Here is a 57,453-nt window from a genome sequence, read left to right on the forward strand (position 1 = left end):
TTTTTCGGTCAGCTTTAGATCGTCGCGTTCACCATAAATACGCGAACACTCTTCAATCGCTTCCGGATCGAAGGCTTGAACCTTGGCACCTACCTTCCATAGCGCTTCCATCAGTTCACGGCTAGGGGCTTCTCGCATGTCATCGGTATTGGGTTTGAACGCCAACCCCCATACCGCGATCGTCTTGCCTTCGAGATCTCCGTCGAATGCCTGCATGAGCTTTTCGAAAAGCTTGCTCTTCTGGCGCTTGTTGACCGACTCCACCGCATTGAGCAGTTCGGCGTTGTAACCGACATCGCTTGCGGTACGAGCAAGCGCCTGAACGTCTTTGGGAAAACAAGAGCCGCCGTAGCCGCAGCCGGGATAGATGAAGTGATAGCCGATGCGCGGATCGCTGCCCATGCCATGGCGTACCTGTTCGATATCGGCACCCAGATTCTCGGCCAGGTTGGCCACTTCATTCATGAACTGATCTTGGTCGCAAGCATGGCGTTAGCGGCATATTTGGTCAGCTCGGCGCAACGTACATCCATGAACATCAGTTTTTCATGGTTACGATTATAGGGCGCGTAGCACTCGCGCATGGCTTTCTTTACTTTTTCGGAGTCCGTGCCGACGATGAAGCGGGCGCCCTTGGAAAAGTCTTCGACTGCCGCGCCTTCTTTTAGAAACTCCGGATTAGAGCAGACGTCATACTCGAGGTTGACGCCGCGTTTTTCGAGCACTTTACTGATTGCAGCATCTACCTTGTCTGCGGTACCCACTGGAACAGTGGATTTGTCCACGACAATCTTGTAGTCCTGCATATGCTCGGCAATGGTCTCGGCAACCTTGAGCACATATTTTAGATCCGCACTTCCATCCTCGTCTGGCGGCGTGCCAACGGCAATGAACTGAAGACGGCCAAACTGCACGGCCATCTTGGCGTCTGTGGTGAAACTCAGACGACCAGCTTCCATGTTGGCCCGAATCATGGGTTCCAGACCGGGCTCATAAATGGGGACTTCGCCATTGTTGAGTCTGTCGATTTTAGCTTCATCAACATCGATGCATACAATTTCATGGCCTGCATCTGCCAGGCAAGCACCCGTTACTAGTCCGACGTATCCAGAACCGAAGATGGTAATTTTCATAATCTTTCCAAGATTTATTAAGTGATTTTATATAAGTAACTAGTTCTCTAACACTGTTCGATATCTATCTAGAACAAGTTGCAACATTAATATGTAGTTACTAATACGCAACATCAAATGCTGATAGATAGGCTTTTCTGGTAATAAGAACTCGATGAATAACGCTGTTGATGAGCGTATGTGGTCAATGTGGTGCGCTAGCGTAGAGATATCCTGTCAATACGTCAAATGTGGCATGTCGTCGACAACTGGAGCGAAAAGCGTCGGAGATATGAGCCACTCGATCTAATAATGTATGCACATCATCAACTTGTACCCACTTTAATGATTTTTGCTATGGGGCTTCTTCCCAGTAGGCATCATGTCAAATTTACTAATTGCGGGCACACTTCCCTTCACTCTTGGCGCATATAGGACTAAAATGGTCCCATTATGTCGTTTGCCAGGATTCAAGCGTGCTGAAGCTATCCAAGTTAACCGATTACGCCGCTGTGGTGATGGCTCAAATTGCGCGTCATCCAGAGCAGTCTCATGCGGCTACCGAATTAGCTGAAAAGGTCAAGCTGCCACGACCAACGGTGAGCAAGACATTGAAGATGTTGGCTCGTGCAGGACTGCTGACGTCACAGCGTGGTGCCCAGGGAGGTTATCAGTTAGCGCGCTCTGCTTCTCGAATAAGTGCCAGCGATATTATCGCGGCAATCGAAGGGCCCATAGCGATGACCGAGTGCAGTCATGTGGATGGGGAATGCGATCTTTTCAACAGCTGCGGCGTAGCCAGCAACTGGCAGCGCGTGTCTTTGGCCGTAGGCGCACTGCTTGACAGCGTCACGCTTGCGCATCTATCGCAGTCGAACCCAATCAAGTTACCCGTGCAATTACCTATACAAAGTGTGACGTTAGCCGATGCGGGCGACGTCGAACACCATCCCGAAGTTGAAAAAGACTACTAGTACAACGCCCAAAGGGAGAAGACATGGCTACCGAGGAAATGGAACAGCTTGTTCGTCGCGAATACACCCAAGGGTTCGTGACGGATATTGAAAGCGATACCGTACCGCCAGGATTGGATGAAAGCGTCATCGCCTTTATTTCCAAGAAAAAGGAAGAACCGGAATGGATGTTGAAATGGCGGCTGGAGGCTTATCACCAGTGGCTGAAGATGAAAGAGCCGTCTTGGGCGCATTTGAACTATCCCCCCATCGACTACCAGGGGATTTCTTACTACAGCGCTCCTAAAAAGCCTGAAGATCGGCCCCAAAGTTTGGATGAAGTCGATCCCAAGCTACTTGAAACCTACGAAAAGCTGGGTATCCCGCTTCACGAACGCGCGGCATTGGCTGGCGTGGCCGTCGACGCGGTGTTCGATTCCGTGTCCGTGACCACCACCTTCAAGGAAAAGCTCGGCGAAGCAGGGGTGATTTTCTGTTCGATCTCCGAAGCGATTCGTGAATACCCGGAGCTGATCAAGAAGTACATGGGTACCGTGGTGCCCCAAGGCGATAATTTTTTCGCTGCGCTCAACTCTGCGGTCTTCACTGACGGCTCCTTCGTCTTTGTGCCGGAAGGCGTGACCTGTCCCATGGAACTGTCGACGTACTTTCGCATCAACGCCGCCAATACCGGACAGTTCGAGCGCACCCTGATCATATGTGAAAAGCAGGCTCAGGTTTCTTATCTCGAGGGTTGTACGGCGCCCCAAAGGGACGAAAATCAGCTCCATGCTGCCATCGTCGAGCTGGTGGCCCTGGAGGATGCCTATATCAAGTACTCCACGGTGCAGAACTGGTACCCCGGGGATGAGGATGGCAAGGGTGGTATCTATAACTTCGTGACCAAGCGCGCCGACTGTCGTGGCGATCGCTCAAAGGTCTCCTGGACCCAGGTCGAGACCGGCTCCGCCATTACCTGGAAATATCCGTCCTGCCTGCTTCGCGGTAAAGACAGCGTAGGAGAGTTTTATTCTGTCGCCGTGACCAATGGCCGTCAGCAGGCGGACACCGGTACCAAGATGATTCATATCGGTGAAGGCACCAAATCGACGATCGTCTCCAAGGGTATTTCTGCCGGCAACAGCGATCAATCCTACCGCGGTCTGGTCAAGATCGGCCCGAGGGCCAAGCGGGCGCGTAACTTTACCCAGTGTGATTCACTCCTGATCGGTGATCGCAGCGGCGCTCATACCTTCCCTTATCAGGAAATCGGTAACAGCAGCGCCACCGTCGAGCACGAGGCAACAACCTCGAAGATTGGCGAAGATCAACTGTTCTACTGCCGCCAGCGCGGTATCTCCGAGGAGGATGCGGTGAACATGATCGTCAACGGCTTCTGTAAGGACGTGTTCCAGGAGCTGCCGATGGAGTTTGCAGTAGAAGCAGAAGCGCTTCTGAACGTCACTCTTGAAGGCGCGGTGGGTTGAATAACTATCGTGGGAGCCCGGTTTAAAGCGATTGGCCCAGCTTTATCGCTAGCTGAAGCGAGCTCCTACAATAGCCGGCACCGCCAATCTTGGTAGGAGCTCGATTCATCGGGCGATAGCCAGTGTCATAAACGAATTTTCAAGCTGCTGAGGCGGCTCGACAGAAAACAGGTATCAACATGCTCGAAGTCAAGGATCTGCACGTCACGGTAGAAGGCAACGAAATTCTCAAGGGCTTGAGTCTGACGGTCAATGCCGGTGAGGTTCATGCCATCATGGGCCCCAATGGCTCCGGCAAGTCCACCCTGTCCGCGGTGATCGCCGGTAAGGAAGACTACGAGGTGACGTCTGGTTCGATCACTTTTGAGGGTCGTGACGTGCTGGAAATGGAGATCGAGGAGCGTGCCCAGGCGGGGCTGCTGTTGGCGTTTCAGTATCCGGTGGAAATTCCGGGCGTAAAGAACATCTATCTGCTCAAAGCAGCGCTCAACGCGCAGCGCAAGGCACGAGGTGAAAGCGAGATCCCGGCGCCGGAATTCATGAAGCTGGTCAAGGAAAAGCTGGCCTTCATGAAGATGAATGCAAGCTTCCTACAGCGTGCCGTCAATGAAGGTTTTTCCGGTGGCGAAAAGAAGCGCAACGAAATTCTGCAGATGCTGCTGCTCGAACCCAAGCTTGCCATGCTTGACGAAATCGACTCAGGCTCGACATCGATGCCATGAAGATTGTCGCCGAAGGCGTGAATTCACTGCGTAGTGAAGAACGCGCCGTGCTGATGGTCACCCACTATCAGCGTCTACTCGATTACATCACCCCGGATTATGTGCATGTATTGGTGGACGGGCGTATTGCCAAGTCCGGTGACAAATCGCTTGCACTGGAACTCGAATCCCGAGGCTATGAATGGGTGTTGGAGGAGTCCGCGGCATGAGTGCAACGCACACCTTTCTCAATCGTCTGGAAGAGCGCATCACGCATCTGCGCGAGTCTTCAACTGAGCCGGAGCCTAGCTGGATTGCGGCGCGGCGTCAGGCGGGGACCGCTCGTTTCGAGGCGCTGGGCTTTCCTACCAAGCGCGACGAAGCGTGGAAATACACCGACGTGCGTCGCATCAGCGAAGGCGACTTCGCGTTGGCGCAGAACGCCGACTTTTCGAAAACGACCGCTGCAACACTGGGGTTGCCGCTCGAGGCAATTCGCCTAAGCTTCGTCGATGGGGTTTTCTCCAGCGATCTCTCCGACATGACTGATTTACCCCAGGGGCTTGGCGTCGAGCCTCTTTCCCAGGCGTTGAAGACCAATCACGAATCCGTGGGCGGCAGCCTCGGGCGCTTGTCCGGCGTGGAGTTCTCGCCGTTTGCTGCACTGAATACCGCCTTTACCGACGAGGGGGCGGTGATTCGCATCGGTCCGGGGGTGGTGGTCGAAAAGCCCATCGTCATTCAGTTCTTTTCTCGTGCCAACGCCCAGCCGGTAATGAGCCATCCCCGGGTACTGATCGAAGCCGGCGCGCGCAGCCAGGCCACGGTAATCGAGCACTATGTGGGGGAAGAAGAGGCTGCTAATTTCACCAACGTGGCAGGGGAGGCGCTGCTGGAGCGTGGCGCCATCCTAGAGCACTATATCCTTCAAGAAGCGCCGCTGGGTGATCTGCACATTGGCAGCCTGCATATCGCGCAGGATCGGGACAGCCGTTTCACCTCCTTCAATATCAATCTGGGCGGCGCCTTGGTGCGTAACGATCTGGTGGCGGATCTCAACGGCGAAGGCGCCGAAGCCAACTATTACGGGTTGTTCTTTGCTCAGGATCGTCAGCACGTGGATAACCACACCCTGGTCAATCACAACGCGCCCCACACCTTCTCCAACGAGAACTACAAGGGTATTCTCGACGATCGAGCGCGAGGAGTGTTCAACGGCAAGGTCATCGTCAAGCGCGATAGCCAGAAGATCGAGGCGCATCAGAGCAATGCCAATCTGCTGCTGTCCGATCGCGCCGAAATCGACACCAAGCCAGAGCTCGAAATCTATGCGGACGACGTCAAGTGCTCTCACGGCGCCACCACGGGCCAGCTCGATGAAGAGGCGGTCTTTGCGCTGCGTACCCGGGGCATCGACGAGCAGACCGCTCGTGGCCTGTTGACCTTGGCCTTTGCCGGCGAAGTCATGGACAAGGTCACCCTGGAACCGGTCGCCGAGCGCGTCGAGCGGGCCGTGGCGGGCAAGCTGCCGGAGCGCTTCAACCTGAGTGATCTGGTCGACGTGGCCACAGCGGACCAAGCTTAAGCAAGGAGTTCATCATGACCGTAATGACCGATCTGTCCTTGGATGTCGCCCGGGTACGGCGGGACTTTCCCATTCTTGAGCGTAAGATACATGGTAAGCCGCTGATCTATCTGGACAATGCGGCCACCAGCCAGACCCCAAGCCAGGTCATCGAGACGCTGGATCACTACTATCGTCACTACAACGCCAATATTCATCGGGGTCTGCATACCCTGGCGGATGAGGCCACGGCGGTTTTCGAGCAGACCCGGGACAAGGCGCGAGACTTTATCAATGCCGCGGATCGGCGCGAGATCATCTTCACCAGCGGTACCACCGAAGCCATTAATCTGGTGGCCAACAGCTGGGGCCGGGCCAACCTGAAGCCTGGAGACGAGATCCTGATATCCCAGCTGGAGCATCACTCCAATATCGTTCCCTGGCAGCTGCTCGCGGGGCAGCTCGAACTCGTCATCCGGGTGATACCGGTAGACGAGCAGGGCGCTTTGGACATGGCTGCCTATCGGGAGTTGTTCAACGAGCGCACTCGTTTGGTGGCGGTCAATCATATTTCGAATGCCTTCGGCACCATCAACCCGGTACGCGAGATGGCAGCGATCGCCCATGAGCAAGGCGCTCTGATCCTGGTGGACGGCGCCCAGGCGGCCCCCCATGAGCCGGTGGACGTACAGCACATCGACGCGGACTTCTACGCCTTCTCTGGTCATAAGGTCTACGGACCGACGGGGGTTGGCGTTCTTTATGGCAAGGCAGAGCTGCTTGACGCCATGCCGCCCTGGCAAGGCGGCGGCGAGATGATCCGTACCGTCTCCTTCGATGCCGGTACCACCTACGCGGATATACCGCACAAGTTCGAAGCGGGTACGCCACCCATTGCCGAGGTCATTGCTCTGGGCCGCGCCCTCGATTGGGTCAACGATATCGGCATCGCCATGATCGGGTCTTGGGAGCAGCAACTGCTGACTCATGCCACCCAGAAGATGACTGCCATTGAGGGTATGCGTATTCTGGGCACCGCGCCCCGCAAGGCCGGCGTCATTTCCTTTGTTGTCGAGGGCGCCCACGCCCAGGACATCGGGCTTCTTATCGATCAGCTCGGGGTGGCGGTACGCACCGGCAATCACTGCGCTCAACCGTTATTGCAGCGGTTTGGTGTCGAAGCGACCTGTCGTGCCTCTTTTGCCGCTTACAATACCGTCGAGGAAATCGATCTCTTCGTTGAGGCGCTTGAGCGTGTCATCGGCATGGTGCGTTGAACGGAGCGGACATGGAAGAAGGACTTTACAAAGGACAGCAACTGCCTCTGCAGCGCGATGTCGAGGCGATTTCGATTCCGTTTGGCAAGAGTGTCACGATCGCCGAAGACAGCACCGTCTCCGTCATGCAGGCCAAGGGCAGTACCATCAGCGTCGCCTATGAAGGACGGCTTTTTCTGATCGAAGGCAGTGATTTCGATGCGCTGGGACTACCGGCCCTGCCGCGCCCCACCTTGTCTTCCGAGGCCAGCGAAGAGGAGATCGAGCAGTTCGTATGGGAGCAGCTACGTACCTGTTATGATCCTGAGATTCCGGTCAATATCGTCGAACTTGGGCTGGTCTATGGCTGTCGTATCGAGCATCTGCTGACTGGGGAGCGTATTGTGACCGTACGCATGACCCTTACTGCTCCGGGATGCGGTATGGGAGACGTCATCGCCGAAGACGCTCGGCGCAAGATTCTTGGCGCTCCTCAAATATCCCGGGTGCATATCGAGACGGTGTTTGATCCTCCTTGGAGTCGGGACATGATGAGCGAGGAGGCGCGTCTTGAACTAGGCATGTTCTAGAAAGTTGTAAGTTCCGCTTATTACTGTTATTCCAGCCGTTTGAGTAGACTTGGATGAGAAATACGATGCGGCTGGCAGCAGTATCGATATTAAAAAAATGCGCGCTAGGATTGACCGCCCTGGTTTTTCTGATTGGCGGCGCCATTCTTGCGGCCAATATTTGGATAGTGGCGCGTACCCAGGATCGCATCGAAAGCGATCTTCTTGTGTGCGCCGCCGAGCCGGTGGGCCTTGTCTTTGGCACGTCCTACTGGGCCCGGGGCGGTGGGCGCAACCCCTATTACACGGCGCGGCTTGACGCTGCCTCACGTTTACTGCGCTTGCGGCGGGTACAGCATCTACTGCTTTCCGGCGACAATCGTACGCGCTTCTATAACGAGCCGGTAACCATGTGGCGAGATTTACGCTCGGCGAATGTGCGGAACACGGATATGACACTGGACTATGCGGGTTTCAGCACCTTCGACAGCCTGATCAGGGCCAAAAAGATTTTTGACGTGGATCGAGTCTTGCTCATCACCCAGGATTGGCATTTACCGCGAGCTCTGTTCATCGCCGATGCCTTGGGAATGGAGGCGAAAGGCTGTGCAATTCCGACCTATCCTACCGCTGGCACTTGGCGCCTGAGAATCCGAGAATGGCTCGCTCGGGTGGGTACCCTGGGCGATCTTTACCTGTGGGATCGTCAACCTTATTTTCTGGGGCCACGAGAACCGCTGCAGATGACCCCCTTTTGATAGGTTTACCCATTCCTGGGTAAAACGCACTCCGATACTTTCGGCAGGGCATGAAAGGGGGAGTAGAGCAGTTGTTCCACCGCGCCTGGCTGTTGTTTCGCAAGCCGTGCCGCAGCCTGAGTGATCGCCGGATCGTCGAACAGCAGCGCGGCCGCCATCATGGCGCCGAGCGCCGTTCCGGGATCGAAGCCATTGAGTTCCTGATAAGGCCAGGATGCATCTTGTAGCGCGTGTTCGGCGACGAATTTGAATCCGCGTCGCAATTTGCGCTCGACATTGTCGTCCCGCCATTGTCCCAAGCCAAGCCTGTCCGCATAGTCGACCAGCCGGGCATAGGCTTCGAGATTGAAATTGCTGTAGTGCCAGGGACGGGTACGATCGAGTTCTTCGGGCTGGCGTCCTTTAGCATCGAACTGGTCGGCGATGCGCTGCCGAGTGATATCGAGCTGCGTTCGCGCCAGCTCGGGTTGATCGGTGAACAGTGCAAAGGCCACCACCTGGGCGTCGTACCAGGTGCCGTGGTTGTTATCCGCCTCTTCTTCCTCACGGCCGTTGCCGCTTTCGAGCAGCCAGTCGAGAAGATCAGCGTACCAGGCCTTGATCGACCTGTACTCTTCTTGACTCAGGGCGGGGGTGTCGCGCAGCAGTTCCACGCTGTTGGCAACATCGATGAGTATTCGACTGTCGATAATGCCGATGTCGCGACCATCGACACGCCCGGGAATGGCTTGCGCATAGGCCATGTTCGGCGCCATGCGGGTGGCGGGCGTGACGAACCAGTTGATCATCTGCCGGGCGGCTTTGTTGGCATAATCGATATTGTCGGAAAAATAGTAGGCGAGGGCCAGCTGGCGCACATCCTTGGCGAAGCTGATCATACGCTGCTTGTCCGTGGCGTTGGTCTTGGTCGCCATATTGTATTCGCCGTCCCGCTGGACGTAGGGCAGACCGTCATCAGTTTCCGAGTTGGGCCACCAATAAGGGGCAAAGCTGAAATAGTCGTGACGATTGCCGCTAGCAGGTAGCTGCGTCTTGTCCACGACAGAATAGAGCGGGTGATTCAGCGCTTCGTCAGCGTGTTCCAGAAGCGAGGCGTAGGCCTTGCCGGGTAGCGTATTTTCGCGTTGGCCAAGCAGACACTTGCTGTAGGAGAGAACGCCTTGACGATAGCCGAACCTGTCCTCTGCTTGACTCGCTCCCGTCAGCGTTGCGGTCAACAACGTCAGACACAGTAACGCTGTTTTTCGCATGGCGTTGTTCCTGAAAGAGAAAGTCGTCCTATGGGCGCTGAAAACCTGAAAGAGAGAGGTGGCTCAACGCCGTCGGCGAGGTTTGGGTTTGTCTTTTTGTAAACGGTAAAGTTCACGTATCAACGCACGGCAGCCTTTCCAGCACCGTTCGATGGCAGGCTCGATCGGATCCGGGAGAGGATGAGTGTGCAGCGTGGCCAGCGCCTGCATCAGCACGCGTTCCTGCTCCAGCAACTCGTTGACCAGTACCTGACTGTCGTCGCTGACGAAGCTCTTGAGACGACTCCATAGCCAAAGATAATCGTCGCGTTCGACATCCGCATCCCGAGGAAGCAGGTTGAGGTGCTTTTTGGCTAAGGCTTGCAGTTCGCGCATCGCTTTGCCACGTTCTTCGTAATGCGAATTCAACGCATCACGCAGCGACGGGCGCAGACGCTCGAGGTTGTCCTGAAAATAATCGAGACTATCTGCCAACGCTTCCAACACACTATCCATCGCTACTTGGCGATTATCGAGAAACATGAGCTATCACCTCCTGCGGTGACGCAGATTGTGCGATGGGAAACAGTGTTTTGCCAGTCCTCGAAGAAAGATTTTTTTGTTTGCACGTTCGTGTCTTGCAGTCCTCTTCAATTCTGTCAACGATTACCTATCCTTTGGGCTTTGAAGGCTTCTTGCGGGGTGTAGCGGCGTGTTTTTCCAGATGCTCGATGATCAATCCGGCAATGTCCTTGCCAGTGGAGGTTTCGATACCCTGGAGCCCCGGGGAAGAATTGACTTCCATGATCACTGGACCATGGTTCGAGCGCAGTAGATCGACACCGGCCACTTGCAGACCCATGGCCTTTGCAGCGCGAATCGCCGTCGAGCGTTCTTCCGGGGTAATGCGAATCACACTGGCACTGCCGCCGCGATGTAGATTGGAGCGAAATTCGCCTTCGGCTGCCTGGCGTTTCATCGCCGCCACTACCTTATCGCCAATGACTAGGCAGCGGATATCGGCACCCTTGGCCTCCTTGATGTACTCCTGAATCATGATATTGGCCTTCATACCCATGAAAGCTTGAACCACGGACTCAGCGGCCTGATTGGTTTCCGCCAGCACCACACCAATACCTTGGGTGCCTTCGAGCAGCTTGATGACCAGAGGGGCGCCCCGGACCATGGTAATCAGGTCGGGAATATCATCCGGTGAGTGGGCGAATCCGGTAATCGGCAACCCTAGCCCTTTGCGGGAGAGCAGCTGCAGGGAGCGCAACTTATCTCTGGAGCGGGTGATCGATACATTGTCGTTAAGCACATAGGTACCCATCATCTCGAACTGACGCAGTACCGCACAGCCATAAAAAGTGACCGAAGCACCGATACGCGGAATGACCGCATCAAAGGGTTCGAGTTGTGCCCCCTTATAATGAATCGAAGGGCGGTGGGAGGCGATGTTCATGTAGCAGCGCAAGGTATCCACCACTCGAGCGCTATGACCGCGGTTTTCCGCGGCTTCGATCAGGCGGCGCGTAGAGTACAGATTGCGATTACGCGATAGCAGGGCGATATGCATGTAATTCTCCAAGCCGACGACAAGTAAGGAGTGCTAGGGTTCACCGTGCAAGAATGCTGCCCCTGGGGCAACCAGAAGACGCCGCATTGCACGGCGTCCCAATAGCATGGGGTGACGCATCTCGCGGCGATCGACCAGGGTCAGCTCCACCGGGTAGTCCAATTCACCCAGCAGCATATGAGTTCTTACTACATAACGCCACTGAGAATGACCGTTGGAGCTGGTGATTCTTCGACGGTCATGCAGGTGCATCTTGACAGGATGTGCCGGACTGTCCGGTCCGCCGCCTCGCGTAACGAAACTGACCCAAATATGGCCGTTGTCTTCAAAACTGTCGATGTCTTCGGCATGCAGCGCTGACGTGCGGGCGCCGGTGTCGATCTTGCAGCACAAGGCCAGGCCTAGTTCGGGAAGTTCCACCATTTCCCGACGACCGACAACCGCCTTGGCTTGATAGGGCAATGCTTTCATGATCTAAATTCTTCCAAAACTAAGTTCGCTCAACCGCTGCCGAGTTCGCGTTTCCGGGGCGGCCTGGCGCAAGCTGATCAACAGGGGCAGGCGCAGGCGTGGAATCAAGGCTAGGCTGCGAATCAGCACGGCAAAGTCGGCATTTTCATTTTCAGCAAGTCGTTCGATGAAGTGCGGCAAGCGTTTCGCATCCTCGAGCTGTGGCCACCCCCGGGCGGCAATGGCGGCAAACAGGTCCGGACCACAAGCTGCCTGATCTTCGAGTAACTCATCGTACCAGACACCTACCGTGCTTTTATTGCCTTGACCAACGGCGCGGACGCAGTTGCAGAAGGTCTCGACATCACCTTCTTGAGCGGCCCGCTCGCCACGCGCGATCAATGCTTGCGTCAATGTCGTCGATAAAGGCTTATGCTCTAGACAGTGGCATAGCGGGCGTAACACTTCCAGTGGCAAGGCGTCGAGTCGGGCCGCTAACGCATTGCTTTGCTGAGCATCGTGACGCACGACGAAATCCGCAAGCCCCTGTAGCCCCAGCGCTTGCCATTGTCCATTGGCTAGCTGGCCGGTCAGATAGGCCTCGGCAAGCTCAAAATGTTCGCTTGCCTCTCGGGCCAGGTCGTCGCTTACATAGGCATGCAGCATCGCGCGCTGAGTCATGTGAGGGGTAAACGTCAAGGGGTTGTCTTGCATCAAATTGTTGACGCGTTCAGTGGAATCATCGACCTGCAGCGATGCGGTGCGCCCGATTGTTTCCAGCACGCGCTGAAGAAACGCATCCCGGGGCGCAGGGTCCAGTAGCCCCTGTTCATCCAGGGGTAAAGACAAGAACCAGATCAGTGGATCGTCGCCATTGCCAACTTGAAAGACACAGGCCAGCTGAGCGTGATCCAGCCAAGGCCAGGGCCAGGCAAGTTCACCCGCTTCAAAAGCCTTTAAGGTGGAGGCAGGGCAGGGCGTCACCTGTCGACCCAGGGTATAAAAGCGAGAAGGTGCTCCAATGCGTTCAAAGAATTCACCGAGAGCATGTATCGGTTGCATGGCATCCTCCATGGTCGGGGGCGCACTGTAGCGCGCCGATCATTCATTGACCAGATGCAGGCTGATCAAAAAATAAGCAATTTTTACAAGTTGTTATAAGCCGAGGGCAAACGAAAGTACTTCAGGGGTTATCCACAGGGTGATGCACGGTTTGTGTGAATGACTGAAGATAGTCAGACATGATCTGGAAAATGAAAAGACTCTATTGATCATCTGCAGTGATTTTCTTTAGGCTATGTAACCAAAAGGAATATATAGGCAATACTCTTATTCTATTTCAATCAGATGGAGATGTTCATGCGCTACATACTACGAACTGCATTGCTGTGCGCTTCTCTTGGAGTAATGGGGCAGGCCATAGCTCAAGATGAAGACGAGACGCTCAAAGTCGGCATGTCCGGTGGGTATTTTCCGTTCACTTTCGTTGAGCAGGACACGCTCAAAGGCTTTGAAGTGGATGTCATGGACGCAGTGGCAAAGCGTCTGGCAATCGACGTCGAGTACGTCACTGCCAACTTCTCGGGCCTGTTCGGCATGCTTGGTTCAGGGCGTATCGATACCATTGCCAATCAAATTACCATTACCGACGAGCGACAGCAGAAATACGTATTCACCCAGCCTTATGTCTATGATGGCGCGCAGGTCGTGGTGAAACGGGGTAACGATGAAATCGAGGGCGTCGAAGATCTGCGCAACAAGACCGTGGCAGTCAATCTGGGGTCAAACTACGAGCAGCTCTTGCGCGAGCTGCCTTATTCCGACGAGATCGACATCCGTACCTACGAAAGCAACATCGAGCAGGACACTGCTTTGGGCAGGGTGGATGCGTTCGTCATGGACCGAGTCAGCGCCAGTCAGATCATAAAGGAGAAGCCGCTACCTCTGGCCTTGGCAGGCAAGCCTTTTTCCGATATCCGCAACGCACTGCCGTTTCGAGATGACGAGCAAGGCCGCCAGATGCGAGACCGCGTCAATGGTGCGCTGAAGGAGCTTCAGGAAGACGGCACCCTCGGCAAGATATCCCAGAAGTGGTTCGGCAGCGATATCACCCAGCCATGAATTTCTTGCCAGTCTGCCATGCCGGTTAATCAGCCATGTCTCTTGCAAGATCAAGGATCGATAATTAGATGAACGCCCTGGATATCGACTACATGCTGGGCCTGATGCCGATCCTGCTCAGCTATCTTCCCTTGACCCTGGAGATGGCTGCCGCGGGCATGGTGTTAGCGCTGATTCTTGCGTGTTTGATGGCAGTGATAAGAGTGTTGAAGATCCCCGGTCTCAATGCGCTCACGCTGCTGTTTATTTCATTTTTTCGGGGCACGCCGCTACTGGTTCAGCTGTTTTTGTTCTACTACGGCCTGCCTCAGTTGATGAGCGCGCTGACTCAAATTAACGGCGTTACCGCCACCATCATGGGACTGACGCTGCACTTCTCTGCCTATATGGCGGAGTCGATTCGCGCGGCTATCGTCGGCATCGATCGCAGCCAGACCGATGCAGCCTTGTCCATCGGCATGACCCGCGGGCAAACGATGCGCCGTGTCGTGCTGCCCCAGGCGACGCGGGTGGCGGTGCCTACGCTGATGAACTACTTCATCGACATGATCAAGGCGACTTCTCTGGCCTTTACCCTAGGCGTAACAGAGTTGATGGGCGCCACACAAAAGGAGGCGGCGGGCAGCTTTCTCTATTTCGAGGCCTTCATCAGCGTGGCGCTGATCTACTGGGGTGTCGTCGAGCTATTGGCCTGGCTGCAACGCCGTCTCGAGACACGACTCAACAGGGCTTATCAACGATGATCGCGCTTCAAGGCCTCATCAAGCGTTTTGGCGATGAAACGATTCTCGACGGTATCGATCTGTCTATCGAGCAGGGCGAGATCATTGTCGTAATCGGGCCGTCTGGTACCGGCAAGTCGACCCTGCTGCGCTGCATGAACTTTCTGGAACAGCCCGACGGTGGACGAATTCAGATAGGCGATCTGAACGTCGATGTGACCCAGGCGAGCAGGAAGGAGATTCTCGCGCTGCGGCGGCGAACTGCTTTCGTGTTCCAGAACTACGCGCTATTTGCCAACAAGACGGCCCTCGACAACGTTGCCGAGGGGTTGATCGTCGTCAATGGCTGGAAAAAACCCCGGGCTCAGGAGCGCGCAAGAGAGCTTCTCGAACGGGTTGGGTTGTCCGACAAGGCAAACGCCTATCCCGCGTCGCTTTCCGGGGGGCAGCAGCAGCGAGTCGGCATCGCCCGAGCAATGGCGGCCCAGGCAGAGGTAATTCTGTTCGATGAGCCGACCTCATCCCTGGACCCGGAATGGGTCGAAGAGGTGCTTGGGGTGATGAAGCAGCTGGCCAAGGAGCGACAGACCATGCTGGTGGTCACGCATGAAATGAGCTTTGCACGGGACGTTGCCGATCGGGTCATCTTCATGAGCGATGGTCGCATCGTCGAGCAGGGGCCGCCATCACAGCTCTTTTCGACGCCTCGGGATGAGCGGACCAAGAGCTTTCTACGCAAGGTATTGGCAACCCAGACCCCTTGGTAAGAGTTCTGTGAGGTGCAAAAGGGCAGAGCGTCTGGCCAGTGGTATCTTGCCAAGGGATAATCACGGCACATTTTTGATCCGGAGTCGTCATGACGCCCCATGCCGAACTTAGTCAAGCCCTCGAGCGCCTTGAAGCGACGCTGAGCAGTGTCGATCTATGGAGAACGCCCCAGCCAGAGGCGGCAGCCTTCGAGAGCCAAGAACCTTTCTGCGTGGACACCATGGAGTTGTCACAGTGGCTGCGCTATGTCTTCATTCCCCGGCTGCAGGCGCTGGTGGATGCCAAGGCAGCTCTGCCCGCCAGTTGTCAGGTAGCGCCGGCCGTTGAAGTCTATCTGCAGCAATCCAAGCCCAGCACCCGGGCCCTGGTGGTCAAGGCGGTTGCGGATATTGACCGCATCGTGACCGAGGCCTGAATGCCTTATTACTTCGCCTATGGCAGCAATATGAACGTCGAGCGAGTGGCGGCGCGTATTGGTCAGACCCGACGCGTCCTGTCAGGCATCATGACGGGCTATGAGCTACGCTTTGACAAAGCCTCGCGTATTCCAGGAATCGCTCACGCCAATGTGGCGCCCAGTAGCGGTCGAGAGGTGGAGGGCGCCTTGTTCGAGCTGATGGAGCCGGAACAGATTGCGCTGATGGACCCTTTCGAAGGAGTGCCTCTGGATTATCGGCGGGAGCGTCATACGATCAAAACGACCCAGGGCGCCATCGATGCCTGGGTTTATCTTGCCCATCCGGAACGCATCCAGGCATCTCTCAAGCCCGCACGGGAGTATCTTGAGCACCTGCTGGCCGGGAAAGCATTTTTGTCACCGGGTTATTACGCATGGCTTCTGCAGGTCGAGGCAGTTGAAGGCTTGGATGATGCGACGCTGGCGATGCTGGGGCTTTCGTCTCATACTCCGCGCTGATTGCGCATATAAAAAAACGCCGGGCACGAGGCCCGACGCTCAAAAAACAACAGTGAAGCAGTGTTAGAAGCTAAAAGTTACACCAGCGCCCACCGCGATCGGATCGTAATCGAAATCGTCGCTCACACGCCCGGTCGCCGTGTTTTGCTTATAGTCGACGTTGATGTCGGTGTAGTTGACGAAACCGTTGACTGCCAGGAAGTCGGTGATCATCAGGTCTACACCCAGCTCCGCCTTGGGCGCCCAAGTATTATCAAGGCTGAGCCCATCGCTTTCGCCAGTAAAATGTGTCCAGTTGGCGCCGATACCTGCATAAGGCTGGATGCGAGCGTCATTACCGCCCAATGGGTAAAACTGGGCCATTAAATCAATAGGCTGGCTTTTGAAGCTGCCGCCATTGTCCAGATCGTGCTTGAAATTCCCAGTACTGCCGAGGGTCACGCCAAGCTTGTCCATGACCATGACACCCACGCTGCCACCCCAGTTCTTGTCGCTATCGATCTTACCGCTATCCGGGTCTTCTTTGATGACGTTGCCTCGGATCAGAATATCGCCAGCTTCATAAGCCATGGCCGCTTGAGAAGCCCCGAACAAGGCGCCAAGCAGAATTGCGCTAGAAACCAATTTGGTCTTGAACATGAAAATCTCCTTGAGCTGTTTCCGTTTGTCTAAACGGAGTGCGCTGATACACGTATGAATAGAAACGCTGTTTCCCTACTGACGACGAGTATAGGAAACACTGTTCGCTTTGTCATGTAGATTTTTGTTATCAAGCTATTAAAGACAATTAATTTGACTCATTAACACTTTTTCCTGATTGCCTGGCATGCAAGCTTTAACGTTCACTAGTACATAAATGGCTGAATATTGTAGCGAAAGGAGCCGCTTCAATGATTAGGGTAAAACAAAGGTCTCGGCATCAGAGCCGCCACGGTCGTCTGGGTAAGCTGCTATCGCTATTGGCTTCGTCTTTTATGGCGCTATGGCTATTGATCAATCCGGCGATCATCAGCGATTTACCTTTGAGCTGGCGACTTCCCGTATGGTTGCTGGGCGTCTGGGCGGTTGGTGCGGGCTTCTTTCATGGCATGGGGCTGATTCGAAAGGGCTTGATGCAGAAGCTGCTGGGTGCCCCTCAATGCTGGGTATTGCTGCTACTTTTTTATGTCGTGGTGTTGATCAGAAGTTGACGAGAAGCTGCTATAAAAAAGCGGGGCCATGATGGTGGCCCCGCTTTTGTTTGTTGCCGACGTCCGGAATCAGGTGGATCTGACGCTTTCGAACTCTGCGATGATCTCTTCGCTAGGGGCTTGCGTGACCATGCTGACTACATAGATAGCGATGTAGGCAAAGATCACCCCGGGTACGATTTCGTAGAGATCGAAGATGCCCCCGGAGATCATGCTCCATAGCACCACAGTCACGCCGCCAACGATGATGCCCGCCAGGGCGCCCCAGCGATTCATGCGACGCCAGAATAAGGCCATGATCAGTGCCGGGCCGAAGGCGGCGCCGAAACCGGCCCATGCGTAGGAGACGAGCCCCAGTACCGTGGAATCCGGGTTGAGCGCCAGGATATAGGCGATGATGGCAATGCCGATAACTGCAAAACGGCCCACCCAGACTAGCTCCTTGGAAGAGGCATTCTTGCGAAAGATAGCCTTGTAGAAATCGTCGGTCAGCGCAGAGGACGAGACCAGCAGCTGGGAATCCACGGTGGACATGACCGCCGCAAGAATGGCTGCCAGCAGTATCCCGGCGATGAGGGGATGAAAGATGACATTGACCATGACCATGAAGACGGTCTCACTGTCAGCCAGATCCCGAGGCACGTAGGCAAGTCCCAGCAGTCCGACCCCAACGGCACACACAAGGCCGATGGCAGACCAGATCACCGCGATACGACGCGAGGCGGGAACATCCTTGTCGCTGCGAATGGCGGCGAAACGCGCCAGGATATGTGGCTGACCGAAGTAACCAAGACCCCAGGCCAAGGAGCTTATGATGGCGACGAACGACAGCGTCTCCCCGGTGGAGGCGTCTTTGAACCAGGAAAGTAGCTGCGGACTATCGGCAGTAATACGGGTAGCTGCTTCTGAAAATCCACCCATATCCACCAGGGCGATTACCGGAACCACCACCAGCGCTGCCACCATCATCAAGCCTTGAATGAGGTCCGTCCAGGAAACCGCGAGGAACCCCCCGAAGAAGGTATAGGAAACGATGGCGATCGTGCCCACGGTGACGGCAATACGGTAATCGAGACTGAACACCGTCTCGAACAGCTTGCCGCCGGCCACCAGCCCGGAGCTTGTGTAGAACAGAAAAAACAAGAGTATGAAGACCGCGGAAATGACCCGCAGCAAATGCGAGTTATCGCGAAAACGCTGGGCAAAGAATTCCGGCAGTGTCAGCGAGTCGCTGGCCACGAAGCTGTAGATGCGCAGCCGCCTGGCCACGATCAGCCAGTTGAGCCAAGTACCCGCCAACAGGCCGATGGCAATCCAGCTTGCGGAAAGACCGCTGATATAGGCGGCACCGGGCAGACCCAGCAGCAGCCAGCCAGACATGTCCGAGGCGCCGGCGGAGATTGCCGTCGTCCAGGGGCCCAGCGAACGTCCACCCAGAATATAGTCCGAGAGGTCGTTAGTGCGCTTCCAAGCGATCAGCCCGATTGCCAGCATCAGCAGCAGATAAAGGGCAAAGGTGATGACGATGGACATACTGTTTTCGATCATGAGTTTTTCCTATCCGTTATTATTTATTCTCGATTTTGCATCAGGGCGTTCGTCGTCTCTACGCTTGGGCGTCACTCATCGCCCAAGGCAAGCAATGAGGCATTCCCTCCCAGCGCAGCGGTATTGTTGGTACGGGTCTTTTCCGTGGCAAAGCTCAACAGATAGTGTGGGCCACCGGCCTTGGGACCGGTACCGGAAAATCCTTGGCCACCGAAAGGCTGCACACCGACCACTGCACCAATGATGTTGCGATTGATGTACACATTGCCCGCACGCACCTTGTCCGCAACCGCCTTGGCAAAGGAGTCATTGCGGCTATGCACGCCGAAGGTAAGACCGTAGCCCTTGGCATTGATGGTCTCGATGACCTTGTCGATATCCGCAGACTTATAGCGGGCAATGTGCAGTATCGGCCCGAACTGCTCGCTATCCATCTCCTCGATACCGGATACCGCAAAGGCCGTCGGGGCGATGAACCTGCCTTGATCGATATGCTCACCGGTCAGCGGTGTCTCTGCCAGCAGGCGATTTTCGCCCTTGAGCTTGTCGATGTAGGCCTGCAGGTTTTCCCGCGCCTCCTCGTCGATCACCGGCCCTACATCGGTCCCCAGGTTGCGCGGATCACCAATACTGAGTTCTGCCATGGCGCCCTTCAGGATTTCAATGACCCGATCCGCTACGTCTTCCTGCAAGTAGAGAATGCGCAGCGCCGAGCAGCGCTGACCGGCACTCTGGAACGAGGAACGAATGACATCTACAACCACCTGCTCCGGCAGGGCGGTGGAGTCGACGATCATGGCGTTGAGTCCGCCGGTTTCGGCAATCAGCGCCGGCAAGGGGGCGTTTTCCCTTGCGGCCAGCGCACGATTGATGAGATTCGCGGTGGCGGTAGAGCCGGTAAAGGCGACACCGGTGATGCGCGGATCCGATGAGAGCACGCTACCCACCGTTGGACCATCGCCAGGCAGTAGCTGCACCACTTCACGGGGCATGCCGGCTTCGTGTAGCAATTTAACCACGCGATGGGCGATGAGAGAGGTCTGTTCCGCAGGCTTGGCCAGTACGCTGTTGCCCGAGACCGCCGCGGCCACCATCTGGCCGCAAAAGATCGCTACCGGGAAGTTCCAGGGGCTGATGCAGGCGAACACTCCTTTACCGCTCATGGAGAGTTCGTTGACTTCACCGGTAGGTCCGGGAAGCAGGGTGGTCTCGCCGAAAAGCTCGCGCGCGCGGGTGGCGTAGTAGCGGCAGAAATCCACCGCTTCGCGAATCTCATCGACCCCATCCGTCAACAGCTTGCCGCCTTCCCGGCAGCACAGGGTCATCAGTTCAGGAGTATGAGTCTCCAGGGAGTCGGCGAAGCGTTCGATGATCTGCGCCCGCTCCTGGACCGGCGTATCCCGCCAGCGTGGAAAAGCACTCCAGGCGACGTCCACGGCCTTTTGTGCCTGCTCCTCGCTGGTCCACTGTACGCTACCGACCCGCTGTGTCGTATCAAAGGGGCTCATGACTTCATGGCGTTGCGCCTTGTCGTCGGCAACGTCGATTCCCAGTAGCGGCTTGACGTCATAGGTCGTGTCCATGAACTCCGCCATGGCGTCCATCAAGGGCTGATACTGGCTCCTGATGTTCAGATTGATGCCTTTGGAGTTGCGCCGCTTGGTGCCGTAAAGATCCGGGGGCAGGGGGATCTTCGGGTTGTAGTAGCTGTCGTACTGCTTGAGGGTCTCGACAGGATGCACGCAGAGCGTCTCCACCGGCACCTTGGGATCGACCAGCTGATGCACGAAGGAGGAGTTGGCGCCGTTCTCCAGCAGGCGACGCACCAGATAGGGCAGCAGATCCTTGTGAGCGCCGACCGGTGCGTAGATACGACAATAGGTGCCGGAAGGCGCACGCTTCAATGCGGCTTCGTACAACGCTTCGCCCATGCCGTGCAAACGCTGGAATTCGAAGGGCCGAGTAGACTCATTGGCGAGTTCCAGGATGGTGCTGATGGTATGGGCGTTGTGGGTAGCGAACTGCGGGAAGATGCGTCCGCGAGTGTTTTCTGAAAGCAGGAAATGCACGCAGCCCAGATAGGCGACATCGGTATTGGCCTTGCGAGTGAACACCGGATAGCCATCCACGCCGACCACCTGGGTCTCCTTGACCTCGGTGTCCCAGTAGGCGCCCTTGACCAGTCGCATGGGAATCACATCGCCCTGCAGATCCGCCAGGCGATTGATGTAGTGAAGCACCGGCAGGGCGCGCTTGGCATAGGCCTGGACGACGATGCCGAAATGCCCCCAGCCCTTGCAAGCCTCGCTTTCATAGACGGCGCGAAAGACCTCGAGGGAAAGCTCCAGGCGATCGACTTCTTCAGCGTCCACGGTCAGCTCTACCTGACGCTCCCGAGCCATGACCACGAGCTCCTTGACGACGCCCACGAGCTCTTCGAGCACCTGCTCGCGCCGGCCGAATTCGTAGCGCGGATGCAGCGCCGAGAGCTTGATCGACACCGAAGGCTCTGGTGTCTTGTCATCGAGTTTCTGGCTAGTAGCGCCGACCTGCTTGATGGCGTGGGCATAGTCCTCGAAGTAGCGCCGAGCGTCTTCCCGAGTGCGGGCAGCCTCTCCTAGCATGTCATAGGAGTAGGTGTATCCCTTGTCGAACAGCGGTTGAGAGCGTTTCAAGGCTTCATCGATGGTGCGACCCAGCACGAACTGACGGCCCATGATCTTCATCGCCTGATACATGGCTTTGCGGATGACCGGCTCGCCCATGCGGTTGGTCATGCGATTGATGAAATTGGCGGGCTTGCCCTCCCTGGGCTTGTCCATCTGCAGCACGCGACCGGTCATCAAAAGCCCCCAGGTCGAGGCGTTGACGAACCAAGAGTCGCTTTGCCCCAGATGCGATTTCCAGTCCGCCGGCCCGAGACGATCGTCGATTAGTGCATCCGCGGTGGCCTTGTCCGGAATACGCAGCATGGCTTCCGCTAGGCACATCAGCATCAGGCCTTCATGAGTGTCGAGGCTGTATTGCTGCAGCAGCTCATCGATGGAATCCACCGCCGTGTCCATGTCGCGTACTTCCCGCACCAGCTCCGCGGTCTTCTTGGCGATCCGGGTGAAGTCGTCCTCATCCGCTTGAAGAAGATCGACGAATTCCGCGACGAACTGCTCCTCATCGACGATGTAATGATCGCTGACGTGCTCGAGCAGCGCGTTCGGATCCTGTTGCCAGGTGGTGGTATCCAGCATGGTCTTGGCGGTAAGCATGAAATGACCTCTCAACGTGGTTCCCAACCTGAATCCTTTGTCGTCGTTTGCCAATAGACGACAGGTGTCTGCCTTGAATGAAGCAAGCGACACCGTTCAGGGGCGCATGAATCGCGCGATGTGTTGAATCTAGGGTGGACGATAGCCGCCAGTCTTGCCAATTCCCCGGTTACATTTGCATAAATCGAGGAAAAAGTGTGGCAATGGGGAAAAACCTTATACGTTGGTCTAGTAATTGCTGACGAGAGCCGCTGCGTCCGCTTGCTGAGTCGATCTTGCCTGGCGCAATTGATTCGGTGTCCGATCAAAGGCGCGACGAATTGCATGGGATAGAGCGCTTTGACTGGAAAAGCCGGTGCGGGCGGCCACTTCGCTCAAGGGCAAGCAGGAAAAGCTTAGTAGCTCACGAGCGGTTGCCAAGCGCTGACGCAGTACGTACTGATAGGGTGAAAGCCCTGTCTGGCGACGAAAGCAGTCGCTGAAATGTGCCTGGCTCAAGCAGGCAAGACGCGCCAGATCAGCGACGCTCAGACGTTGCGCCAAATGCGACTGGATATAGCGATCGATGACGGTCAGGTCGAGTCGCGGTGCTTTGACGTCAGCCGAAGGAGTGGCGAGACGTGCATGCAGACAGCCTAGAAAGGTAGTCGCCAACAGCTCGCTCGGGGCGTGATGGGGCTGGTTCATCTCCATCATCAAAAAGCGCAGATAGGCCTGCAATGAATCGTCCAGAGTGAAAAAACGCGGTGCGTCGAACAGATGCACCAGCGTGCGATGATCGCCGGAAAGTGCAGGGGTGTCTTCGGGAAGATCAAAAATCAGTTGGCGGTTGGGACCGACCCCGGTGTAGTAGTGAGTGTGATTGGCCGGCACGATGCAGCCGCCCAGGGGCACAATTCGTCCTTTCAGGCCTTCGATCTCGAATCTGGCATGGCCTTCGAGGCCAATCACGATCTGATGATAGCCGTGGGCGTGATGCTTGATGGCGTTATCGAGGGGTATCAGGCGGATGGCGCTGGTCATGAAGGGCCTCGTAACGTCTAATCCTGGGAATGAAATAGTGGCGGTGTGACTAAAACGATTGCTTGCCTTGCTCTTGAAGCAAGCGGGAGGCTAGTTCATCACGCAGAATGGTCAATTCCTCGCGCCCGCTACGGGACAACAGGCACCCTCCTTGAGCCGCCTGCCAGGGGCGACCATGATCGTCCATGATGTCTTGGGCGCTGCGCCGGACGGATTCCAAGGATTCGTCATGACGAATGGGATAGCCCACCAGTGCATGCCACTCGGTCTCCGATGCCTGGTGATTCAACACCCGATCAAATAGCCCGAGCAAATGCTGTGGCTCGGTGCGGTAACGTGGGGTACTCATGCCCATGAGCAGGGCCATGCTGGCGCCAATGACCAGCAGACAGACAACGAAGGCAACCAGATACACAAGCATGAGGATCAATCCAGCCGGTTCGAATCGTTCATCAGGACGGCCCTCGAGTCGGGAGCCAGGGGCGATGAAGTGCAGCATATGTGAACTTGCATTGCATTATCCTTGTCGCTATATCATTGTCGGAAACGATTCATTGTTGCCTCGCTCACAATATCCTACCGGACCAGAGTGATGCGCAATTCATTGCAACGAGGAGCACCGATGCTTAACGAAGCGATCGAAATTCGTGAATTGAAGGATTCAGATGATGATGATGCAACGGTACGCTACGAAGTATATGACAGCGATACCGGCACTTCGTTGGGCGTGTACGATAATTACGAAGATGCCCAGTACGAAGTGGAAAGCATGAAAAGTTCCAACCGCTCTGTCTGGGAAGGCGCCAAGGATGCCGATCCAGGCGCAGAATAGATGATAAATGGCGTCAGCATAAATGACCTGGAGCGGGCAAAGGGATTCGAACCCTCGACCCTCAGCTTGGGAAGCTGATGCTCTACCAACTGAGCTATACCCGCCTTGAGACGCATGATAGTGAATCTGGAAGCGTTCCTGCAAGGGACACGCAATCCATGTAATCAACATGAGTACAGGAGATTTTTATCTCCCAAGGATAATTTTTGGAATCTCATGGTCATAGGAATTAGCGCAACTGTTCCTGCAATGCTGAATATTGCGTCTTTATTTACTGTATTCGATCTTATTCCGCCGCGTCATCGACGCGGCGGTCTTTTTTGTGCGTCATGAATGACGTGTACTCGTTCAAAGGCTACCGCGCATCGAGGCAATGGCATTCAGGATATCTCGGCGTGTGACGATCCCCAGCAAACGATGCTCATCCACCACTGGATAGATCTTGGGCTTGTTGCCGAGCATTTCCTGAGCCAAATCGACAATGCTTTTGTCCGGCGTAACCGTGAGTACTTCCTCGCGCATCAACTCCCTGACAAGGGCGGGCTGACCGCCGTGATAGGCGCTGTCCAGCAGCTTGCCCAAAATATCCTGTCCGGAAATGAAGCCGATCAGGCGATCGTGATCGTCCACGACGGGCGCGCCGGGCAGACGATGCAGCGTAAGGCCGGTGACCAGCGTAGCCACGGAGGTCGAGCCGGATACCCGAAAGCAGTCCCGGGACATGATCTCGCCGACAGTGGTGGGGGCTTTTTTGGTCATGAAGCGTTCCTTCTGTCAGTAGTTTGCACGCCATTCGTTACAGACGAGCCCGGTTCGAGGATGCGTGTCATCGTCTGCTATGCGATCAATCCCCGGGACCATACTCCATGCAGCGCTCAACCACTGCCGGACCCAGCTGTAGACTGGCATTCAGATCCCGCAGGGCAGTACGCAAGCCCTCTTCGATGACCGGATGGTAGAAAGGCATGTCGAGCATCTGTGCCACCGTCATATGTTGCTGCAATGCCCAGGCCATCAGATGGGCAAGATGCTCGACGCTGGGTCCAAAAGCCTCTGCGCCGAGAAACAGTCCGGAACCATGTTCACCATAGACTCGCAGTAGCCCTTTGTTGACTCGCATCATGCGCGAGCGCCCCTGATCCTCGAACGAAACCTCGCCGGTTTCCCATTGCTTATCATCGTAGTGCTTCTTCAATTCAGCATAGCCCAATCCCACGATGGCGATTTGCGGATCGCAAAAGACGATGGAAAGCGGCGCTCGCCGCCGCCCATCGCGCACATCGGGAAAGCGTCCTGCGTTGTCTCCGGCAATGTGCCCCTCATCCGAAGCTTCATGCAGTACCGGCAGCTCGTTGTCGGTATCCCCGGCGATGAAGATATGGCCCTGGCTGCCGTCCGCGTTCTGACACTGCAGGCGTTGATCGTCGAACACGGGCACGCCGTGCTCGTTGAGTTTCAGGCCCGCATTCTCAAGCTTTAGCTGATTGAGGTTGGGAGCGCGACCCGTCGCGGCCAGCAGGTAGTCGAAATGCTCCGTTAGTCGTTCACCGCTGTCGCGTTCGATGAAGGTGACGGCCACGCTATCGCCATGGCGTTCGATATTCTCGGTGGTCGCCTCCGGATCGATGTAGAACTCCTGGTTGAAGGCGTCATCCGCGTAGTGGCGCACCCGGTCGTCGCTCAGCGGGCCCAGGGCGCCACCGATGCCGAATACGCGCACTCGCACCCCCAGTCGATGCAGTGCCTGAGCCAATTCCAGCCCGATGATACCCGGACCAAAGACCGCGACAGACTCGGGCAGCGTGTCCAGTTCAAAAATGTTGTCGTTGGTGATCAGACGATCGCCGGCGGCTTGAAACGAGTCCGGATAGGTCGCGCCAGAGCCGGTAGCGATCACGATGCGCTTGGCGCTAACGCGTGTATGATCATCGACGATCAGAGTATGGGGTGACTCGAAAAAGGCGTGCCCGGTCAGCTTGTTGTCCTGGTCGATGTTCTCGATCGAACGCAATACGCCGCCCACGAAGTGATCGCGTTCATGGCGTACTCGCTCAAGCACTTCACGGCCATCGATATGAAGCTTGCCTTCAGGATGGACGCCAAACGGCGCGGCGCTGCGCACAGCGTAAGCGGTATTGGCTGCGGCGATCAGAAGCTTCGAGGGCATGCAGCCGACTCGGGCGCAGGTTGTGCCATAGGGACCCTGCTCGATGAGAAGCACCGAGTCGGTGTGTTTTCTGGCGGCGCTGAAGGCCCCCATGCCCGCCGTCCCGGCACCGATGACGGCAATGTCGACGTTGCGTTCCTGCATGACTATCTCTCCCTTCTATTTTCCGTTCCAGGGGCGAATCATCTTCCTTGAAGGACCTACTAGCAAAGCACCCAGGGCTGTACTCTTTAAGACAAGCCAGTTCATATCGAATCATGTCAAGCCACTGAGTGTCGTCTCTCATGACATTGCAGGCTTTCATGACCATACGCTGAACCTTCCTGCGGCAAGCTTATCCAAACGCTAATGGTTAAAGGTGAATCTTGCCAGTCGCGATGGCGTTTCAAACATCTGATGACTCACAGATTCCCTTGCCAAGCCTCAGTGCTTGGCAGTTTTTATCTTAGGAGGCCAGTGATGAATGCACGAGATTACATGGCAAAAAAAGGGATCGACCTGGATAAGGAAGATGCCAAGCCTCAAACCCTCGAGGAGCTTGCCTGGGCGCGGGCACGAGAGGCGGGCAGCCATCCCCCTCGCAGTGGAACGCCTTTCGATTGGGAGGATTGGGAGCGCCATCATGATCGATTGGCAAAGGACTCCGGACGTCTTACACAAAAAATCCATTCCCGCAAGCCTTCGCAGGAGAATGACGGCTAGAGATCGCTCACGTATGATGGGCATGTTCAGTCGCCAATGTCTTTGGCACACAATCGACAACAAGGAGGTTTTATATGGATATCGTTCGTATCATTCTCGCCATTCTGCTGCCCCCGGTAGGCGTATTTCTACAGGTTGGCCTGGGTCTGCAGTTTTGGATCAATATCGTGCTGACGATCCTCGGTTACATTCCCGGGATCATTCACGCGATCTGGATCATCGCTCGGCGCTGATTGCGGGTATCGTCCATTGGCACGATTCCAATGGACCGCGTGAAACAAGAATGACAACGGAAGACCTTTTGAAGGTCTTCCGTTTTTCGTTCCACGTATTTTCAAGGCTCAAGAACAAACGATAAAAAGCGCTGATTCAGCTACTGATCGCCTGAATGCCTGCCTTGACCACCTGGGCGTCCTGATCGGGTTTGACCCCGGAAACACCCGCGGCGCCCGCAACCTGGCCATCCACCAGCACCGGCACGCCGCCGGTCAGCATGCCGTGCATTGCCGGCGCCGAGACAAACGCGGTGCGCCCATTGTTGATCATCTCCTCGATGATCTGGGTTTCTCGTCGCGACAGTGCGGCGGTACGCGCCTTTTCGCTGGCCACATAGGACGACACCGGCGGACAGCCGTCGAGACGACGCAGGCCCAGCAGATGACCGCCATCGTCTACCACGGCGACCGTGATCGCCCAGCCGTTGGTCTCGGCTTCTTGCTGGGCCGCATCGAGAATGGCGTTGGCATCGTCTAAGGTCAGTACGGATTTTTGTTGCATGTTGTCACTCCTTCTTATTGAAATCTTGTGATTGGATTCACATTGACACCAGCGCCTCGTCGACAAGCTCTATCCAGTGCCGAACTCGGGTTCGGCCGGCGCCATCCAGATGGGTCTGACAGCCGATGTTGGCAGTCACGATCGTGTCAGGATTGCCGGCTTCCAGTGCGTCGAGCTTGTTGTCCCGCAGCTGTTTCGCCAGTTCCGGCTGGGTAACTGAATAGGTGCCCGCAGAGCCACAGCACAGATGAGCATCGCGTACCGGGGTCAGGCTGAAACCGAGCCGGGTCAGTACGTTTTCCGCCACACCTCCCAGGCGTTGCGCATGCTGCAGGGTGCAAGGGCAGTGAAATGCCAGCTTGGGTGACTCCTCGATCTGAAGCCCCTCGAGATCCTCGTCACGCAGAATCTCGACCAGATCCCTGGCCAGGGCGCTGATGCGCTTGGCTTTCTCTGCGTAATTCGGGTCGTCCTCGAACACCTCGCCGTACTCCTTGACGAAGGCGCCGCAGCCGCTGGCGGTCTGTACGATAGCCTCACAGCCGGCTTCCACATGGGGCCACCAGGCATCGATGTTGTGGCGCATGCGCTGTCGCCCGGCCTGCTGGGCGTTCAGGTGATAGTCGATGGCCCCACAGCAGCCGACCGCCGGTGCCGGGGTCAGGCCGATTCCCAGTTTGTCCAGCACCCGGGCCGTTGCGGCATTGGTATTGGGAGAGAGCCCCGGCTGCACACAGCCTTCGAGGATCAACATCTGCCGAGCATGTTGCTTGCCATCCGGGCGTGTTCCGGGAGCGACCGGCTTTGCAGGTATCTTGTCCTTGAAAACACCGGGTACCAAGGGACGAAAGACCTGCCCCAACTTGAGCAATGCTTGAAAGCGCCCCGGTTCGACCAGTGCCTGACGCAAACCGTAGCGCAGGGCGCGCTCCTTGGGCGTACGACCCACGCGGCGATCGACTTCTGCGTGGCCGATGTCGAACAGCTTGTGATACTCGACCCCGGAGGGGCAGGTGGTTTCGCAGTTGCGACAAAGCAGGCAGCGATCCAGGTGAAGCTGGGTTTCCTTGGTTATCCGTTCGTCGTCCTCGGGGCTCTCCAGCAGTTCTTTCATCAGATAGATGCGCCCGCGAGGCCCATCCCGCTCGTCCCCCAATAGCTGGTAGGTAGGGCAGGTGGCATTGCAAAAGCCGCAGTGCACGCAGGTGCGCAGCACGCGATCCGCCTCGCGAATGTGCGGTTTTTGCAGGTCTGCTTCAGTGAAGTTGGTCTGCATGCTTAAAACTCCGGATAAAGCCGGCCAGGATTGAAGATGCCGTTGGGATCGAGCTGGGTCTTGAGCCGTCGGTGATAGCTGGCAACGACCTTCGAAAGCGGTGTAAACGGCTCGGTATGACCGAAAGTGAAACAGGTGGCATGACCGCCGACTTGAGCGACGGTCTCACGCAGCGCGTTTGGTTCATCGTCACTGCGCAGCCAGCGCTGGGCGCCGGCCCAGTCATAGAGTACGTCGCCTTCTAGCGTCAGCGGTGGGATGTTGTTGGGCAGCGATAGACGCCACAGTGGACGAGGATTGCTCTTGTCAAAGAAAGCCAGGCGCTGCTCGCGCAGGTCTTGCCAGAAGCCGTCGTCGAGATCGTCGCCGCCCAGTCGCTCCCGGGTCGCGGCCACGGAGCTCCTGCCGCCTGCCAAGCGTATATGCAGGGCATCCTCATGATAGGCGGCAGCGGTAATCGGCAGCGGTTGACGACCCCACTGGGCAAGTCGTTTCAAGGCGTCGTCCAGAGGCAATCCGAGGCGCAGGCTTCGGGTCGCGCTGGGCTTGGGCAGCACCTTGAGGGAAACTTCGGTGATGACGCCAAGGGTGCCTTGAGCGCCCACCATCAGACGCGATAGATCGTAGCCGGCGACGTTCTTCATCACCTCGCCACCGAAACGCAGATGCTTGCCTTCATGAGTGATGAGCCGGGTTCCCAGTACGAAATCACGTACGGCTCCAGCCCAGGGGCGGCCAGGGCCGGACAAGCCGCTGGCGATCATGCCCCCGACGGTGGCAGCAGGGCCAAAGTGGGGCGGTTCACACCTGAGCTGCTGATGCTCTGCGTCCAGGGCTGCCTCGAGTTCCGCAAGGGGCGTGCCGGCACGCACCGAGATCACCAGTTCCACTGGATCGTAATGGGTAATGCCGCGATGCTCGGTAAGGGACAGGGCGTCACCCTCGACCGGACGACCATAAAATGCCTTGGTGCCACCGCCCTCGATCCTCAGCGATGTCTTATTCGTATTGGCCTGACGTACACGCTCGCAGAGTGCTTGTGAATCGTCCTGGTCGGAAGCCTGCTGACGCTCCGCATGCACGGGATGCTGGTCTTGTTCGTACTGTTGCATCGTTTTGATCCTTGAGGGTTGCCATGAAAGAGCAGCGGGCGCAGCGGTTTTTCACCTAGAAGCGGGGCAGCTCGGGATGCGGCAACTCCCCATTGTGTACATGCATGGCACCGAATTCGGCGCAGCGATGCAGCGTCGGTATGTTCTTGCCCGGATTGAGCAGCCCCGCGCTGTCGAAGGCCGCCTTCACCGCATGAAAGGTGGTGATCTCATCCGGCTGGAACTGGGTGCACATCTGATTGATCTTTTCACGCCCCACGCCATGTTCGCCGGTGATGCTGCCGCCCACCTCGACGCATAGCTCGAGAATCTTGCCGCCGATGGTCTCGGCCCGTTCAAGCTCGCCAGGCTTGTTGGCATCGAACAGGATCAGGGGATGGGTGTTGCCGTCGCCGGCATGAAAGACGTTAGCGACCCGCAGGCCGTACTTTTCCGATAAATCGGCGATGCCCTTGAGTACCTTGGGCAGTTCCCGGCGAGGAATGGTACCGTCCATGCAGTAGTAATCCGGTGACATGCGGCCTACCGCCGGGAAAGCGCTCTTGCGACCGGCCCAGAACAGGGCGCGTTCCGCTTCGTCCCGGGCCTGCTGGATATCACCGGCCCCCGCGTCTTCAAGAACCTTGCGCACCGTGGCGCAGTCGTCGTCGACATCCGCTTCCACTCCATCAAGCTCGCACAGCAGTATTGCCTCGGCTTCCACCGGATAGCCTGCCTTGACGAAATCCTCTGCCGCCTGAATCGCTAGCTTGTCCATCATCTCGAGTCCGCCGGGGATGATGCCGGCAGCGATGATGTCACCCACGGCCTTGCCGGCTTTTTCGACATCGTCGAAGCTGGCCATCAGTACCTTGGCACTCTCGGGTTTGGGCAGCAGCTTCACGGTTATCTCCGTGATCACGCCGAGCATGCCTTCAGAGCCGTTGAACAGGGCGAGCAGATCGAAGCCCGGGGCGTCGAAGGCCTCGGAGCCCAGGATCATGCGCTCGCCTTCGATGGTGACGACCTCGACCCTGAGCACGTTATGCACCGTGAGACCGTACTTCAGGCAGTGCACGCCGCCGGCGTTCTCGGCAACGTTGCCGCCGATCGAACAGGCGATTTGAGACGAGGGGTCCGGCGCATAATAGAGGCCATAGGGGGCTGCCGCTTCGGAAATGGCCAGATTGCGAACCCCAGGCTGCACTCGAGCGATGCGGGCGTCTGGATCGACGTCGAGGATGCGTGAAAACCGCGACATGACCAGTAGCACCCCTTTCTCCAGAGGCAGGGCGCCCCCAGAAAGACCGGTACCGGCTCCCCGGGTGACCACCGGCACCCCTAGCTCAAAACAGGTGCGCATCAGCGTTTCGATCTGTTCGAGGGTATGGGGCATGGCCACCAGCATCGGCAGCACCCGATAGGCAGAAAGACCATCGCATTCGAAGGGGCGTAGATCCTCTTCCCGATGCAACAACGTCATGTCGGGTAGAGCCTGTTGCAAGCGCTGAAGTGTGTTTGCCTTGTCCGAAGCAGGCAGCACACCATCTATTCGTTCGTCGTAGAGAATGTTCATGATCGCCTCGGTTTCTTGTCCTGGGGGGCTTGGCTCGGTTTTTATTTCGATATGCTCTTCAATCTGAGCGTTACTGAAGGCACTGTCCAGTCCCCAAGACATTGGCCTGACCAGTAATTGGTCTAATTTATGGAAATATTTTCCAGAAAAAGATCGACGCTAATATTCGATGCATTGATTCTTCGTTGTGAAGAAGCCTTCGGAGGGTGAATGAGCGGACGAAAGTAAGCGCTGATGTTGCGCGCCTAGTATGATATTTGCCGCTTCCTTGATCTCGACGCGAAGGTTTCTTGTGACGTTACTCAAACGATTAAATATTGATAACTACGTATTGATGCTGCTTGGCACGGTGCTCCTCGCTTCGCTGCTGCCGGTGCGTGGCGAGGCCGCCGAGGCGTTCTCCCTGGCGACCAAGCTGGCCATCGCGCTGTTGTTTTTCCTGCACGGCGCCAAGCTGTCGCCGCGCACGGTGCTAAAGGGCATGATCCACTGGCGCCTGCATCTGGTGGTGTTTGCCAGCACCTTTGTGCTGTTTCCGATACTGGGTCTGATCCTTGGCCTGCTGGCGCCCACTTTGCTACCACCGGCGCTTGCCATGGGGATTTTGTTCCTGTGCGTGCTGCCTTCGACGATCCAGTCCTCCATCGCTTTTACCTCCATTGCCGGGGGCAACGTGCCTGCGGCGATCTGCTCTGCATCTGCTTCGAACATTCTCGGCATGTTCATCACGCCGTTGCTGGTAGGGGTCTTGATGAGCACTCAAGGCGGAGGTGTATCCCTGGACGCCTTGAGCGCCATTTTGCTGCAGCTGTTGGCGCCATTTCTGCTCGGTCAGCTGTTGCAGCGCTGGCTGGGTACCTGGATGGCGAGGCACAAACGCCTGGTCGGCCTGGTGGATCGCGGGGCAATCCTCATGGTGGTGTACATGGCATTCAGTGAGGCGATAGTCGCGGGACTCTGGGAGCAGCTGTCGTTCCAGGCGCTTGCCGTCATGGTGATCGTCGACTGCGTGCTGCTGGCGGCGGTGTTGATCATCACGACCCAGGCGAGTCGCTGGCTGGGGTTTTCGCAAGAAGACGAAATCACCATCGTCTTCTGTGGCTCCAAGAAAAGCCTGAGCAGCGGGATACCCATAGCCCATGTGCTGTTCTCTGCCCAGCAGGTGGGCAGCGTCATCCTGCCACTGATGCTGTTCCATCAGATACAGCTGTTCGTATGTGCCATATTGGCGCGCCGCTATGCCAAGGCGCGACACGACTAGGCCGAGATGATTTCTTCCTGAATAAAAAAGCCACGCTGGCGAATTACCAGCGTGGCTTTTGGTTACGAGACCGAGGTTCAGCCGCTCAACAAGCTATCGGCAACTCCAATGCCGTAGAAGGCGATCAGGCCAATGATGCCGGCGTAAAGCGCGTAGTAGATGGTGGGCAGAATGGTCATGCGCAACGTCGTGCCCTCGCGACCAAGCAGGCCCACCGTGGCCGAGGCGGCTACCACGTTGTGGATGGCGATCATGTTGCCGGCGGCGGCACCGACGGCCTGCAGTGCGACCATCATCGCAGTGGAGAGCCCGAGCTGTTCGGCGACGTTGAACTGAAAGTCCGACAGCATCAGATTGGACACGGTGTTGGAGCCGGCGATGAAGGCGCCAAGCGCCCCCACGGTAGGAGCAAAAAGCGGATAGATACCGCCGACGCCGTCCGCAACAGCCTGAGCCATGGCCACGGGCATGGAAACCAGATCCGCCTGATTGATCCCGGAGTTGATCAGGATGCGTACCATCGGGATGGTGAAGATCAGTACGAAACCGGCGCCCAGGATGGTCTTGGTGGACTCACCCAAGGCTGCACTGAGCTGATTACCGCGCATGCGGTGCAGCAGGGCGGTGATCAGCACCACGATCACCAGGATGCCACCAGGCAGGTAAAGCGGTTCGATGCTACCCGAGATGCCCGCTTCGCCCAGGATATTGTTCCAGCTCAGGGCCAGGGATTTCAGTGCATTCGTGATCGGCTCGACGGTACGAGAAATCACCAGCAGTATCGCCAGCAGCACATAGGGCACCCAGCCCATGAAGGTAGAGATTGGCGTGCTTCCCGCAATCTGATCGACCTTGATCTCAAGATTGCCGATCCATTCGTCCGGCCAGGAGTTGGATTCCGGAAAATCCCAGGTCGTCTTGGGTAGCAGGAATCCTTTGCGCGCCGCCGGCACGACAATGGCCAGGCCCACCATGGCGCCGATCATGGACGGGAACTCTGGCCCCAGCAGCACGCCTGCCAGCGCGTAGGGCACCACGAAGCAAACCCCGGTGAAAAGCGCGAAGGGCGCGATATCGAGCCCTTCTTTCCAGGAACGATTGGCGCCGAAGAAGCGCACCATGATGATCACCATGATCAAGGGCATGAACACACCGACGATGGCGTGGGTGATCGCCACCTCGGAAGTGATCAAGCGGAAATAGCTTTCCCAGCTGTCGCCATTGGCGACGAGCTGCTCGGTGATGCCGGCCTTGTCGATCCCGCCGGTAACCCCGACCACGATGGGCGTGCCTACCGCGCCGAAGGAGACCGGCGTGGACTGGATCATCATGCCCACCACCACGGCGGCAAGAGCCGGGAAGCCAAGGGCCACCATCAACGGAGCGGCGACCGCCGCAGGCGTACCAAACCCCGAGGCGCCCTCGATGAAACAACCGAACAGCCAGGCGACGATGAGCGCCTGTACCCGGCGATCCGGACTGATACCGGAAAAGCCATTGCGGATGGCGGCGATACCGCCGGAATGCTTGAGCGTATTGAGTAGCAGAATGGCACCGAAGATGATCCACAGGATCGCCACGGTCAGCATCAGCCCTTGAAAGGTCGAGGCCAGTACCCGGGTAAAGGTCATGTCCCAGGCCAGTAGCGCAATCAGGGCCGTGACCAGAAAGACGATGGGCATGGCGATTTTTGCTGCCATACGAAACCCGATCAGCAAGATGCCGGCTAACAGCAGGGGAGTGAAGGCGAGCAGGGCAAGCAGCGTTTGATTCATGGGGATAGCCTCGCTTGTTGTTGTTCGTGCGCCATGTTGGGCAGCGACGCTACCCACTGTCGCATTGGAAGGCGCATGGCTGAACAATAATCGGCGGCTTTGGTTTTTACCATCCTGTGGAAACTGATAAGCGCGCTATATATCAGCCTTTTCATTTATTCCATCTGCTTGACCCGTAAAGCATAAGTTCTTTTATTGCCATTGACGTTTTGAGAATGGCAAGCGTGTTCTGAGTGATCCATTAGACCAATAGATAAGCTATAAAGCGGTCGGGATGAGGGATTGGCACCCTTGGCAGGAGAGTGTTAGCGTCGAGCAGTTAGTCACCTTCGAGGACCTTGTATGTCGCGCCTACTTTACGATCTGTGCGGTATCGATGATGCATTACGCTTCTCACCTTATTGCTGGCGAGTGAAGTACGCGCTGGCTCACAAGGGATTGACCTATGAGACACGGCCTTGGCATTTCACGGAGAAAGAAACGCTTGAATTCTCCGGGCAGGGGAAGGTGCCGGTACTCATCGACGGGGATGCGACGGTTGTCGATAGCTACGATATCTTTCGCTATCTCGATCGCCGCTATCCGGACAAGCCGCTACTGGGAAGTGGAGAGGCAGAAGCCCGGGCTAGGTTCTTCAAGTTCTACAGTGAGCGGGCCTTGGCGCCAGGCATCCTGCGTACCGTCGTGATGGATCTGTTCAACGCGGTGCACCCGAAAGATCGGGACTACTTTCGTCAAAGCCGAGAGAAGGCGTTGGGTTGTACGCTGGAACAAATGCATGATCCCAGTACAGGATTGAACATGCTGGATCAGGCGTTTGGGCCGCTACGTGGCCGCCTGGAAGAAGCCGATTTCCTCGATGGAGATACTCTGGCCGGAGCTGACTATCTGGTCTTTGGTCATCTCATGTGGGCACGCAATGTCTCGAATGTCGAGCTTGTCTCCAGCAACGATCCGGTGCATGGCTGGATCGAAAGAATGCTGGATCTGCACGGCGGGTTGGGACGCAAGGCCTTGCGCAGCGTCGATATTCAGGAAGCCTGAGCCAAAGCCTTGGCCATTTGACCTGCCTGGCGTTCGAAGGAAAGCGCCATGCGCTCGACCAGGCCTTCCACCAGCAAACGGCGTTTGGGGGACAAGTCTTCGCAGTCCGTCACGCACTCACGCAGCCTATGCGCGGCCTTTATGAAGTCGTGAGGCACCCGACCGTTCGAGCTCTCCACGAAGCTTTTGGCGAAGAGCTCGAGCAAGCGACGATAGGCCGCTTGCACCTCGACATCATCGACGTCGTCCAGGCGCCGACGCAAGCGTAGACAGGCACGGCCCATGTCGAGTCCGGAAAGGCCCAAGGCAAGCAGGTGACGCTGATCTTCCGGCAACATTTCGTCATGGCGTGCCAGCTTCAATAAACGATCCGCCATGCGATCGCTGAACCAGATATCCGTTTGTTGCGGTGGCCGTCGCGCCACCCGGTCCAGATCTCGAGTCGTGGCGGCGGTCAAACGCCGTCGAATGAGCTTTTCGCTAAAGGCAGGAATGAGACGAAAACCCATGACCATGGCACAGACGCCGATCACCACTGCGAGCCCCCGATTGAGAAAGTAGTCAATGGCGAAGTTCATGTCGTTGCCGGGCATGGTCAGCAGAATGTTGGCCACGGTGAAGGGCAGGCTGTAGCCGATGGTGACAGGGTGCCCCGCGCCGAGCAGGCCAACGAACAAGGGAACCCCCATCAGCATGGCCAGCATGGGAAAACCATTGGCCTGGGATAGCAGCACGTGGCCGAACAAAAAAGCGCTGGGTATCGCTACCAGCATCCCCTTGAGCAGCACCGTGCCTACCTTGGCAGGGTTGGGGTAGCTTGCAAAGATGCCGGAAAAAAGCGTTGCCAGAAGTAGCGCAGTGGTGCCACTGGTCCAGGAGGTCATGAGCCAGAACACGGCCACGAAGCTGAACACGACCCCGGCACGCAGGCCGTTGAGGCCGGCTACCAGATGGTCCCGATGCCAGGAAAGAGAAGGGCTGCGCAGGCGATGGGCTTCGGGATGATCGATGGTGGCCCGGGCCTCGAGCATGATGGAGGCATGTCCCAGTATCTCCCTGAGCCCGAGCAGTACCCGAAGCGATAGCGTCGAGAGCGCCTCGGTTTCGAACGCGTAGGTAATATGGCGCTGCTGCTGCAGGCGTTCTCGCGCATCGGTCGGGTTGGCTATGCTCAGAGCCTCCAGAAAGCACGCCGACGTCTCCTGGGCCAGACGCCGAACGTTATCATCCAGCCGAGAGTGCGGATCCCGCAATAGTTGATCGATGGCTTCCGTGGTAGCCAGCAGGCGCATGGTGCGCCGGGTCAGCAGATGAGCACCGCGCACCCGTCCCGGCCCGGAAGGATCTTCATAGCGCGCGGCCTGGCTATCCGTCTCCAGCACCATCAAGGGCTCGAGGCTTGCGGTCAACGTCTGCAACATTTCCTGGCTGCTATACCCTTCGAGGCGTCTCGCGGCGTAGGTAAAGGCCTGCTTCAAGGTCTCGTCTGCCTGGGTGGCCAGATGGTGGCGTACGTGGGTGGGCCACAGCAGGGCGCTGATGATCGTTGCGCACAGCGCCCCCAGCCCTATTTCCGAAATACGCGCGACTGCGACATCGAACACGCTTGACGTACCGCTATGGGAAATGACCACCACCAGCATCGCTGTCACAGCACCCATGACGAAGCCGTAGGCAAAGTTATTACGCGTCAGCGAGGCGCTGTAGATGCACAGCATGATCCAACAGGTCAGCATCATTAGTGCCGGTACCCGGGCCTGGGCGAACAAGGACATGATGAGAATGCCGACCAGGGCGCCGATGATCGTGCCTCCCAGCTGACATAGACCCTTTTCGATCACCATGCCGCTCATGGGACGTATCTGCAGGAAGGCAGCGGATATCATCGCCCAGTAAGGGCGCTCCAGATCCATCCACAGCGCGATATAAAGCGCCACGAACATGGCGATCACGCCCTTGAGCGCAAATTTGACCGCCGTGGAGGAGGGCGTCAGAAAGGCTTGCAGAAAGGGGGACATGAATGACGCTCTATTTCTGCATGGGGTCGACGTCGTCGACGATACGCACCGAGGCACTCATGCCGGCACTCAGCAGCACGTCCTTGGGTACGTCATCGAGGGTAATACGAACAGGAATGCGCTGAGCCAGGCGTACCCAGTTGAAGGTGGGTTTGACCTGAGGCAACAGTTGCGCATCGAGTCGCTGATTGTCATCCGCGATACCCCGAGCAATGCCGGAAACATGGCCCGACAGCCGAGTATCGCCGTTCATTAATAGAACCTGCGCGGTATCGCCCAGATGAATGCGTGCCATCTTGGTCTCTTCGAAATAACCGATGACATAAAACGAACCGGTCTTGACCAGCGCCATGACCGGTTCGCTGCGAGAGACATAATTGCCCTGAGTGAGCTGCAGGTTGAGGATATGCCCCTCTGCCGGCGCTTCGGCAGTGGTTCGTTCCAGATCCAGACGTGCATCCTGTAGCTGTGCCTCGGCTTTCGCCAGCTCTGCTGCCGCCAGACGCGTATTGATGCGCGACACTTCCCGGTCTTCCTTGCTGATCGCCTGGTTGCTCAATCGGTTACGACGATTCTCCTCGTGGCGCTTGAGCTCGAGCTGGGCTTTGCGATTGGCAACCTCGGCTTCGGCCTTGTTCACCGCTGCCTCGTAGCGCGCCGTGTTCAGCTTGAACAGCGTTTCGCCTTTTTCGACCTGTTGCGCATCCTCGACGGAGAGGGTTTCGATCCAGCCACTGACATCCGGTGAAATGGTGACGATGTCCGCGGCTACGCGCCCATCCCGAGTCCAGGGGGTATATAGGTAGTAATGCCATAGCCAAGCGCCTGCAGCGAGAGCGAGCAAGACTACCACCAGGGTAATCAAAAGGCGTAGTGAGGTGCGCATTGAGTAAGGTTACCAGGTAGAAGAAAACAAGAAGGCGACACAGGCTGTGGCAATCACGAACAGGGCTAGATCGAACCAGGCTTCGAACCAGAGAACCCGGGGGCCAAGCCAACGATGCAAGAAAGTACGCAACACTCCTGCCAGCAAGAGACCCAGCAGGGCATAGAGCAGTAGCGGGCTGAAATATATTCCTCCTAGCGCTATTTCTCTTAGTCCCATGATGTATCTCTAGATCGATGGTGCGGCATTGGTGTTTGACAGCGGTGTTCTTCGAATTGGATTGAGACCGCCACAGCAGAATTGGCCATTCTACGTCATTCCGGTCGATAGCGAGAGAATGATAATCATAGAGAAGGGTGGGTCTGGGAAAAAGTCAAAATTCATTGTTGCACTGCAACAATGTCTTTGCTATTGTGCACAGCAACAAAGGGCAAGGCCCTTACCTAAGTCACTCAATGGAGGTGCTACATGGCCAACACAACTACTGATCGCATGAATAAGCAAGCTAACCAAATGAACCAGCAGTTTCAATCTCTGTTCTTTGGGCCAATGCGTTCCTATGCAACATTGACCGTAGAATATGCCGAGCGTGTTCTCAACACTCAGTATGAGTTCGCAAAAGCCTATTCCAACGCCAGCTTCAGCCAGGCGCGTTCAATGCTCAACATCAAGAATTCTGATGATCTGCGCTCTTTCGTCGAAAGCCAGCAGCAGGTCGCCCAAAAAATGGGTGAGCGTCTAAAGGACGATACCAAGAAGGTTGTCGCGATGAACCAGGAATTCGCTGAGAAGAGCCAGCAACTGGTCGAAGAAAACGTGAAGTCTGCCAACCAGACTGCACAGCAGAACGTTCAGAAAGCAGCCAAGTAAGATGTCGTGATTCCGTGATCGATACGGAACACCAGCGGGCCGCCCGGTTATGAACCGGCGGCCCGTTTTCGTTGTCTACAGACACCTTGCCAAATCAGGGCAAGATGGCTAGCGTTGAACCGATATTTCAAGTGGTAATACAGAATAGATATCTTAGAACAGGGAGTTATCGTATGTCTGAGTCCAATGGAATTGATACGGGGTCGTTGCCCAACGACAAGAAAGAAAGAGAGGAAGAAGCGAAGGAAGCGCGCCAGATAGCAAACAAGGATAAAGCGGCAAGAGACGACGAATCAGACAAAGCCGATCCTGCTTCTCATGGATCCGGGCTACCGCCGATGTCCGATGGAAGCGCCGGTGGTGCAAGCAACGGCCCTGCGACTCCGGATCACAATGCCGATGTGGCCAAGGACGCCCCCACTGCCCCCAATGTCACGAAGAAGGATTCTCAAAAAGAGAATATCGACAAGAAATCCGATGACGAGGATTCATCGCGACGCCAAGGCTAGACGCAAGCCGAATGCCGGCCGCAAACCATGTGATGGTGGGTTTGTCGCCGGCGCTATGTCCGTTACCCCCATCTTGATCATATCGTATTGAGCTCTCAGATGATGACGATCAGCAGAGCGAGAAGAAAATCGCGGTGCGAGCATTCTTGATCGAGGAGCAAGGCGGGCGCCGTATAGAGACGCGGAGAAGAGTTTTCGAATGAACATCGCTTGGTGAAACTGCATGGACAAGACAAGCAAACGATCGAGTGTTTTTATCTGCGTGCTGATACTGCTTTTTGCGACTTGCCTTGTGAGTTCAGCCGGGGCGTTGGAACGAGATAACGTTGTCATCGAAGGCAAGGAAGAAACACATCGTCTCGTCGTTGAAATCGCTCGCACTGCTCAGGAGCGCTCCTTTGGCCTAATGGAGCGGGATCATCTGGCTGAAGAGGCCGGTATGCTGTTCATCTACGAAGAAGAGCAATCACCCAGCAGCGGATTCTGGATGTACCGCACCCGCATTCCGCTGGACATCGCCTTTCTCGACAAGAACGGTGAGATTCGCGCCATTCATTCCATGCCATCTTGTAAAAGCGAGCAGGCTGCAAGATGCCCTTCCTATCCTGCCCAAGTGCCTTTTCAGGCGGCCCTGGAAGTCAACGCGGGGTATTTCGATGCGCGAGGCATCAAGGTCGGTGATCGTTTGACGCTTCCTTGAGAATGCGCTTTCCCTTACCGTCGGGCTTTTTCTACAATGCGTGTTCAGCAAACAGCAACGACAGACCGCTCGCTCGCCCTAAGGACATTGCCCATGCTGCGTCATCGAATGATTTCTCTTTCCGCCACCGTTCTGGGTGCCGGACTTCTGTGCATTTCTCTGAGCGCTCAAGCGCGAGAATATTCCGTTTCCACCGTGCTCTCCGCAGACTTCCCTTGGGGGCAGGCCGCAGAGAAATGGGCGGAACTGGTCGAGGAGCGTTCCGAGGGCGAGATCACCCTGCGCGTGTATCCCAATTCTCAGCTGGTCAACGGCGATCAGACCCGGGAATTCTCGGCAATGCGCCAGGGGCTGATCGACATGGCCGTGGGCTCGACCATCAACTGGTCGCCCCAGGTACCGGAGCTCAATCTGTTCTCGCTGCCATTTCTGATGCCGGATACCGGCGCGGTGGATGCCATTACCGGGGGCGAAGCAGGGCAAATGGTGTTCGAGGCCATTGAATCCCGCGGCGTGATGCCTTTGGCCTGGGGCGAGAATGGCTTTCGCGAGATTTCCAATTCAAAACAGCCGATAAGCGCGCCAGAAGATCTTGAGGGTCTGAAGATTCGTGTGGTGGGTTCGCCCTTGTTCCAGGATACTTTCACCGCCCTGGGCGCCAACCCGACCCAGATGAGCTGGGCGGATGCCAAGCCGGCCCTGACCACCGGCGCGTGGACGGTCAGGAAAACCCGCTGTCAGTGTTCGATGTGGCGCGTATCGATCAGGTGGGGCAAAAGTATCTGACCCTATGGCACTACATGAATGACCCCCTGATCTTTGCCGTCAATCAACGCATCTGGCAGCAGCTACCCGAGGAAGATCAGCAGCTTCTGCGTCAGGCGGCCGTGGATGCCGGGCAATGGGAGATCGAGATGTCCCGGGAGCAGAAGAGTGAGCGTTTAGCGGCCATCAAGGAGCGTGGCGTCGAGGTCAGCCAACTCACCGAAGACCAGCGTCAAGCCTTCGTCGACATCACCCAGAGCGTCTATGAAAAGTGGACGCCGCAGATCGGTGACGAGCTGGTAAAAACTGCCCGTAAGGCCGTCGACAACCGCTAAGCCTTCGATGATGCAAGCCTGCGAAAATAGTTGCCGACTCGATGTCAGGGTCGGCAATTTCTTGAGAGAGATAGGATGAAAACCCCACCGGACGCTCGACTCGAGCGCATTCTGGCGACATTGGCGCTGGTCATTATCGCCGTGATCAGTCTGAGCAACGTGCTAGTGCGCTATGTGACCAACGCTTCTTTTGCCTTCACCGAGGAAATCTCGGTATTTCTGCTGGTGGTGCTGACCTTCGCGGGTGCGGCGGTGGCCCTGCGGCGCAATCGTCATGTGCGCATCAGCCTGCTGGAGCGTGCGCTGCCGGAGGGGCCGCGTCGGGCGTGATTCTTTTTCAGGGGCTGGCCGGTGCCATGGTGCTGGGTCTGATTCTATGGTTCGGTGCTAAATTGACTCTGGAAGAGTACCAATGGCAGACCCAGTCTCCGGGGCTTGGGGTGCCCCAATGGTGGTATCTGGTCTGGCTGCCGATACTTGCGACCTTGCTGCTGTGGCGCCAGGTACAGCAGACTCTGGATCGCCTGCGCGGAACGCTCAACGATGAGTCCTGATCTATGGATGATCCTGAGCTTTCTGGCGCTGCTGATCGTCGGCGTGCCGGTGGCGCTGTCTTTAGGGTTAGCGGGAGCGATAGGCATCGTCACCGGCTTGTCCCCCATGATGCTGGCGACCCTGGGCACCAACACCTATAACAGCATCGCCAAGTATCCGCTGATCGCGATTCCACTGTTCATTCTGACTGGCCTGATCTTTGAGCGGGCCGGGGTGGCAGCGCGGCTGGTGCGCTTCGCTCAGGCCCTTATTGGCCCGCGTCATGGGGGCTTGGCCCTGGTGGCAGTGCTGGTGTGCATGATCATGGGCGGCATGAGCGGTTCCGGGCCGGCGGATGCTGCCGCCGTTGCCATGGTGATGTTGCCCAGCATGACTCGCGCCGGTTATCCCAAGCCGTTTTCCGCCACGCTGATTGCGGCGTCTGCCTCCACGGCGATTCTCATTCCGCCTTCTGTGGCACTCATCTTGTATTCCATCGTGGTTCCGGGCGTCGATCTGCGTGCTCTGTTCGCCGCGGGTCTGTTTCCGGGCATTCTTGCTGGGCTTTCGCTGCTGGTACCGGCCTTCTGGTTATCGCGCCGCCATGGTTGGGAAGCGCCGGCAGAGGTCGAGCGAGCGCCGCTAGGGGAAAGTTTTCGCCAGGCACTGCCGGCTCTATTCGCGCCGGTGATCATTCTGGGCGGACTGCGTAGCGGTCTATTCACGCCGACAGAAGCGGCGGTGGTGGCGGTGGCCTACGGGGTGCTGGTGGGCTTGTTCATTACCCGGGAGCTCGACTGGCGTCATCTTTGGCAGCTGTTCGGTGAAGCGGCAACGATCTCCGGCGTAGTGATGCTGATCATTGCCTTGGCAGGTATTTTCGCCTGGGCAGGCACCATGCTGGGCACTTTCCGGCACATGGCACATTGGCTGATTGCGCTGTCCGATAACGGCGCGGTACTGCTGCTGTTGATCATGCTGGCGGTGCTATTGGCGGGCATGCTGCTGGATGCCATTTCCATCTATCTGATCCTGATGCCGATTCTGGTGCCGGTGATGCAGCATTTTGAGTGGAATCCAGTATGGTTCGGCATTCTGCTGGCTATGAACATTGCCATCGGGCAGTTCACGCCGCCGGTGGCAGTCAATCTGATGGTGACTACCGAAGTAGCGAAGATTCGTCTCGAGCAGACCCTGGGCTGGGCGCTGATTTTCGTCGTCGCCATGGGCGGGGCGCTGCTGCTAGTCGCACTGTTTCCCGAGATCGCCCTGTGGCTGCCGCGAGTGCTGGGCTATTCCGTTTAACCGGCGGCGTTCGTTAGCGCTGTTCAAGCCAGTATCGATAGGCGGCGCGATGCAGCTGTGCATGGCGATTTGCCAGGGCGACAAGATCCCGATCGTAGCCGCCGCCAATCACGGCGGCAATCGGAGTGTCCGCCTCACGACAAAGACGAATGACATAGGCGTCCCGGCGCATCAAGCCTTCGTCGCTGAGGGCGAGATGACCGAGCCGGTCGTCGGCATGTACGTCCACCCCGGCGTCGTAAATCACAAGATCCGGTGCGATCTGATCGAGCAATTTAGATAAGTGAGCATCGAGAATGGCTAAATAATCCTCATCTTTTGTACCTCGGGGTAACGGCACGTCGAGATCGCTTTGCTGTTTGCGTGCCGGGAAGTTCTCGGCCCCATGCATTGAGAAGGTAAAGACCCGATCATCGTCACGAAAGATCAGTGCGGTGCCATCGCCTTGATGAACGTCCAAATCGACGATGAGTATGCGTTTCACCCAACGTCTGGCCAGGGCGTGAGCCGCTGCCACGGCAAGATCGTTGAGCAGGCAGTAGCCGCTGGCGGCATCCGCATGAGCGTGATGCGTGCCGCCGGCGGTATTGCAGGCAAGCCCATTTTCAAGTGCCGCTTCGACGGTAAGCAATGTTCCGCCAACTTCTAGCCGGGTGCGCTCCACCAGCTCCTCCGACCAGCGAAAGCCGCTGCGTCGCTGGGCGGCATCATCAAGCTTGCCGGTCAAAAATCTCTGCAGGTAATCGTGGGTATGCACGCGGCGTAGATCGCTTTCTGCGACGGGGGCAGGGATCAGCCAATGCGACGCTTGTCCGGCACTCTCTTTTCTCAACTGCTCTTTTAACACACGAAATTTGGCCATGGGAAAGGGGTGATTGGTTGGTAGATCGATGGTATAGCCGGGATGATGGATCAAGGGGAATGGCATGGGATTTAACCAATCAGCTTTCTTGAAAGTACTAACTTGAAAGTGCTAGTACGGAACGAAACAAGAGGTCAGGGCAAGTTTAACGTACCGTAAACGCTAACCCTGAACTAACCTTTTGAAAGATTGCACTCATGGGAGGGTTGACGTATATAACGCAAGTTTAGCAATGTCTTTTGCACCACGCCGGTAGAATCGGTATGTTTACAAAGCGATACTCGATGCCGGATGAATGATCGACTCGCACGGGAATCAGGGTACGCAAGGTCGATAACAGTCAACGTCGATAGCGAAAAAGGATCGCCATGCAGGCTTCTCAGCGCAGGCTTTCAAGGCGACGGGGTATAGCAAGATCGACGAAGACGAACAGGTGTCGGCGATTGCGAACAACGCATCAAACAGTGCTTTACAATAATGTAAATTCATGAGGTATCTTGCATGAAACGTCATTTCTTCTCTGCAGCATTAGCTTCCGGTGCTCTACTCAGCGCAGCGGTGTTCTCTGCGCCAGCCATGGCTCAGGAGCAGAAGTTCATTACCATCGGCACCGGCGGACAAACTGGCGTCTACTACGTGGTAGGGCAGTCCGTTTGCCGCATGGTCAATCGTGTCAAGGATGCCAACATCAAATGTAATGCGCCTTCTACCGGGGGGTCGGTTGCTAACGTCAACGGCCTGAAGTCCGGTGAACTGGACATGGGCGTCGTACAGTCGGATGTGGCTTATCGCGCCTTCAACGGTGAAGACAACTTCGATCAGGCGTTCGAAGAGTTACGGTCGGTTTTCGCCATGCACGGTGAGCCGCTGACGATTTTGGCCCGTGCCGATGCCGGTATCGAGTCGTTTGACGATCTCAAGGGCAAGCGCGTCAACGTCGGCAACCCGGGTTCCGGACAGCGTGCCACCATGGAAGTGCTGATGGATGCCAAAGGTTGGTCCATGGACGATTACTCGCTGGCATCGGAGCTGACCGCGGCTGAAATGGCGTCTGCTCTGGCGGATAACAACATTGACGCCATGGCCTATGTGGTAGGTCACCCCAATGGTTCGATTCAGGAAGCCACCACCACGGTTGATTCCAATCTTGTCCCTATCAGCGGAAGCGAAGTCGACGAGCTGGTCGAGAAGTATCCGTACTATACCAAGTCGACCATTCCCGGCGGCTTGTACAAGGGTAACGATGAGGATACCGAAACCTTCGGTGTGGCCGCGACACTCCTCACGGACGCCAACACGGATGCGGACGTGGTCTATACCACCGTTAAGGCCGTCTTCGACAATTTCGATCGCTTCAAGCGTCTGCACCCCGCTTTCTCTACCCTCGAGCCGGAGCAGATGGTCAGCGAAGGGTTGACGGCGCCGCTACATGAAGGCGCTGAGCGTTACTATAAGGAGCGCGGCTGGATCGAGTGATCGGGGTTGTGGCATCCATCATCTTGATTAGTCGTTGATACACAAGGGATGCGCGGGCGCCAATCGGCCTCGCGCATCTTTTGGTCTGGGTTCGCTCCAGGAATGCCCTCGAAATGTTCTCGTGCTGCCATCGACAAGTAGGGAAGCAATATGGCCGAAGATAAACAGCAAACATCTTCATCGTCGAAGGACTTGGATGAACTGCTCTCAAGCGATACGGGAGCCCGCACGCTCAGTGGTATGCCCAACAAGCTGTTTCTGGGTCTTGCGACTGCCTGGTCACTATTTCAGCTATGGATAGCGTCACCAATCCCTTACATGGTGGGCTTTGGTGTCTTCAGCGCAACCGAAACGCGTTCTATCCATTTGACCTTTGCACTATTTCTGGCCTACATGGCCTATCCCGCGCTCAAACGCTCGCCTCGGGACCGAGTGCCTCTTCTGGACTGGATATTAGGCGCCGCCGCGGCGTTTGCTGCAGCCTATATCTATATTTTCTATGATCAGCTATCCCAGCGCCCTGGAGCGCCAATCCTGCAGGATGTCATCGTGGGGGTGATGGGGCTGATACTGCTGCTCGAGGGTACCCGGCGTGCGCTTGGCCCGCCCTTGATGATCGTGGCCCTGGTGTTTCTGGTCTATTCCCTTGCCGGCCCTTACATGCCTGCCATGCTGGCCCACCAAGGGGTGAGTCTGTATGGCCTGGTCAATCATCAGTGGCTGACGACCCAAGGGGTCTTCGGTATCGCCCTGGGGGTATCGACCAGCTTCGTCTTTCTGTTCGTGCTGTTTGGCGCCTTGCTGGAAAAGGCTGGCGCAGGTAATTACTTCATCAAGGTGGCATTTTCTCTGCTGGGTCACTATCGCGGCGGACCAGCCAAGGCAGCGGTAGTGGCTTCGGGCATGACCGGGTTGATCTCGGGTTCCTCCATTGCCAATACGGTGACCACCGGCACCTTCACCATTCCCATGATGAAGCGCGTGGGGTTTTCCGCCGAGAAGGCCGGCGCGGTTGAGGTGGCCTCTTCCGTCAACGGCCAGATCATGCCGCCGGTCATGGGGGCTGCCGCTTTTTTGATGGTGGAATATGTCGGGATTTCCTACGTTGAAGTCATCAAGCATGCTTTTTTGCCGGCGCTGATCTCCTATATCGCCCTGGTTTATATCGTCCATCTCGAAGCGCTCAAGGCAGGGATGAAGGGGCTTGAAAGCAGTAACCCACCCAAGCCCTTGTTGCGTAAGGCGATCGGCTTTTTGACCGGTCTGCTGCTGCTAATGGCCTTGTCCTTTGCCGTCTATTACGGCCTGGGCTGGCTAAAACCTATTCTGGGGGATTCAACGCCTTGGGTAGTGTCCGTGGTTCTGACTATCGTCTATGTACTGCTGCTGAAACTGGGAGCGCAGTATCCTGAGCTTCAGGTAGACAACCCCAACGATGACATTACCGAGTTACCCCAGACCAAGCCCACGGTCATGGTCGGGTTGCACTACATCCTGCCTGTCATCGTGCTGGTGTGGTGTCTGATGGTGGAGCGGCTATCCCCAGGGCTTTCTGCCTTCTGGGCCACCATGTTGATGATTTTCATCATGATCACCCAGCGCCCCATCACTGCGCTTTTTCGCGGTCAAAGCGACATGGCGTCAGATATCAAGCGTGGCTTTATCGAACTGTGGGATGGATTGATTGCCGGCGCGCGCAACATGATCGGCATCGGGATTGCCACTGCGGCGGCGGGTATCATCGTCGGGGCAGTCTCTCAAACGGGTGTGGGTCTGGTATTGGCGGATCTAGTCGAAACCCTGTCCATGGGCAATCTGCTGTTGATCCTGTTGCTCACCGCCGTGCTCAGCTTGATTCTCGGCATGGGATTGCCGACTACCGCCAATTACATCGTGGTGTCGGCGCTGCTTGCGCCAGTCGTGGTCTCCCTCGGTCAGCAGAACGGCCTGATCGTGCCGCTGATCGCCGTGCATCTGTTCGTGTTCTATTTCGGCATCATGGCGGATGTCACGCCGCCAGTAGGGCTTGCATCCTTTGCGGCCGCGGCGATCTCGGGAGGGGATCCGATTCGAACCGGCTTCCAGGCGTTTTACTATAGCCTGCGCACCGCGGCACTCCCGTTCCTGTTCATCTTCAACACCGAGCTGCTGCTGATCGACGTGAGCCCTTTACAGGGCGTGGTGATATTCATTGTTGCGACTTTTGCGATGCTGGTCTTCGCTGCAGCGACCCAGGGCTACATGCTGACGCGCAATCGCTGGTATGAAAGCCTGTTGTTGTTGCTGGTGGCCTTCACGCTGTTCCGGCCCGGTTTCTGGATGGACATGATTCATGATCCTTACCGCGACATACCGCCGAGCCAGTTCGAGCAGGCCCTGGGCGATGTGGACAAGAACAGCAACCTGCGCGTGCGTATCGATGGTCTCGATGCCTATGGCAATCCCACCAGCTTCGTGGTGCTGGTACCGGTACCCGACGGTGATACAGGGGCCAAACGTATGGAAAACCTCGGACTTGAGCTGATGCAGGAGGACGATCGTACGCTGGTGGACATGACCACGTTCGGCAGTCAAGCCGAGGAGCTGGGCTTTGAATTCGATCAGGAGATCGTATCGGTCAGAGCGCCGGTGGAGCGCTGGGACAAGGAGTGGATGTGGATTCCGGGACTTGCGGTATTTGCTCTAGTCGTACTGCTGCAGCGACGTCGTCGTCGTACACAGAAGGCAACCGCCTGATAGGAGGAAACGACCATGCATAAGAAGATCGTATTGCCCATTGATCTCGACGCCGCTGAATCCTGGAAGAGAGCCTTGCCGGAAGCGTTGGCACTGTGCAAGGCGTTCGGCGCCGAACTCTTCGTCGTTACCGTTTTGCCGGATTATCGCATGCCGTTGGTGGGAAGTTATTTCCCTGCGGATTTTCAGACGAAGGCACATAAGTTGCTGTCTGACACCCAGCAGACGTTCGTGGAAAAGCATGTTCCGGCTGAGATCAAGACTCACTGCATGATCGTCGATGGTTCTCCCTATGAGGGCATCATCAAATCGGTCAAGGCAGTAGGCGCCGATCTGGTCGTCATGGCGTCCCATAACAAGCGCCGCTTGGCGGATTATCTGTTAGGCCCCAACGCCGAGCACGTCATGCGCCACGCAGGCGTATCGGTGCTGATCGTTCGCTAGAGTGTCACGACGCTAATGATGCCCGGCAGTTTTGAGCTGTCGGGCGTTTTTTGTGCCTTGCCACGAGCCATTCGTTGAAAGTGCGAAGTCCTCAAGGCATTCATGCAGCGATCCGCAAGGTCGACTATAGTGAAAATAGGCATGCTGGCGACCGGCGTATCCCATTGCTCCAACACGCTCCTGATACCCTTTGATATGCCGCTCCCATCGTCCTGAACAAGCCATCCGCATGTGGAGGATCGTATCCAGACGGATGAGTCCGGCAATAAGCAGTCAGTGTTAAGGGGTAGCGCTATGATGGTGGATACCAAGAAGAACACGCCAGCCACGCAAGCCAGCACGCAGTTGATCATTAATCACATTGATATTGACAGGCCAAGACAATGGCTGATTGCAGGAATCAACGACTTTCGTCAGGCCATGACGGTCAGTTTGTCCTACGGGTTGTTTTGGGTCGGTATCAGTCTGGCAGTCACATTCGGAGCTTACAGACTGGGTTTATGGCACTGGCTGTTGCCCTTGATAGCAGGCTTCATGTTTCTTGGCCCATTGGTAGCAGTGGGATCCTATGGAATCAGTCGCCGCCTCAGCAATGGACGCACTCCCACCTTCGCCGATGCCTTTGGGGCATGGACCTCTCATACCGGGCAACTGGCCATGATGGGGTTGATGATGATGATTTTCTTCATCATCTGGATTCGGGTGGCGACACTGCTGTTTGCGCTGTTCTTCGGTCTCAATGTGCCGAGCCCGATCGACTTATATTCCGCCTTGTTCACGACGCCTGAAGGTTTAGGGATGTTGCTGGTAGGCACTGCATTCGGTGGTGTGCTGGCCTTTGGTGCTTTTTCCATCAGCGTGGTCGCCATCCCGACCCTGATGGATCGTGATCTCACCTTCATGGAAGGTATCGAAGCCAGCGTCAAGAGCGTGGCTCGCAATTTTCGTCCCATGCTGCTATGGGCCGCGATACTGACCGGCTGCACCATCATTGGCGTGGCAACGTTTTATATCGGGCTTGCAGTGATTCTGCCGGTGTTGGGTCATGCAAGCTGGCATGCCTATGAAGATCTGGTGGGGGTGGAAAACAAGATGTAAAAGCTATCACTTTTCTTCCTGTAAACGGTCATCGCTTCTCTTTTGCGATGGCCGTTTTGCTACTGTGCTTGAAACAGAGGACACTGATTCTGGCATATTGTCTTTATTCATCTATTCTTGAAGGTGGCTTGATGTAAGCACGAACAAGAGTGGCAGAAACTTAATATCTAAGAATGATTAAGACGTAATAAAAACGCAAAAATTACTGAGGTTAAGGTTTTCTTGTTGTAATTGGCTTATGAAGAACTTGTGAGTCGTACAAGGAGGTTGCTCTATGGGCAACACGGCGTTGCGCAGCATTTCGCAAGAAATGGTCCCCGTCGATGTGGATACGGATGATCCACTTGTAAAGGACCAGCAAAAAATCGCATTACCCGCCGTCATTGAAAAGGCGGCTAGAGCAAGAACTATTCCCAGGCGTATCGAGAAAAAAGACGAGAGCAGATATGACGTCTTGTACGTCACGCCGGAAATCGCCGATCTGGTCAAGGTAGGAGGATTGGGGGACGTCTCATCGGCGTTGCCTCGTGCACTTCGTTTACGTCACGACGTGCGGGTTCTGCTACCGGCCTATCGTGAAGTCATTCAATCCGATCGCAAGATCGAAGTGGTGGGGCACCTGCCAGCCCTAGCCGACATTCCTGCCTGCGACATCGGTCAAATCACCTATCCCGATGGCTGATCCTCTATGTGTTGCTGTGCCCCGAGCTCTATGAGCGCGAGGGCAATCCTTATTGCGACGACTCAGGAATCGGGTGGGAAGACAACGACATACGCTTTGCGCGTTTGAGTCTTGCGGCGGCCGAAATCGCCGCGGGTAACGCCGGGCTCAACTGGTGCCCTCAGCTTCTGCATCTCAACGATTGGACCTGCGGGCTGACCGCAGGCTATCTGCACTGGTGGGGGGAATCGACGCCCTGCATTTTCACCATTCACAACCTTGCCTATCAGGGCGTATTCGATGCGTCTCGCTGCAAAACCCTCGGCGTGCCGGAAGAGGCCATGACCATCGACGGGGTGGAATATCACGGCCAGCTCTCCTACATGAAGGCAGGTATTGCCTATTCAGGTCGAGTGACCACGGTCAGTGCCACCTATGCTCAGGAGATCACTACGCCGGAATTTGGCTGCGGACTCGAAGGGTTGCTGAGTACCAAAGCCGAGCAAGGACGTCTTGTGGGCATACCCAATGGCATTGATGAAAGCTGGGACCCGCGTACCGATGCCCATCTGGTAAGGGCATTTGCCAAGAACGATTGGCGTGGCAAGCGCGCCAACGCCAATTACGTACGTCAGCTGTTTGGCTTGGCAATATGCACCGGGCCGCTATTCGCCGTGGTCTCCCGTCTTGTGCATCAGAAAGGTATCGATCTCACCGTGGGCGTAGCGGAGTCCATCATTCGCCGAGGAGGGCAGATCGTATTCATCGGGCGCGGTGAACGTGGGTTCGAGCGTGCGCTGTGCAATCTGGCGGATCGGTTCCCTGGCGCGATCGGCGTCAATATCGGCTTCGATGAAGGGGAGGCGCGCTGTATCTACGCCGGCAGCGATTTTCTGCTGATGCCGTCGCGTTTCGAGCCCTGCGGGTTGAGTCAGATGTACGCCCAGCGCTTTGGCTCGCTACCCATCGCCCACCGTACCGGAGGCCTGGTGGATACCATTGAGGATGGGGTGACCGGTTTTCTGTTCGATGAAGTGACCTTTGCCAGCTATATGCATGCCATCGATCGCGCTTTCAAAGTCTTTCGTGCCACGGATCTGTTCTACGCCATGCGTCGTGCGGCCATGGCAGGTCGTTATCATTGGCATCAGTCCATCGAACCTTATAACCAGCTTTACAGTGTGACCCTTGACGAAACGGAGTCTCCTTATGGGCAAGCTGTCAATTGACGTGACGCTACAAATGGACAAGGAGTCGCCCACGCCCAATCGAAGAGCCGCCTCGAGTCTGCCACAGCTTCTGCCGCCTTTGGCGCCGACGGATCGCTGGTATGACGGCCAGTGGCTGTTGCGTCGAAGCCGTCAGGATTTTACCTCGGCACCCCTGTCCATTTATCGCTTCAGCCCACTGGGATGGTACCTGGATGAAACGGGAAACCCCTTGTCCTGGATGGCGCTGATCGATCGTCTTTTGCCCTATGTGGCGGATCTTGGTTTCACTCATATCGCGTTGACCGATGTGAACGTGCAGCACGTCAACGATGAAGCATTTGCCACTTTCATTCTTGCCTGCCATGAAAGTGATATCGGCGTAATACTGGACTGGAACGTCGCTTCGGATACGCCATACGCAACCGGCGACGACAGTCAGACCTTTGCTGTCATGCTTCATCAGGTACTCGAGTGGGTCGAGCGCTATCATCTCGATGGCCTTCATCTAAAGGAGCGCGCCGAGCAGACCGGCGACGGTCTCATCGAGCACTTGATACAGGGCATCACCAAGCGGCGCCACGACGTTCTCATCTTGATCGATCGCCCGGTAGACATGCCGGTTCATCTGTTGACCCGGGTATTGATATGCAATACGCACTGGTCGCGCAATACCTTGAATTATCTAAGCGTGCCCACGAAGTGGCGTGGCCGGGAACACCATTTGCTGCATGAAAGCCTGGGCACGGCCTTTAACATGCATTTTCTTTTGCCACTGCTCGAAGAATCATCGAGTCACGAGCCACAAAGCTGGTTCGATCGCATGCCGGGAGACCCTTGGCAGAAGTTTGCCAACCTGCGTGCCGCCATGAGCTACATGTGGGCGCATCCTGGCAAGAAGCTTCTGGGCATGGGCAGCGAGTTCGCCCAGGGACCGGTATGGCAGCCCGGTAGATCCCTCGACTGGGGATTGCTGGATCAAACTTTTCATGCGGGCATGCTGCGACTGGTGGCGGATCTCAACCGACTGTATGGCAATGAGTCGGCGCTTTATGAATGCGACATCGAATCCAGCAGTTTTACCTGGGTAATCGGCGACGACGTCACCAATAGCGTCATCGCTTTTCTGCGTTATGGTGCCGAAGGCACCGCGCCGTTGTTAGTGGTCATCAATTTCACGCCCAACGTGCTCGAGAATTATCGCATCGGTGTGCCGACCCTGGGGGCCTGGCACGAAGTGCTCAACAGCGATAGCGTTTTTTATGGTGGCTCCAACGTGGGCAACGCCAATGGCGTCGAGGCCCTGCTGGAGCCAAGCCATGGTTACCCGGTATCAATATCATTGACCCTGCCGCCCTTGGCGGCGTTGTTCTTGAGACAAGGAGATTGGCCGGCATGAATACGGACGACACACCTGCGGCCAGGTTTCGGTTTGCTCCTTGCTTCGGCGCTCAGTTACAGGACGATGGTCGAACATGCTTTACGCTATGGGCGCCAACCGCAGATAAGGTGTGGCTCGAGATCGAAGGAAGCGACAGCCAGGCCATGCAGGCCATGCAAGACGGCCATTATCAGCTGAGCGTTCAATGCTCGGCAGGAGCGGGTTATCGCTACCGGGTGTTCAACGACGAACACGGCCAGGGGCTTGCCATCCCCGATCCTGCATCTCGCGCCCAGCATGAGGATATCGACGGCCCCAGTCTGGTGGTCGATCCCGAGCGTTACGGCTGGCGTCACCCTCAGTGGCAAGGTCGACCCTGGCACGAAAGCGTCATCTACGAACTGCATGTGGGAACCCTTGGCGGCTTTGAAGGGGTGCGTCAGCGTCTGGCCTATCTTGCTTCTCTGGGCGTGACCGCCATTGAGCTGATGCCGGTGGCGGAGTTCCCCGGTGGGCGCAACTGGGGCTACGATGGGGTGCTGCCCTATGCGGTGGAAGCCTCCTATGGCGATCCGGATGAGTTGAAAGCATTGATCGACGAGGCCCACGGTCATGGACTGATGGTGTATCTCGATGTCGTCTACAACCATTTCGGCCCGGATGGCAACTATCTGGCCGCCTACGCCGGCACCTTTTTCCGTAAAGATCTGCCCACCCCCTGGGGCGCTGCCATCGATTTTCGTAAGCCCCAGGTGCGCCGCTACTTCATTGACAATGCCTTGATGTGGCTACTGGAATATCGCTTCGATGGACTGCGCTTCGATGCGGTGCATGCCATTGGCGAACAGGATTTTCTCGTCGAGATGGGCCAGGAGATTCGCAAGCGGGTCGAGCCGGGGCGCCATGTACATCTAATGCTCGAGAACGAGAGCAATCAGGCCAGCTTGCTCGATCCGACGCTGTTCGACGCCCAGTGGAATGACGACTGGCATAACGTCATGCATGTGCTGCTCACCGGCGAATATGAAGGGTATTACAGCGATTTTACCGAAGATGCTACCCAGCGTCTGGCACGCTGCCTGAGTGAAGGCTTCATCTATCAAGGCGAGACGACCCGCGGCGGTTATGTCCGGGGCGAGCCCAGCACCCATCTGCCTCCCAGCGCCTTCGTGATCTTTCTGCAGAACCACGATCAGATCGGCAATCGGGCCTTGGGAGAACGGCTCGGGCTACTGACCGACCCCAAGGCCCTGGTCGCGGCAACGGTACCCTTGTTGCTGTCGCCGATGATCCCGCTTCTGTTCATGGGAGAGGAGTGGGGGTCGACGCAGCCTTTTTGCTTTTTCACCTCTCATCATGGCGAGCTTGCCGAGGCGGTACGTAAAGGCCGGCGCAGCGAATTTGCCGCCTTTAGCGCCTTTAGCGACCCGGCCACTCGAGAAGCGATCCCGGACCCCAACGATCGACAGACCTTCGTCGATTCCATTCCGGATTTCGATTACCGGGAAACGCCGGTTCATGACGAGTGGCTGGCGCGTTATCGAAGGCTGCTGGCATTGCGCCAAAGTCAGATCGTGCCACGCTTGCCTGGAGCCGTTGCCGAAGGTGTCGAGGTACTGGCAGAAAAAGCGTTGCTTGCCCGGTGGCGTATGAATGACGACAGCCAACTCATCATTGCCCTGAATCTGGGAGGGAATAGCGTCGCAGTGGATGGCCTGGCGACGATGTCAGGGCTTCTTCATGAAACCCAGGAAGGGATAGCAGCGAGCGCCCAGGAAGGTTGGCTCCAAACCTATAGCGCCGCTGCCTGGTTGCACACCAAAACGCAAGGATGACGGGCATGAATGATGCGGCCTTGAGAGAACTCGCCAATGCCGTCGGGTTGATCGAGCAGTGGGAAGACAGCGAAGGCAATCAGTGTCGTCTTGACGACGAGACCCGCCATACCCTGCTCGCGGCACTTGGCTTTGACGTCAACGATGAAGAGACGATGCGCGCCAGCGCCAAACGCCTGCAGCGGCTATATCACCCAGCCAGTCTTGATGAGCTGCCGCCACTGATCAGCGTGGATTGCGATACGCCCATCGAACTGCCATGCCCACTCAGGGCGGGCACGACATTCAAGGTGATACTGGAAACCGGCGAAGAGCGGGAAGGGCAAGTCGATGATCATGGCCGCTTACCCGCCATCGAGAGCCCAGGCTACCATCGCCTGGTGCTGGGCGAAGCGACGGCGACACTGGCCGTAGCGCCCCAGCGCTGTTTCAGCGTCGCGGATGCCTGCAACAACACCGGCGCGGACACACCCACCGAGCCACATCTGTGGGGACTGGCGGTGCAGGTGTATTCCCTGCGCCGTGCTGGCGCTGGAGGCATCGGTGATATTCTGGCATTGGCAGCGCTTGGGCGAGCCGCCGCTGCCCAACAGGCGGATGCCCTGGTCATCAGCCCCATGCATGCCATGTTCAGTGCCGATACTCAGCGCTACAGCCCTTACTCTCCGTCCAGCCGCCTGTTGTTCAACGTGCTGTATGCCTCGCCGCGGATCGTGCTGGACCAGGAGCTGGTCGAAGAGGCCATTGACCGGTGCGGCTTGCAAGATGAACTTGCGCATCTGGAAGCCGCGGAGCTCATCGACTGGCCGGCAGCGGCGCAGGCTAAGTTGACCTGGCTACGTGAGCTTTTCGCCATGTTCCAGGAGTGCAGCGATCAAGGTGATGAAACCGATGCCCAGAAACGCAGGTTCAATGCGTTTCGTGCCGCGGGGGGAGAGTTGCTCGAGGATCACTGTCGTTTCGAAGCCCTGCGAAGGGCGCGTCCGGAAGGCAACTGGCGCGACTGGCCCGAAGCCCTGCGCGATCCACGCAGTCATGAGGTTGCGCAATTCGCTCGGGAAAATGCGCAGGAAGTGACGTTTCACGCCTTTCTGCAATGGCTGGTGGCGGAAGGGTTGGAGTATGCCCAGGACAATATGCGCGACGATGGCATGGCCCTTGGGATAATTGCCGATCTGGCGGTCGGGGCGGACGGCGCCGGTAGCCAGACCTGGAGCCGTCAGGAAGAGATGCTCGAAGGGGTCTCCATCGGTGCACCGCCAGACTCGTTCAACGTGCACGGGCAGGACTGGGGCCTGGCCTCGTTTTCGCCCCACGGCCTGGTGCGCTCCGGGTTTCGCAGCTTCATCGACATGCTGCGCACGGCGTTCCGTCATGCCGGCGGGCTGCGTATCGATCATATCCTGGGGCTACTGCGGCTGTGGCTGGTGCCTCATGGCGCTTCGCCCAGGCAGGGCGGTTACATTCGCTTTCCCTTGAACGACATGCTGCGTCTGGTGGCCCTGGAGTCCTGGCGTCATCGCGCCATCGTCATTGGCGAGGATTTGGGCACCGTGGCGCCGGGCTTTCGCGACCAGCTGAGAGAGCGTGGCATTCTGGGCATGCGCGTGCTCTGGTTCGAGCGCGACGAACAGGACGACTTCATTGCCTCAACCGAGTGGACGGACCAGGCCGTGGCAATGTCCTCGACCCATGACCTGCCCACCGTGGCGGGCTGGTGGTCAGGGTATGACATCGATCTGCGCGATCGTTTCGGTCTGCTAGGGGATGAACAGGATGCTGTCACGGAGCATCGCCAAAGAGACAAGGAGCGGGTGAGTCTGGCGCATGCTCTGGGCCTGATTGATTCCACCGAGAATCCGGCTAGTCTGTCCGCCGATGATATTCCCGTGACCACCGTGCTGGATGCCAGTGCCGCCTATCTCGGGCATACGCCGCCGCCCTTGGTGGTGGTGCCCATGGAGGATGTTCTCGGGCTCGAACGACAGCCCAATCTGCCGGGCACCGTGGACGAACACCCCAATTGGCGTCGACGCTCGCCTGCACCGGTGGGGGAATTGCTCGAGGACGCTTCGATACGCAAGCGCCTTAGGGGGCTTGATGACTCGCGCCGCAATGCT

At 56.8% G+C, this 57,453-nt stretch carries 51 protein-coding genes, 1 tRNA gene and 4 pseudogenes (1 of these 56 only partly in view); 33 read left to right on the forward strand and 23 right to left on the reverse strand.

Going from position 1 to position 57,453, the window contains the following annotated elements:
* Positions 1–1,133, reverse strand: a pseudogene (locus CH74_RS01360) (UDP-glucose/GDP-mannose dehydrogenase family protein); the annotation flags it as partial.
* 455 nt (positions 1,134–1,588) lie between these two features.
* Here CH74_RS01360 and CH74_RS01365 point away from each other — a divergent pair.
* From CH74_RS01365 to CH74_RS01395, 7 genes and pseudogenes are all read left to right on the forward strand, one after another.
* A complete protein-coding gene (locus CH74_RS01365; protein WP_048305701.1) occupies positions 1,589–2,086 on the forward strand; it encodes an SUF system Fe-S cluster assembly regulator in 498 nt (165 codons plus the stop codon).
* 23 nt (positions 2,087–2,109) lie between these two features.
* Positions 2,110–3,552 (forward strand): Fe-S cluster assembly protein SufB, encoded by a 1,443-nt coding sequence (gene sufB, locus CH74_RS01370; protein WP_048305702.1) that lies wholly within the window; start codon positions 2,110–2,112, stop codon positions 3,550–3,552.
* Between the two features lie 179 nt (positions 3,553–3,731).
* Positions 3,732–4,483: pseudogene (sufC, locus tag CH74_RS01375) on the forward strand (Fe-S cluster assembly ATPase SufC).
* Entirely contained in the window at positions 4,480–5,838 is a 1,359-nt protein-coding gene (gene sufD / locus CH74_RS01380; protein ID WP_048305703.1) for a Fe-S cluster assembly protein SufD, read from the forward strand. The pseudogene sufC and the gene sufD overlap by 4 nt, the downstream one beginning before the upstream one ends.
* A gap of 14 nt (positions 5,839–5,852) precedes the next feature.
* Positions 5,853–7,094: a cysteine desulfurase gene (locus tag CH74_RS01385; protein WP_048305704.1), complete on the forward strand. Its 1,242-nt coding sequence runs from the start codon at positions 5,853–5,855 to the stop codon at positions 7,092–7,094.
* A gap of 11 nt (positions 7,095–7,105) precedes the next feature.
* Positions 7,106–7,663 (forward strand): putative Fe-S cluster assembly protein SufT, encoded by a 558-nt coding sequence (gene sufT / locus CH74_RS01390; protein WP_048305705.1) that lies wholly within the window; start codon positions 7,106–7,108, stop codon positions 7,661–7,663.
* 110 nt (positions 7,664–7,773) lie between these two features.
* Positions 7,774–8,400: a vancomycin high temperature exclusion protein gene (locus CH74_RS01395; protein ID WP_253272883.1), complete on the forward strand. Its 627-nt coding sequence runs from the start codon at positions 7,774–7,776 to the stop codon at positions 8,398–8,400.
* 5 nt (positions 8,401–8,405) lie between these two features.
* Here the strand turns inward: CH74_RS01395 and CH74_RS01400 are convergent, their stop codons facing one another.
* The 5 genes from CH74_RS01400 to CH74_RS01420 form a co-directional block, all read right to left on the reverse strand.
* Positions 8,406–9,650 carry an alginate lyase family protein gene (locus tag CH74_RS01400; protein ID WP_048305707.1) on the reverse strand — a complete coding sequence of 415 codons (1,245 nt, stop codon included), beginning with the start codon at positions 9,648–9,650 and terminating at the stop codon, positions 8,406–8,408.
* 63 nt (positions 9,651–9,713) lie between these two features.
* Positions 9,714–10,172: a hypothetical protein gene (locus CH74_RS01405; protein WP_048305708.1), complete on the reverse strand. Its 459-nt coding sequence runs from the start codon at positions 10,170–10,172 to the stop codon at positions 9,714–9,716.
* A 127-nt stretch (positions 10,173–10,299) separates the two neighbouring features.
* Positions 10,300–11,208, reverse strand: coding sequence for a 30S ribosomal protein S6--L-glutamate ligase (gene rimK, locus CH74_RS01410; RefSeq protein WP_048305709.1), 909 nt, complete (start codon positions 11,206–11,208; stop codon positions 10,300–10,302).
* Positions 11,209–11,241: 33 nt separating this feature from the next.
* Positions 11,242–11,679, reverse strand: a complete 438-nt coding sequence (locus CH74_RS01415; RefSeq protein WP_048305710.1) for an ATP-dependent zinc protease — start codon at positions 11,677–11,679, stop codon at positions 11,242–11,244.
* Between the two features lie 3 nt (positions 11,680–11,682).
* The gene (locus tag CH74_RS01420) at positions 11,683–12,720 is read right to left on the reverse strand and encodes a DUF3549 family protein (RefSeq protein ID WP_048305753.1); all 1,038 of its coding nucleotides are present in this window, start codon (positions 12,718–12,720) and stop codon (positions 11,683–11,685) included.
* A gap of 345 nt (positions 12,721–13,065) precedes the next feature.
* Here CH74_RS01420 and CH74_RS01425 point away from each other — a divergent pair, with 345 nt between their 5' ends.
* The 5 genes from CH74_RS01425 to CH74_RS01445 all read left to right on the forward strand — a co-directional run bounded on the left by CH74_RS01425 (position 13,066) and on the right by CH74_RS01445 (position 16,185).
* Complete coding sequence (locus CH74_RS01425) at positions 13,066–13,779, forward strand: amino acid ABC transporter substrate-binding protein (protein WP_253272895.1); 714 nt, start codon at positions 13,066–13,068, stop codon at positions 13,777–13,779.
* Between the two features lie 68 nt (positions 13,780–13,847).
* Positions 13,848–14,522: an amino acid ABC transporter permease gene (locus CH74_RS01430; RefSeq protein ID WP_048305711.1), complete on the forward strand. Its 675-nt coding sequence runs from the start codon at positions 13,848–13,850 to the stop codon at positions 14,520–14,522.
* Complete coding sequence (locus tag CH74_RS01435) at positions 14,519–15,268, forward strand: amino acid ABC transporter ATP-binding protein (protein WP_048305712.1); 750 nt, start codon at positions 14,519–14,521, stop codon at positions 15,266–15,268. The genes CH74_RS01430 and CH74_RS01435 overlap by 4 nt, the downstream gene beginning before the upstream one ends.
* Positions 15,269–15,357: 89 nt before the next feature.
* Positions 15,358–15,684 (forward strand): YqcC family protein, encoded by a 327-nt coding sequence (locus CH74_RS01440; protein ID WP_048305713.1) that lies wholly within the window; start codon positions 15,358–15,360, stop codon positions 15,682–15,684.
* A complete protein-coding gene (locus tag CH74_RS01445; protein ID WP_048305714.1) occupies positions 15,685–16,185 on the forward strand; it encodes a gamma-glutamylcyclotransferase family protein in 501 nt (166 codons plus the stop codon).
* A gap of 63 nt (positions 16,186–16,248) precedes the next feature.
* Here the strand turns inward: CH74_RS01445 and CH74_RS01450 are convergent, their stop codons facing one another.
* Entirely contained in the window at positions 16,249–16,824 is a 576-nt protein-coding gene (locus CH74_RS01450) for an OmpW family protein (protein WP_048305715.1), read from the reverse strand.
* A gap of 251 nt (positions 16,825–17,075) precedes the next feature.
* Between CH74_RS01450 and CH74_RS01455 the strand changes: the two genes are divergently transcribed.
* Positions 17,076–17,375 carry a cyd operon YbgE family protein gene (locus CH74_RS01455; protein WP_048305716.1) on the forward strand — a complete coding sequence of 100 codons (300 nt, stop codon included), beginning with the start codon at positions 17,076–17,078 and terminating at the stop codon, positions 17,373–17,375.
* Positions 17,376–17,444: 69 nt separating this feature from the next.
* On the opposite strand, the gene putP is transcribed toward CH74_RS01455, so the two are convergent.
* The 4 genes from putP to CH74_RS01475 all read right to left on the reverse strand — a co-directional run bounded on the left by putP (position 17,445) and on the right by CH74_RS01475 (position 23,630).
* Complete coding sequence (gene putP, locus CH74_RS01460; RefSeq protein ID WP_048305717.1) at positions 17,445–18,923, reverse strand: sodium/proline symporter PutP; 1,479 nt, start codon at positions 18,921–18,923, stop codon at positions 17,445–17,447.
* Positions 18,924–18,994: 71 nt separating this feature from the next.
* Positions 18,995–22,186, reverse strand: a complete 3,192-nt coding sequence (gene putA / locus CH74_RS01465; protein WP_048305718.1) for a bifunctional proline dehydrogenase/L-glutamate gamma-semialdehyde dehydrogenase PutA — start codon at positions 22,184–22,186, stop codon at positions 18,995–18,997.
* Between the two features lie 228 nt (positions 22,187–22,414).
* Positions 22,415–23,209, reverse strand: a complete 795-nt coding sequence (locus tag CH74_RS01470) for an AraC family transcriptional regulator (protein ID WP_048305719.1) — start codon at positions 23,207–23,209, stop codon at positions 22,415–22,417.
* Between the two features lie 49 nt (positions 23,210–23,258).
* Positions 23,259–23,630 (reverse strand): hypothetical protein, encoded by a 372-nt coding sequence (locus CH74_RS01475; RefSeq protein ID WP_048305755.1) that lies wholly within the window; start codon positions 23,628–23,630, stop codon positions 23,259–23,261.
* 201 nt (positions 23,631–23,831) lie between these two features.
* Here CH74_RS01475 and CH74_RS01480 point away from each other — a divergent pair, with 201 nt between their 5' ends.
* Positions 23,832–24,041 carry a hypothetical protein gene (locus tag CH74_RS01480; protein ID WP_048305720.1) on the forward strand — a complete coding sequence of 70 codons (210 nt, stop codon included), beginning with the start codon at positions 23,832–23,834 and terminating at the stop codon, positions 24,039–24,041.
* A 28-nt stretch (positions 24,042–24,069) separates the two neighbouring features.
* On the opposite strand, the gene CH74_RS01485 is transcribed toward CH74_RS01480, so the two are convergent.
* From CH74_RS01485 to CH74_RS01495, 3 genes are all read right to left on the reverse strand, one after another.
* Positions 24,070–24,145 (reverse strand) — tRNA-Gly (locus CH74_RS01485).
* A 244-nt stretch (positions 24,146–24,389) separates the two neighbouring features.
* Positions 24,390–24,800, reverse strand: a complete 411-nt coding sequence (locus CH74_RS01490) for a CBS domain-containing protein (RefSeq protein ID WP_048305721.1) — start codon at positions 24,798–24,800, stop codon at positions 24,390–24,392.
* An 85-nt stretch (positions 24,801–24,885) separates the two neighbouring features.
* Positions 24,886–26,352, reverse strand: a complete 1,467-nt coding sequence (locus CH74_RS01495) for a dihydrolipoyl dehydrogenase (RefSeq protein ID WP_048305722.1) — start codon at positions 26,350–26,352, stop codon at positions 24,886–24,888.
* Between the two features lie 315 nt (positions 26,353–26,667).
* On the opposite strand from CH74_RS01495, the gene CH74_RS01500 reads away from it, so the two are divergent.
* Together CH74_RS01500 and CH74_RS18040 are read left to right on the forward strand one after the other, a co-directional pair.
* On the forward strand, positions 26,668–26,910 hold the full coding sequence (locus CH74_RS01500) for a hypothetical protein (protein ID WP_048305723.1): 243 nt from the start codon (positions 26,668–26,670) through the stop codon (positions 26,908–26,910).
* Positions 26,911–26,984: 74 nt separating this feature from the next.
* A complete protein-coding gene (locus CH74_RS18040; RefSeq protein WP_048305724.1) occupies positions 26,985–27,143 on the forward strand; it encodes a YqaE/Pmp3 family membrane protein in 159 nt (52 codons plus the stop codon).
* 136 nt (positions 27,144–27,279) lie between these two features.
* On the opposite strand, the gene CH74_RS01510 is transcribed toward CH74_RS18040, so the two are convergent.
* Genes CH74_RS01510 through glcD form a run of 4 tightly spaced genes read right to left on the reverse strand, consistent with a single transcriptional unit; the run spans position 27,280 to position 31,630 of the window.
* The gene (locus CH74_RS01510; RefSeq protein ID WP_048305725.1) at positions 27,280–27,687 is read right to left on the reverse strand and encodes a heme-binding protein; all 408 of its coding nucleotides are present in this window, start codon (positions 27,685–27,687) and stop codon (positions 27,280–27,282) included.
* A 37-nt stretch (positions 27,688–27,724) separates the two neighbouring features.
* Positions 27,725–28,963, reverse strand: coding sequence for a glycolate oxidase subunit GlcF (glcF, locus tag CH74_RS01515; RefSeq protein ID WP_048305726.1), 1,239 nt, complete (start codon positions 28,961–28,963; stop codon positions 27,725–27,727).
* Between the two features lie 2 nt (positions 28,964–28,965).
* Complete coding sequence (gene glcE, locus CH74_RS01520) at positions 28,966–30,075, reverse strand: glycolate oxidase subunit GlcE (RefSeq protein WP_082140244.1); 1,110 nt, start codon at positions 30,073–30,075, stop codon at positions 28,966–28,968.
* Between the two features lie 55 nt (positions 30,076–30,130).
* Positions 30,131–31,630 carry a glycolate oxidase subunit GlcD gene (gene glcD / locus CH74_RS01525; RefSeq protein ID WP_048305757.1) on the reverse strand — a complete coding sequence of 500 codons (1,500 nt, stop codon included), beginning with the start codon at positions 31,628–31,630 and terminating at the stop codon, positions 30,131–30,133.
* Positions 31,631–31,922: 292 nt separating this feature from the next.
* On the opposite strand from glcD, the gene CH74_RS01530 reads away from it, so the two are divergent.
* On the forward strand, positions 31,923–32,891 hold the full coding sequence (locus tag CH74_RS01530) for a bile acid:sodium symporter family protein (RefSeq protein WP_253272884.1): 969 nt from the start codon (positions 31,923–31,925) through the stop codon (positions 32,889–32,891).
* A 77-nt stretch (positions 32,892–32,968) separates the two neighbouring features.
* On the opposite strand, the gene CH74_RS01535 is transcribed toward CH74_RS01530, so the two are convergent.
* Positions 32,969–34,666: an L-lactate permease gene (locus tag CH74_RS01535; protein WP_048305728.1), complete on the reverse strand. Its 1,698-nt coding sequence runs from the start codon at positions 34,664–34,666 to the stop codon at positions 32,969–32,971.
* Positions 34,667–35,008: 342 nt separating this feature from the next.
* Between CH74_RS01535 and CH74_RS01540 the strand changes: the two genes are divergently transcribed.
* Positions 35,009–35,710 carry a glutathione S-transferase N-terminal domain-containing protein gene (locus tag CH74_RS01540; RefSeq protein ID WP_048305729.1) on the forward strand — a complete coding sequence of 234 codons (702 nt, stop codon included), beginning with the start codon at positions 35,009–35,011 and terminating at the stop codon, positions 35,708–35,710.
* Here CH74_RS01540 and CH74_RS01545 read toward each other — a convergent pair.
* From CH74_RS01545 to CH74_RS01555, 3 genes are read right to left on the reverse strand one after another with little or no spacing between them, the layout of a single operon-like run.
* The gene (locus tag CH74_RS01545; protein WP_048305730.1) at positions 35,698–37,728 is read right to left on the reverse strand and encodes an FUSC family protein; all 2,031 of its coding nucleotides are present in this window, start codon (positions 37,726–37,728) and stop codon (positions 35,698–35,700) included. The two genes, CH74_RS01540 and CH74_RS01545, sit on opposite strands and share 13 nt — an antisense overlap.
* A gap of 10 nt (positions 37,729–37,738) precedes the next feature.
* Positions 37,739–38,614, reverse strand: a complete 876-nt coding sequence (locus CH74_RS01550; protein WP_048305731.1) for an efflux RND transporter periplasmic adaptor subunit — start codon at positions 38,612–38,614, stop codon at positions 37,739–37,741.
* 9 nt (positions 38,615–38,623) lie between these two features.
* Positions 38,624–38,833, reverse strand: a complete 210-nt coding sequence (locus CH74_RS01555; protein ID WP_048305732.1) for a DUF1656 domain-containing protein — start codon at positions 38,831–38,833, stop codon at positions 38,624–38,626.
* A gap of 249 nt (positions 38,834–39,082) precedes the next feature.
* On the opposite strand from CH74_RS01555, the gene CH74_RS01560 reads away from it, so the two are divergent.
* The 6 genes and pseudogenes from CH74_RS01560 (at position 39,083) to CH74_RS01585 (ending at position 43,632) form a co-directional block, all read left to right on the forward strand.
* Positions 39,083–39,484 carry a phasin family protein gene (locus CH74_RS01560; protein WP_253272885.1) on the forward strand — a complete coding sequence of 134 codons (402 nt, stop codon included), beginning with the start codon at positions 39,083–39,085 and terminating at the stop codon, positions 39,482–39,484.
* A 173-nt stretch (positions 39,485–39,657) separates the two neighbouring features.
* Complete coding sequence (locus tag CH74_RS01565) at positions 39,658–39,993, forward strand: hypothetical protein (protein WP_048305733.1); 336 nt, start codon at positions 39,658–39,660, stop codon at positions 39,991–39,993.
* Positions 39,994–40,285: 292 nt separating this feature from the next.
* The gene (locus CH74_RS01570; RefSeq protein ID WP_253272886.1) at positions 40,286–40,693 is read left to right on the forward strand and encodes a DUF192 domain-containing protein; all 408 of its coding nucleotides are present in this window, start codon (positions 40,286–40,288) and stop codon (positions 40,691–40,693) included.
* Positions 40,694–40,786: 93 nt separating this feature from the next.
* Positions 40,787–41,793, forward strand: a pseudogene (locus CH74_RS01575) (DctP family TRAP transporter solute-binding subunit).
* Between the two features lie 75 nt (positions 41,794–41,868).
* Positions 41,869–42,347: pseudogene (locus CH74_RS01580) on the forward strand (TRAP transporter small permease).
* Complete coding sequence (locus CH74_RS01585; protein ID WP_048305735.1) at positions 42,337–43,632, forward strand: TRAP transporter large permease; 1,296 nt, start codon at positions 42,337–42,339, stop codon at positions 43,630–43,632. The pseudogene CH74_RS01580 and the gene CH74_RS01585 overlap by 11 nt, the downstream one beginning before the upstream one ends.
* Before the next feature lie 13 nt (positions 43,633–43,645).
* Here CH74_RS01585 and CH74_RS01590 read toward each other — a convergent pair whose 3' ends face one another.
* Complete coding sequence (locus CH74_RS01590) at positions 43,646–44,560, reverse strand: histone deacetylase (RefSeq protein ID WP_048305736.1); 915 nt, start codon at positions 44,558–44,560, stop codon at positions 43,646–43,648.
* A 435-nt stretch (positions 44,561–44,995) separates the two neighbouring features.
* Between CH74_RS01590 and CH74_RS01595 the strand changes: the two genes are divergently transcribed.
* From CH74_RS01595 to treY, 9 genes are all read left to right on the forward strand, one after another.
* Complete coding sequence (locus tag CH74_RS01595) at positions 44,996–45,970, forward strand: TAXI family TRAP transporter solute-binding subunit (protein ID WP_048305737.1); 975 nt, start codon at positions 44,996–44,998, stop codon at positions 45,968–45,970.
* 150 nt (positions 45,971–46,120) lie between these two features.
* Positions 46,121–48,706, forward strand: a complete 2,586-nt coding sequence (locus CH74_RS01600) for a TRAP transporter permease (protein WP_048305738.1) — start codon at positions 46,121–46,123, stop codon at positions 48,704–48,706.
* Positions 48,707–48,721: 15 nt separating this feature from the next.
* Positions 48,722–49,150, forward strand: coding sequence for a universal stress protein (locus CH74_RS01605; RefSeq protein ID WP_048305739.1), 429 nt, complete (start codon positions 48,722–48,724; stop codon positions 49,148–49,150).
* 294 nt (positions 49,151–49,444) lie between these two features.
* The gene (locus CH74_RS01610) at positions 49,445–50,248 is read left to right on the forward strand and encodes a DUF2189 domain-containing protein (protein ID WP_253272887.1); all 804 of its coding nucleotides are present in this window, start codon (positions 49,445–49,447) and stop codon (positions 50,246–50,248) included.
* A 274-nt stretch (positions 50,249–50,522) separates the two neighbouring features.
* The gene (locus CH74_RS19220) at positions 50,523–50,930 is read left to right on the forward strand and encodes a glycogen/starch synthase (protein WP_253272888.1); all 408 of its coding nucleotides are present in this window, start codon (positions 50,523–50,525) and stop codon (positions 50,928–50,930) included.
* Positions 50,931–50,938: 8 nt separating this feature from the next.
* Positions 50,939–52,138 carry a glycogen synthase GlgA gene (glgA, locus tag CH74_RS01615; protein WP_253272889.1) on the forward strand — a complete coding sequence of 400 codons (1,200 nt, stop codon included), beginning with the start codon at positions 50,939–50,941 and terminating at the stop codon, positions 52,136–52,138.
* On the forward strand, positions 52,119–53,516 hold the full coding sequence (locus CH74_RS01620) for an alpha amylase C-terminal domain-containing protein (RefSeq protein WP_048305740.1): 1,398 nt from the start codon (positions 52,119–52,121) through the stop codon (positions 53,514–53,516). The genes glgA and CH74_RS01620 overlap by 20 nt, the downstream gene beginning before the upstream one ends.
* Positions 53,513–55,333, forward strand: coding sequence for a malto-oligosyltrehalose trehalohydrolase (gene treZ / locus CH74_RS01625; RefSeq protein WP_048305741.1), 1,821 nt, complete (start codon positions 53,513–53,515; stop codon positions 55,331–55,333). Before CH74_RS01620 ends, treZ begins: the two co-directional genes overlap by 4 nt.
* Before the next feature lie 5 nt (positions 55,334–55,338).
* Positions 55,339–57,453, forward strand: partial view of a malto-oligosyltrehalose synthase gene (gene treY / locus CH74_RS19225; RefSeq protein WP_172656292.1) — the 5' end (the start) only. The gene runs 2,925 nt beyond the window's last position; the window shows 2,115 of its 5,040 coding nt (coding positions 1–2,115); it begins with the start codon at positions 55,339–55,341; its stop codon lies beyond the right edge, outside the window.

Origin of the sequence: Halomonas sp. PR-M31 (assembly GCF_001039575.1) — a bacterium.
In the GTDB taxonomy this organism is placed as follows: domain Bacteria; phylum Pseudomonadota; class Gammaproteobacteria; order Pseudomonadales; family Halomonadaceae; genus Modicisalibacter.

Excerpts from the sequence above, each read along its gene's own strand:
- sufB (WP_048305702.1), top strand. The coding sequence starts at position 2,110 with ATGGCTACCGAGGAAATGGAACAGCTTGTTCGTCGCGAATACACCCAA.
- sufD (WP_048305703.1), top strand. The coding sequence starts at position 4,480 with ATGAGTGCAACGCACACCTTTCTCAATCGTCTGGAAGAGCGCATCACG.
- CH74_RS01385 (WP_048305704.1), top strand. The coding sequence starts at position 5,853 with ATGACCGTAATGACCGATCTGTCCTTGGATGTCGCCCGGGTACGGCGG.
- sufT (WP_048305705.1), top strand. The coding sequence starts at position 7,106 with ATGGAAGAAGGACTTTACAAAGGACAGCAACTGCCTCTGCAGCGCGAT.
- CH74_RS01400 (WP_048305707.1), bottom strand. The coding sequence starts at position 9,650 with ATGCGAAAAACAGCGTTACTGTGTCTGACGTTGTTGACCGCAACGCTG.
- CH74_RS01405 (WP_048305708.1), bottom strand. The coding sequence starts at position 10,172 with ATGTTTCTCGATAATCGCCAAGTAGCGATGGATAGTGTGTTGGAAGCG.
- rimK (WP_048305709.1), bottom strand. The coding sequence starts at position 11,208 with ATGCATATCGCCCTGCTATCGCGTAATCGCAATCTGTACTCTACGCGC.
- CH74_RS01415 (WP_048305710.1), bottom strand. The coding sequence starts at position 11,679 with ATGAAAGCATTGCCCTATCAAGCCAAGGCGGTTGTCGGTCGTCGGGAA.
- CH74_RS01420 (WP_048305753.1), bottom strand. The coding sequence starts at position 12,720 with ATGCAACCGATACATGCTCTCGGTGAATTCTTTGAACGCATTGGAGCA.
- CH74_RS01425 (WP_253272895.1), top strand. The coding sequence starts at position 13,066 with ATGGGGCAGGCCATAGCTCAAGATGAAGACGAGACGCTCAAAGTCGGC.
- CH74_RS01430 (WP_048305711.1), top strand. The coding sequence starts at position 13,848 with ATGAACGCCCTGGATATCGACTACATGCTGGGCCTGATGCCGATCCTG.
- CH74_RS01435 (WP_048305712.1), top strand. The coding sequence starts at position 14,519 with ATGATCGCGCTTCAAGGCCTCATCAAGCGTTTTGGCGATGAAACGATT.
- CH74_RS01440 (WP_048305713.1), top strand. The coding sequence starts at position 15,358 with ATGACGCCCCATGCCGAACTTAGTCAAGCCCTCGAGCGCCTTGAAGCG.
- CH74_RS01445 (WP_048305714.1), top strand. The coding sequence starts at position 15,685 with ATGCCTTATTACTTCGCCTATGGCAGCAATATGAACGTCGAGCGAGTG.
- CH74_RS01450 (WP_048305715.1), bottom strand. The coding sequence starts at position 16,824 with ATGTTCAAGACCAAATTGGTTTCTAGCGCAATTCTGCTTGGCGCCTTG.
- CH74_RS01455 (WP_048305716.1), top strand. The coding sequence starts at position 17,076 with ATGATTAGGGTAAAACAAAGGTCTCGGCATCAGAGCCGCCACGGTCGT.
- putP (WP_048305717.1), bottom strand. The coding sequence starts at position 18,923 with ATGATCGAAAACAGTATGTCCATCGTCATCACCTTTGCCCTTTATCTG.
- putA (WP_048305718.1), bottom strand. The coding sequence starts at position 22,186 with ATGCTTACCGCCAAGACCATGCTGGATACCACCACCTGGCAACAGGAT.
- CH74_RS01470 (WP_048305719.1), bottom strand. The coding sequence starts at position 23,209 with ATGACCAGCGCCATCCGCCTGATACCCCTCGATAACGCCATCAAGCAT.
- CH74_RS01475 (WP_048305755.1), bottom strand. The coding sequence starts at position 23,630 with ATGCTTGTGTATCTGGTTGCCTTCGTTGTCTGTCTGCTGGTCATTGGC.
- CH74_RS01480 (WP_048305720.1), top strand. The coding sequence starts at position 23,832 with ATGCTTAACGAAGCGATCGAAATTCGTGAATTGAAGGATTCAGATGAT.
- CH74_RS01490 (WP_048305721.1), bottom strand. The coding sequence starts at position 24,800 with ATGACCAAAAAAGCCCCCACCACTGTCGGCGAGATCATGTCCCGGGAC.
- CH74_RS01495 (WP_048305722.1), bottom strand. The coding sequence starts at position 26,352 with ATGCAGGAACGCAACGTCGACATTGCCGTCATCGGTGCCGGGACGGCG.
- CH74_RS01500 (WP_048305723.1), top strand. The coding sequence starts at position 26,668 with ATGAATGCACGAGATTACATGGCAAAAAAAGGGATCGACCTGGATAAG.
- CH74_RS18040 (WP_048305724.1), top strand. The coding sequence starts at position 26,985 with ATGGATATCGTTCGTATCATTCTCGCCATTCTGCTGCCCCCGGTAGGC.
- CH74_RS01510 (WP_048305725.1), bottom strand. The coding sequence starts at position 27,687 with ATGCAACAAAAATCCGTACTGACCTTAGACGATGCCAACGCCATTCTC.
- glcF (WP_048305726.1), bottom strand. The coding sequence starts at position 28,963 with ATGCAGACCAACTTCACTGAAGCAGACCTGCAAAAACCGCACATTCGC.
- glcE (WP_082140244.1), bottom strand. The coding sequence starts at position 30,075 with ATGCAACAGTACGAACAAGACCAGCATCCCGTGCATGCGGAGCGTCAG.
- glcD (WP_048305757.1), bottom strand. The coding sequence starts at position 31,630 with ATGAACATTCTCTACGACGAACGAATAGATGGTGTGCTGCCTGCTTCG.
- CH74_RS01535 (WP_048305728.1), bottom strand. The coding sequence starts at position 34,666 with ATGAATCAAACGCTGCTTGCCCTGCTCGCCTTCACTCCCCTGCTGTTA.
- CH74_RS01540 (WP_048305729.1), top strand. The coding sequence starts at position 35,009 with ATGTCGCGCCTACTTTACGATCTGTGCGGTATCGATGATGCATTACGC.
- CH74_RS01545 (WP_048305730.1), bottom strand. The coding sequence starts at position 37,728 with ATGTCCCCCTTTCTGCAAGCCTTTCTGACGCCCTCCTCCACGGCGGTC.
- CH74_RS01550 (WP_048305731.1), bottom strand. The coding sequence starts at position 38,614 with ATGCGCACCTCACTACGCCTTTTGATTACCCTGGTGGTAGTCTTGCTC.
- CH74_RS01555 (WP_048305732.1), bottom strand. The coding sequence starts at position 38,833 with ATGGGACTAAGAGAAATAGCGCTAGGAGGAATATATTTCAGCCCGCTA.
- CH74_RS01560 (WP_253272885.1), top strand. The coding sequence starts at position 39,083 with ATGGCCAACACAACTACTGATCGCATGAATAAGCAAGCTAACCAAATG.
- CH74_RS01565 (WP_048305733.1), top strand. The coding sequence starts at position 39,658 with ATGTCTGAGTCCAATGGAATTGATACGGGGTCGTTGCCCAACGACAAG.
- CH74_RS01585 (WP_048305735.1), top strand. The coding sequence starts at position 42,337 with ATGAGTCCTGATCTATGGATGATCCTGAGCTTTCTGGCGCTGCTGATC.
- CH74_RS01590 (WP_048305736.1), bottom strand. The coding sequence starts at position 44,560 with ATGCCATTCCCCTTGATCCATCATCCCGGCTATACCATCGATCTACCA.
- CH74_RS01595 (WP_048305737.1), top strand. The coding sequence starts at position 44,996 with ATGAAACGTCATTTCTTCTCTGCAGCATTAGCTTCCGGTGCTCTACTC.
- CH74_RS01600 (WP_048305738.1), top strand. The coding sequence starts at position 46,121 with ATGGCCGAAGATAAACAGCAAACATCTTCATCGTCGAAGGACTTGGAT.
- CH74_RS01605 (WP_048305739.1), top strand. The coding sequence starts at position 48,722 with ATGCATAAGAAGATCGTATTGCCCATTGATCTCGACGCCGCTGAATCC.
- CH74_RS01610 (WP_253272887.1), top strand. The coding sequence starts at position 49,445 with ATGATGGTGGATACCAAGAAGAACACGCCAGCCACGCAAGCCAGCACG.
- CH74_RS19220 (WP_253272888.1), top strand. The coding sequence starts at position 50,523 with ATGGGCAACACGGCGTTGCGCAGCATTTCGCAAGAAATGGTCCCCGTC.
- CH74_RS01620 (WP_048305740.1), top strand. The coding sequence starts at position 52,119 with ATGGGCAAGCTGTCAATTGACGTGACGCTACAAATGGACAAGGAGTCG.
- treZ (WP_048305741.1), top strand. The coding sequence starts at position 53,513 with ATGAATACGGACGACACACCTGCGGCCAGGTTTCGGTTTGCTCCTTGC.